The following is a 57,013-nucleotide window of genomic DNA, read 5'->3' on the forward strand; positions in this document are numbered from 1 at the left end:
GTCATAGGGCACATTGGCTTCGGCAAGCAGCACGTTCATGTGGCCTGGCATGCGGCCTGCGACCGGGTGAATGGCGTATTTCACCTCGACGCCGTTTTCCTTGAGCTTGTCGGCAAGCTCGCGGGTGGCATGCTGCGCCTGGGCGACCGCCATGCCGTAACCCGGCACGATGATGACCTTGGAGGCATTCGCCATCAGGAAGGCCGCATCCTCGGCGGAACCGAGCTTGACCGTCCGGTCGGTGTCGTCACCGCCCGAAGTCGCGGTTTCGCCGCCGAAGCCGCCCAGGATCACCGAAATAAACGACCGGTTCATGCCCTTGCACATGATGTAGCTGAGGATCGCACCGGAAGAGCCGACCAGCGCGCCGGTGATGATCAGCGCCAGGTTGCCGAGCGTGAAGCCGATGCCGGCCGCGGCCCAGCCCGAATAGGAGTTGAGCATCGAGACCACGACGGGCATGTCGGCGCCGCCGATCGGCACGATGATCAGCACGCCGAGCGCGAGCGACAGAAGCACCACCAGCCAGAACACCGTATGGCTTTCGGTCGCCACCAGGATCGCCACCAGCACGACGATGCCGATGCCGAGGCCGGCATTGATCATGTGCCGCATCGGCAGCAGGATCGGCTTGCCAGACATGCGGCCGTCAAGCTTGAGGAAGGCGATGATAGACCCGGTGAAGGTGATCGCGCCGATCGCCACGCCGAGCGACATTTCGACAAGCGCCTGGCCGTGGATCGCGCCCACTTCGCCGATCCCGAAGGCATGCGGGGAATAGAGGGCGGCCGCGGCCACCAGCACGGCGGCAAGGCCGACCAGGCTGTGGAAGCCCGCCACCAGCTGCGGCATCGAGGTCATGGCGATCCGGCGGGCGATGAAGGCGCCGGCGGTGCCGCCGATGCCCAGGCCCACGACGATCAGCAGCAGGCCGCCGAACGACGGCTTGGCCAGCAGCAGGGTCGTGAAGATGGCGATCCCCATGCCGACCATGCCGTAGGTGTTGCCCTGACGGCTGGTGGTGGGATGCGACAGGCCCCTCAGCGCCATGATGAAAAGAACGCCCGAAACGAGATAGGCGAATGCTGCGAAATTCTCTGACATCAGCCGGCCCTCACTTCTCTTTTTTCTTGTACATCGCCAGCATGCGCTGGGTGACGAGGAAGCCGCCGAAGATGTTGACCGAAGCCAGGACCAGCGCGACGAAGCCGAAGCCGGTCGCCCAGCCCGACAGCGAGGCGCCGACCGCCAGAATGGCGCCGACGACGATCACCGAGGAGATCGCGTTGGTGACCGCCATCAGCGGCGTGTGCAGCGCCGGGGTCACCGACCAGACCACATAATAGCCGACGAAGATCGCCAGCACGAAGATCGCGAGACGGAAGATGAACGGGTCGATCACCCCGCCGCTGGCGGCATGCACCGCGCCGGCGATGCCGTCTGCAGCCGGGCCTTCGGCCGCGGCGCGGACACCCGCGACAGCCTGTTCCAGGTTCTGGACAGCCGTATCAAGAGCGGATCCTGCCATCACGCTTCTCCCTTGCTGGTTTCACCGCCGAAAGCGGGATGAATGAGCGCGCCGCCATGGGTCAGCGCCGTCGCCTTGATCAACTCGTCATCGAGATTGACCGAAACCGTCTTGGCTTCCTTGTCGATCATCGTGTCGAGGAAGGTCAGAAGGTTCTTGGCATAAAGCAGCGAGGCGCTGGCCGCGATCCGGCCGGGCATGTTGAGCGTCCCGATCACGGTGACGCCATCGACGACAACCGTTTCGCCAGGCTTCGAGCCCTCGACATTGCCGCCGCGCTCGACCGCCAGATCGACCGCCACGGAGCCGAGGCGCATGCTCTTGAGCATGTCGCGCGACACCAGCTTCGGCGCGGGACGGCCCGGGATGAGGGCGGTGGTGATGACGATATCCTGCTTGGAGATATGGTCGGCAACCAGCTGGGCCTGCTTGGCCTGGTACTCTTTCGACATCTCCTTGGCGTAGCCGCCCGATGTCTCGGCCGCCTTGAACTCGTCATCCTCGACGGCGATGAATTTCGCGCCGAGCGAGGCGACCTGTTCCTTGACCGCGGGACGCACGTCGGTGGCCGATACGGCTGCGCCGAGACGCCGCGCGGTGGCGATCGCCTGCAGGCCGGCAACGCCGGCGCCCATGACGAACACCTTGGCGGCCGGCACGGTGCCGGCGGCGGTCATCATCATCGGCATCGCCCGATCAAAGGCATGGGCGGCTTCGATCACCGCCTGATATCCGGCGAGGTTGGCCTGCGAGGACAGAACGTCCATCGACTGCGCGCGCGTGATGCGCGGCATCAGTTCCATCGCAAGGCTCGTCACCCCGGCCTTGGCGAGTGCGGAGAGCGCCTCCTCGTTGCCATAGGGATCCATCTGCGCCAGCACGATGGCGCCGGACTTGAGCGACTTGATTTCGGTTTCCGACGGCCGGCGCACGCGCAGCACCACATCGGCCTTCTTGGCGTCGGCGGCGGTTCCGGTCCTGGCGCCTGCGGCCACGAAGGCCTCATCGGCGATCCGCGATTTCTCGCCGGCGCCCTTCTGGACGATGACATCGAGGCCGAGCGAGGTCATCTTCTTCACGGTCTCCGGCGACGCGGCGACACGCGATTCAAGCGGTTCGGACTCTTTTCCTACAAATACGACGGTGCCCACGAGAGCCCCTCCTCTGATATGCGGATGAGACGAGCCAAGCCGGACCTCCCACGATCCGGCCCCGCGCGTGGCGGTTGGCTCAGCGGGCGATCAGGCTGCCGCCGACGCTCAGGATGATGAACAGCAGGAAGCTGAGAATGGCGCCGACACCCGCAAAGAAGAAGGCAGCCATGGCGATCAGCAGCGAGACGACGAAAATCACCACATATTTGGTTCCCGCCAGGAAGATCCCGTAGGTTTTCTCGTGTTCGGAATAATCCATAGCCGCGCCGGTTTCGACAGGACCGCTCATCTGTTCAGCCATGCTGTAGCTCCCCAATTGACAATTCCACGAGGGATTACACAAACCGCCGGCAATGTGCAATGGACAAGCCGTCGCAAACATGGCTTCGCCGCCCATTCGGGCGGGAAAAACCCCGAAAAAATCCGCAGCAAAACCGACGGTTTAATCAGCCCGATTGCTGCATCGCGTAGCGCGCGGTGGGAAGGATCGTCAGCGGCGTCTGCCCGAGGATCTCCCGCGGCGCGAACATCATCTTGCGCTCATAGGGCTGCGAGTTGAAGAACGGGTAGCGCTGGAACAGCGTGCGCTTGAGTTCATGCGCGTTGGCGGCATGCAGTTCGAGGCTGTTGTTGTAATACTCGACGAACCGGGGACCGGCGAGTTCGATGGTCCGGAACACGCGCTTGTAGAAGGCGCGATGGTTCGGCTTGATCACCGACAGGCAGAAATCCACGTCGAAGAAGACCGTCGCCATCGTGGCCACGCGCAAGGTCAGGTAGGGCAGCGCCGGATAGTCCCGCATGATCTCGGGATCGGCGGCGAACCGCACCGGGTCGATGAAGGTCTCCCCCGCATCGAGCAGCGGATGCATCACATCGGGAAAGCGGGCCACCGCAACGCTGTCGCGGTGCGCATCCGTGACATGGTGTACCCGGATGGTCGAGACCAGCTGTTCATCGAAGAAGATGCCGAACACATGGGCATTGGGCTTGAAGTCGAGGTCGTCAATCAGCAGCGAACGATGGTTTTCCTGCGCCAGCCCCACCATGGTGAAGGCCTTGTAGCGCAACCGGGCGATGTCCTCGATATCGTCCGCGCTCTCGATCCGGCGATATTCGATGCTCTCCAGCAATCGCATCACGCCCGCACTGAAATCCGAAACCTTGCCCTGAGTCGCCGCCGCCATGAATGACAAGTCCCCGTAATGTATGATGACGGGAATTTTATCGTTAATTTTCCATTAATCAATTGCGTAAAACTGCGCGGAACTCGTCAACCCTTTATTATGGTTAACGCCGATGGCGTAAAAGCAAGCAAAATCAGTGCCGGCACCAGAAAGCACCGGAGAGATTTCACGCAGAGGTTGATAACGAAGGACGGGCTGCCGCGCCTAAACGGAATTCAGGGTGCGGGACAGGCGGCTGGTCTCGGCGGAGGCGATCAGGTCCTGCTTCGTCAGCTTGGTGGCGAGTTCACCGAAAGCGCTCCCCGGAATGGGCGATCCGAAGATGAAGCCCTGGATCAGGTCGGCGCATTCGTTCTCGCGGATCAGCCGGAGCTGGGCTTCGGTTTCCACGCCCTCGACGACGATGTCGAGCCCGAGTTCGCGCGCCAGATGCACGACACCGCGCAGCAGCTTCAGCTTGCGCGCATCGGCGCACAGGTTGCGAACGAAGGACCGGTCGATCTTGACCTTGTTGAGCGGCAGCATGTCGAGATAGGAAAGGCTGGAATAGCCGGTGCCGAAATCGTCGATGGCGATCGACATGCCCATCGCCCGCAGTTCGGTCAGGATCACCCGCGCCGTCTCGAGATCGTTCATCAGCCCGCTTTCGGTGATCTCAAGCTGCAGCCTTTCGGGCGCAAGTCCGCTCCGGTCGAGCGCATCGGCGACGACGGAGATGATCGCCCGGTCGGCGAGGTCGAAGGCGGAAAGATTGACGGACACGAACAGCTCTCCGGGCCAGCTCGCGCATTCCTGCGCGGCCTTGTCGATCACGCAGCGGGTGAGATCGCCGATGATTCCCATCTCCTCGGCTAGCGGGATATAGACCGCCGGGGAGATCGGTCCCAGTTCCGGATGGGTCCAGCGCGATAGCGCTTCTGCGCCGGCGATGCGCGCCCCGTCGGGGCTGAACATCGGCTGGTAGCAAAGTTCCATGGCCCCGGTCCGGATCGCTTCGCGCAGATCCAGCTTCATGCGCTGGCGCTCGGAATACTGCAGATCCATCGATTCTTCGAACAGGGTCCAGCGGTTCTTGTCACGGCGCTTGGCTTCGTAGAGCGCGAGGTCGGCCTGAATGTGCAGCTCCTCGACCTGGGCTCCCTCGACCGGGGCCATCGCAACCCCGCCGGACAGGCTGATGAACAGCTTGTGGCCATCGATCATGTAGGTCCCGCGCAGCGTGTCGATCACGTGATCCATGGTGCGCGTGAGCTCTGCGACATCCTCGACATCGGGCATCAGAAGCACGAATTCGTCGCCGCCGAAGCGCGAGATCACGAATTTCTGCCGGGACAGGGAGCGCAGCCTGTTGGCGATGGCGCTGAGCAGCTTGTCGCCGCTGAGATGGCCCATGGTGTCGTTGACATGCTTGAAATCATCGATGTCGAGCACCGCCAGCGCCAGCTTCTGGCCCGGCTCGGCCTTGGCCATTTTCGCGGCCGCGATGTCCTTGAACCAGGAACGGTTGGGCAGCTCGGTCAGGTTGTCGAAACGCGCCATGTGCAGGATGCGCTTCTCCGACTGGATGCGGGCGGACACATCCTCGAAGATCAGCACGACGCCCTTTTCGCCGCGATGGCGGGCGCTGAACTCGAGCCAGGTGTTCTTGTCGAGGCGCACCAGCGAGCGATCCTCGCGACCGCTGATCAGATTGTCGAGATGTTCGTTGATCTGATGGAAGTTTTCCCGGGCGATGACGCCGTTGCGGGTGCCGAGCCTGAGCGCCGCCTTCAGCACGCGCCCGCTGAGGTCGATATCCGCATCGATGTTGAAGAAATCGCGTGCCTTTCGGTTGGCGACCTCGATCCGGCCATCGCCATCGAGCATGAACAGGCCATGCGACATGTTGTTGAGAGCCGTATCGAAGCGCTCGGCGATCTCGGAGGCCTTACGTTCGGCGGTCACCGCGCTGAACAGGAACTCGCGCACGCCATTGGCCATCGACCGCGTGGTCAGGAACAGCGGCAGCATCAGAAGCGCCATCAGGATCATGAACGGATCGGCGGCAAAGGACAGGCCGATCATGATCGGCATGCAGGCGGCCAGGATGATCATGTCGACATTCAGCTTCGAGCCGAAATTGCGGCCGACGACGGAGATCATGCTCGCGAGCGTCACCGAGACCGTCACCAGTTCGGCGAAGGGATCCTGGGCCACGACCAGGGCATGCCCGCAGATCGTTCCCAGAATGGAGCAGGTCACGAACGAGCCGATCACATAGCGCTTTTCCCAGCGCAGCGTATCCGCAAGCTTGAAATCGGCCTTCGGCAGGCGGTCGAACGCGATCATGTCAAGGTTGCGGCCAAGCCACACGACGAAAAGGGCAAGCCCGGCATAGAGATAGAACGGATCGTCAATGCGCAGGTAGACCGCCATTGTCGTGACGACATGGGCAACCATGCCGGCAAACAGCGTCCCGCGCTGCTGGTACAGCGACGCCACGAAAGAAAGCCGGACTTCATCCGCGAATGCTGTGTTGTCTGCCGCCTGCATGAACACCGATCCCTGAATCCAGGTGTCACTCTAGCAGCGGGAGATTAAGAACACATTTATCATTTCCCGAATCGCGAGCAATCGCGCGCGCGTAATCGGATAACTTCCGTTAGGTTAAGATAAATCTAATTTACCAAAGAAGCGTCAGAAACCGGAACTACTCCGCAGCAATCTGATTATATATTTTTCCATTCTCAATTATAGATTGAAGCAATGCATTCTTCCTTTCAAAAACTTCTTCCTTGTTTTTGATTTTTACATGGCCAAAACCTTTTATATCCATCGGGTAAGCCAAGAACTCCGCAACCCTGCCCCTGTTTTCGACGTTCAGGGCGACAGCGACTTTTCGCATTTCCTCAATGAATGCTGCCAGCAGTTGGCGCTCCATACGCCGCTCTTGCGTGTATCCGAACACATCGAGCGGCGTTCCCCGCAGGAACTTGAGCGAGGCGAGCACCGGAAACAGCACGCCCATTCCACGGCTCAAAGAGGTTTTCACAGGGTGCCCCTTCGAATCGGTCCGTCCGAGCACCGGCGGCGCCATGTGATATTCGAGCTTGCCGTAGCTTTCGAACTGGCTGGCCAGTTGCCGCTTGAAGCTGCCGTCGCTGTAAAGCCGCGCCACTTCATATTCGTCCTTGGTCGACATCAGCTTGAACAGCGAGCGGGCCGCGGCGGCCGAGACGCTCCCGGGCGCGCCGAACAGGCGTGTTTCCGCGTCCAGCACCGGCTTGAGCGTGTCCCGGTAACGCGCAGCCCAGGCCGCATTCTGGTAATCGGCCAGGAAGGCCGCGCGACGCTCGACAAGCTCCTCGACGGTCTGGTCCGCCACATCCCGGCTCTCCTCTTTCTGAGGAGTCACGATCGCCTCCACCGAGGCCGGATCGTGCCCGGCCCTGCGACCCCAGCGGAAGGCCGAGAGGTTCATCTCCACGGACTGCCCATTGAGCCTTATCGCTTCCTCGATCGAGGCCGGCGACAATGGCAGCGCCCCCTTCTGCGCGGCCATACCGAGCATGAACATGTTGGCGGCGATGGCGTTTCCGAACAGTCGCGTGGCGGCGAGCGTGGCGTCGAAGAAGCTGGTCCGCTCCGCACCCGCCGCCTTGACGATCGCGCGCTTGAGCCGTTCCGTGGGCAACGAGAAATCGGCATTCCGGGCAAAATCGCCCGGCATCACCTCGCTGGTGTTGACGAGGAACGCCGTCTCGCCTTCCCGCACGGAAGTCAGCACCTTGCGCGACCCCGACACGACGAGGTCGCAGCCCAGGATCAGGTCGGCCTTGCCCGCGGAAATGCGGATCGCGTGAATGTCGTCGGGTGTTTGGGCGATGCGGACATGGGAGAAGACGGCGCCGCCCTTCTGCGCAAGCCCGGCCATGTCGATCATGCCGCAGCCCTTGCCTTCCAGATGCGCAGCCATGCCGAGTATGGCGCCGATGGTCACGACGCCGGTGCCGCCGATGCCGTCGATGATCGAGGCCCAGCCGTTTTCAAGCGGCATGACGACCGGCGCCGGCACGCCTTCGAGCGGGTCGGCCACCGATTTCACGGCTGACCCGTCGGTCTTGCGCATGCGCGCGCCATGCACGGTGACGAAGGAGGGGCAGAAGCCTTCGATGCAGGAAAAATCCTTGTTGCAGCTCGACTGGTCGATGCGCCGCTTGCGGCCGAACTCGGTCTCCTTGGGCTGGATCGACACGCAGTTGGACTTGATGCCGCAATCGCCGCAGCCCTCGCACACCAGCTCGTTGATGATCACCCGCTTGTCGGGATCGGGATAGGTGCCGCGCTTGCGGCGCCGGCGCTTCTCGGCCGCACAGGTCTGGTCGTAGAGCAGCACCGTGACGCCCGGCACCTCGCGCAGCTCGCGCTGCACCGCGTCGAGTTCGGAGCGATGGTGAAAGCTCATCTGCGCCGGCCAGGCGATGCCTGCGGGGTAGCGGTCGGGATCGTCGCTCACCAGCGCGATCCGTTCCACCCCTTCCGCGCGCACTTGGCGGGCGATGGCATCGACCGTGAGGCTGCCTTCGTGCGGCTGCCCGCCGGTCATGGCCACCGCATCGTTGTAGAGGATCTTGTAGGTGATGTTGGCGCCCGAGGCGATCGCGAAGCGCAGCGCCAGCACGCCGGAATGATTGTAGGTCCCGTCACCGAGGTTCTGGAAAATATGTTCCCGGCTGGTGAACGGCGCCTGGCCCACCCATTGCGCCCCCTCCCCGCCCATCTGGGTGAAGCCGGTGGTGTCGCGATCCATCCACAGCGACATGAAGTGACAGCCGATGCCCGCAGCCGCGACCGAGCCCTCGGGCACCTTGGTCGAGCTGTTGTGCGGACACCCCGAGCAGAAATAGGGCATGCGGGTCGACACATCCGTCACAGTCGACAGCATGCTCTGGAACTGCCGGATCCGCTTTACCTTGGCATCGATATCCTCGGAATGGCCGATCACCCGGAGCAGGCGCTCGCCCACCGCCACCGCGATGTCGTTGGGATCGAGCGCGCCCTTGACCGGAAACAGCCAGTCGCCGCGCTCATCGCGCTTGCCGACCACCACCGGCTGGCGCGCCGTGCCGTACAGCGCCTCGCGCAACTGGCTTTCGAGCAGCGAGCGCTTTTCCTCGACCACGATCACCATGTCGAGACCGTCCACGAACGCGGCCATGTCCTCGAGGTCGAACGGCCAGGGGCAGGCAACCTTGAACAGCCTGAGCCCGATCCGGTTTGCGCGGGCCTCGTCGATGCCGAGATCGTCGAGCGCCTGGCGCACGTCGAGATAGTTCTTGCCCACCGTCAGGATGCCCACCCGGGCATTGGCCCCGCCCGAATAGATGATCCGGTTCAATCCGTTGGCGCGGATATAGGCGCTTGCCGCGGCGCGCTTGTATTCGTGAAGGCGGATCTCCTGGCCCAGGAAATCGAGATCATGCGGGCGGATGTTGAGCCCGCCCGGCGGCATCGTGAAGTCGGGAAGGACGATGTTGACCCGGTCGAGGCCCGCCTCCACCGAAGCGGTCGATTCGATGTTGTCCTTGACGCATTTCAGCGCCGCCCAGGTGCCCGCGAACCGCGACAGCGCGTAGCCGTGCAGCCCGTAGTCGATCATCTCCTGCACCCCCGCGGGATTGAGGATCGGAATCATGGTGTCGACGAAGTTGAATTCGGTCTGGTGCGCGTTGGTCGAGCTTTCGGCGGTATGGTCATCCCCCATCAGCGCCAGCACGCCGCCATGGCGCGCCGAGCCTGCAAGGTTGGCGTGGCGGAACACGTCGCCGGAGCGATCCACCCCGGGGCCCTTGCCGTACCAGAGTGCGAACACGCCGTCATATTTGCCTTGGCCGTCGAGGCCCGCCTGCTGCGACCCCCAGCATGCGGTGGCCGCCAGTTCCTCGTTCAGCCCCGGCTGGAAGACGATGTTGCGCGGGGCAAGCTGGCGTGCCGCGCGGGCGATCTGCTGATCGAGCCCCCCGAGCGGAGACCCACGATATCCCGACACGAAACCGGCGGTGTTGAGCCCGGCACGGCGGTCGAGTTCGTGCTGCATCATCAGCATGCGCACCACCGCCTGGGAGCCGGTCACGAAGATCCGGTCTTTCGTCAGGTCAAACTTGTCGTCCAGCGAGACATCGTGGATTGTCATTGACGGCCTCCTCAAGCCAGCCCGGTTCCGATCGGTTGCGATCGGGGCGTGCCCGCGGCTTCCCACCCGCGGCCAAGCTTCTCCTCCCCCATAGTTGGGGCAGCCAGGTCTGGCGTCAATCGGATTTCCGCGGCCGGGGCAACTGCGCAATCAGCCCCCGGGCAAGAACCGGGCGAACGCAACTATCTGTCGCAAGAGGCCGCCGGGGCGACCGAATCAACGCAACAGCGAGTGGCCGCCATCCACGGTGAGGACGCTTCCGGTCATGTAGGCGCTGGCCCGCGAGGCGAGCAGCAGCACCGCCCCATCGAGATCGTGGCTCTGCCCGAGCCGGCCGAGCGGGTTCTGGTTCGCCATCACGCCGGCGCCCGGCCCCTTCAGGAACGGCTCGGTCAGCGCGGTCTGGAACCAGCCGGGCCGGATCTCATTGACGCGGATATTGTGCTTGGCCCATTCCAGCGCCAGGCAGCGGGTCATCTGGCTGAGCGCAGCTTTGGAGGCGCTGTAGGCCGCCACCTGGCGCATCGGCAGCTCCGACAGGACACTGGAAACATTGACGATCGAACCGCCGCGTCCGGCGCGGACCATCCGCCGGGCCGCCTCCTGCGCCATCATCACCGCCCCCTCGACATTGACCGCCATCACGTTGCGCAGGGTCTCGGCGGACAGCGACATTGCCTTGTCGCGGTGGGCGACGCCCGCGGCGTTGACCAGCACCCCAACCGCGCCGAACGCCTCCTCGATGCGGTCGTAGCAGGCGGCGATCCTGTCTTCGCGGCGGACGTCGAGCGAAATCCCCATCACGGCACCGCCCTGCCCCATTATCGTCTCGGCCGCCGCATCGAGATGCGCCTGCTCCTTGCCGATCAAAGCGACTTTCGCCCCGTTCGCGGCCAGCACGCGTGCGATAGCAAAGCCTATCCCGGTGCCGCCGCCGGTGATCAGCGCCACCTCGTCCGACAGATCGAACACATCCTCTGCGCGCATGTCAGTCCCCTTTGCGTGCCTGCACCGGCCAGCGGTATAGCCACAAGCCCGGCGTAACGCCACCTGAGCCGCCCACGATAGCTGGTAAAATGAATACACCAATTATTGCCCTATTTGATTATTTGCTGATATGAACGGACCAGGCATCGCCGAACTGATAATGATGCCGTGACGGGAACATGGATCGCGCGCACTCCGGCAAACCGGAGGCGAACGACCGGGAGGAAAATATGGGCACTCTCCTTCGGGTGAGCCGGTCTATCGACCGGTTCAACGAGTTTGTCGGGCGCAATGTTGCCTGGCTGGTCCTGGCGGCGGTGCTGATCAGCGCCGGAAACGCCACGATCCGCAAGACCTTCGACATGTCGTCAAACGCCTGGCTGGAGGTGCAGTGGTACCTCTTCGGCGCCGTCTTCATGCTCGCCGCGGGCTGCACGCTGCGCCGCAACGAGCATGTGCGCATCGACGTGCTGGCCGGCAACCTGTCCAAACGGACCCGCGACTGGATCGACCTCTTCGGCCATTTCGTGTTCCTGCTGCCCTTCTGCCTGATGATGACCTATCTCGCCTGGCCGTTCTTCTGGCGCTCCTTCAAGAACGGCGAGATGTCCTCGAATGCCGGCGGGCTGATCATCTGGCCCGCCAAGGCGGTGATCCTCGCGGGCTTCATCCTGCTCACGCTCCAGGCCGTCTCCGAGATCATCAAGCGCATCGCCATCATCCGGGGGCTGATCGAGGAAGAGCCCGGGCACGACCACGTGCTGCCGCCGCAGGTCGAGGCGGCCACCGAGATGAAGGGCGCCCGGGATGCTTGACCTGATTGCCCACAATCTCGCACCCATCATGTTCGTGACCGTGATGGGCATGCTTCTGATCGGCTATCCGGTGGCCTTCACGCTGGCGGCGGGCGGCATGTATTTCTTCGTCATCGGCGTCGAGGTCGGCCACATCTCGCCGGAAATCCACCTGTCATGGCCCTTGGCCCAGGCCAACATGAACCGCGTCTTCGACGTGATGCGCAACGACACGCTGCTGGCGATTCCGTTCTTCACCTTCATGGGCCTCATTCTCGAGCGCTCGCGCATGGCCGAAGACCTGCTCGACACCGTCGGACAGCTGTTCGGCACCCTGCGCGGGGGCCTTGCCTTTGCAGTGGTGCTGGTCGGCGCGCTGCTCGCCGCCACCACCGGCGTGGTCGCCGCCTCGGTGATCGCCATGGGGCTGATCTCGCTGCCGATCATGATGCGCTACAACTATCATCCGGGGCTCGCGGCCGGCACCATCGCCGCCTCCGGCACGCTGGCGCAGATCATTCCGCCCTCGCTGGTGCTGATCGTGATGGCCGACCAGCTCGGCCGGTCCGTCGGCGACATGTATGTCGGCGCGTTCTTCCCGGCCATGATCATCGTGGCCATGTATTGCGCCTATATCTTCGTCATCACGCTGATCAAGCCGCAGTGGGTTCCGGCCCTGCCGCCCGAAGCGCGGCCGCTCGGCAATGGCGGGCCGTCCCTGCTCATGATCCTGGCCGTGGCCGGCGCGCTGTTCGTCATCGGCTACAGCTTCGTGTTCTCGGACCTGCGCTATGAGACCCGCGTGGTGTGGTCGGCGCTCGCGGCGACAATCATCCCCTATGTCTTTGCGCTTCTGAACCGCGCGAAGAATCTCGGCTATCTTTCCCGGATGGCCGAGCAGGTGGTGATCGTGCTGATTCCGCCGCTTGCGCTGATCTTCCTGGTGCTGGGCACCATCTTTCTGGGCATCGCCACCCCGACCGAAGGCGGCGCCATGGGCGCGACCGGCGCGTTGATCATGTCGCTCGCCAAGCGCAGGCTCGACAGGAAGACGCTGCTGCAGGCGCTCGATTCCACCGCCAAGCTCGCGACATTCGTGATGTTCATCCTGATCGGCGCCCGGGTCTTCGCGCTCACCTTCTACGGCATCTCCGGCAACCGCTGGGTCGAGGATCTGATGCTGGCCCTGCCCGGCGGCGAGACCGGCTTCCTGATCACCGTCTCGGTGATCGTCTTCATCCTGGGCTGTTTCCTCGACTTCTTCGAAATCGCCTTCATCATGGTGCCGCTGCTCGCCCCGGTCGCCGAAAAGCTCGGGATCGACCTGATCTGGTTCGGGGTGCTGCTGGGCTTCAACCTGCAGGCCAGCTTCCTGACGCCGCCCTTCGGCTTCGCGCTGTTCTACCTTCGCTCGGTGGCACCGATCAAACCCTGGTACGACGAGGTGGCCGGCCGCATGATCGAGCCGATCTCGACCCGTTCGATCTACAGCGGCACGCTGCCCTTCATCCTGATCCAGGTGGCGATGCTCGGCATCCTGATCGCCTTCCCGGGCCTCGTCACACACTACAAGAGCGAACCGCTGATCCTCGACCAGAACGAGATCAACCGGGAAATCAACAGCATCGGCGGCGGCGGCTTTGGCCTGCCCGGCTCCGGCCTGAGCCTGCCGGGCGCTCCCGGCTTCGGCGGCGAGGCGGGCGGGATGCCGCCAATGCCGAGCTTTGGCGCCCCCGGGGGCTCGGGCGCAGGCGGCTTGCCGGCCCCCGGGGCACTGCCCGCCCCTGGCGGACTGCCGGCCCCTGGCGGATTGCCGGCACCGGGCGGCCTGCCCGCGCCGGGCGGATTGCCTGCACCAGGCGAGGCAACCGGCGCGCCGAAATTCGATTAAGTCTCCGGGATGGGGCTCACGCCCCCGCGCCCGAGGCTGGCTGACAGGCAGGTTGGCAGGCGGAACTTTCGCCCGGCCTCACGCCCGAGGCCGGAAGCCCGCACCGGGGACGCGCACGGCGCTTGCGCTCCGCCCCTATCGCCCATTCACTCCAGCCTGCTGCCAGACTAAAAAAGGTCCTGCATCCATGATCCGGATGCAGGACCTTTTTGGGCAGGCCGGAACTGCCTGGTTAAAGCTTGTCGCCGCGCTGCTGGATCATCATGAAGGTGTCCATGTTGTATTCCGCGAACTGGAACCAGAGATAGCCGTCGCCGCGGTAGCCCATGTAGCTGTCATGGATCTTCTTGAAGACGGCGTTCTCGGCACCGATCTCGGCATAGATCTTGTTGGCAGCGGCGAAGCAGGCCTCGAGGATCTCAAGGCTGTAGGGACGCAGCTTGGTGCCTTCCGAGACGAGCTTCTTCAACGCCGGCGGATTGAGCGTGTCGTAGCGCGCCATCATCACGCTGTTGGCTAGCGCCGAAGCCGTTTTGACCACGCCCTTGTAGTTGCTCGGCAGTTCGTTCCACTTGTCGAGATTGATGAGGTTCATCAGCGTCACGCCGCCTTCCCACCAGCCGGGATAATAGTAGAACGGCGCGACCTTGTTGAAGCCGAGCTTGGAATCGTCATAGGGGCCGACGAATTCGGCGGCATCGATGGTGCCCTTCTCGAGCGCGGCATAGATGTCGCCGCCCGGAATGTTCTGCGGAACCACGCCGACTTCCTGGATGATGCGCCCGCCAAAGCCGCCGATGCGGAACTTGAGGCCCTGCATGTCGGCGACCGTGTTGATCTCCTTGCGGAACCAGCCCCCCATCTGGGCGCCGGTGTTGCCCGCCGGAAAGGCGATCATGTTGTTGTTGGCGTAAAAATCGCTGTTGAGCAGGTCCAGCCCGCCGCCTTCGTAGAGCCAGCCATTGGTCATGCGCTGGTTCAGGCCGAACGGAACGCCGGTGCCGAAGGCCCAGGTCGGATCCTTGCCGAAGAAATAGTAGGACGCCGTGTGCGCCATCTCGATGGTCCCGTCGCGGACTGCGTCCGCGCCTTCGAGCGTGCCGACGATTTCGCCGGCGCCGTAGACCTGGATTTCGAAATTGCCGTCGGTGGCCTCGGAGACAGCCTGGGCGAAGACTTCCGCCGCGCCATAGATGGTATCAAGCGCCTTGGGGAAACCCGACGAGCACCGCCACGTGATCTTCGGCATTGTCTGCGCGATCGCGGGGGCTGCAAGCGCGGTCGCTGCAGCGACGCCGGCCCCGGTCACCCCCGCCTTTTTCATGAAAGAACGACGATCCATGTAAACCTCCCAGTTGAAGCAAAGCCGCCGCACCAAGGGTTTCCCCCCTCGTTTATACCCGGCGGCATGGCCCGAGCTAAACACTTTGCTTCCGGGCTTTCAAGCAAAAGCGGCCGATTTGGACGCAATTGGTCAATATTTTTTGCCAGTTACTAATATATGTATTCCGACAATCGCTAATGCAATTCATGCGTGCACACTCCCTAGCCATTCCCGGCCCTGATACGGCTCCGCCGGCAATTGACAAAACCCGTGCGAAACGGGAAAAACACAGCGGATCCGGCAGCGCCTTCCGGCTGCCGCCAACCAGGGATACGAACCAAATGCACAGTGGCCTTGTCGCAATTCCGGCCGATATCCGCAGCTTCGAGGGCTACACCTGGCACGCCTCTCCCGACCAGTACATCATGGCCGCCGTCACCGGCTCGAACGTGCTGCCGCTGATCGTGCCCGCGCTCGCCGAGGGCGGCGATGTGGACATGGTGCTCGACCGGGTCGACGGCGTCCTCATCAGCGGATCGCGGACCAATGTGCATCCCTCGCTCTACGGCGAGGCGGAAACCGAGAACCACGGGCCGTTCGACCCCGCGCGCGACCGGCTGTCGCTGGCGCTGATTCGCCGGACCATCGAGCGCGGCATCCCATTGCTGGCGATCTGCCGGGGCATCCAGGAGCTGAATGTGGCGCTCGGCGGGTCGCTGGCGACGGAGATCCAGGATCTTCCCGGCCGCATGGACCATCGCAAGCCGGTGACCGAGGATCGCGACACCGCCTTCGCGATCCGCCACACCATCAAGGTCAAGGAAGGCAGCTGCCTGGCATCGATCGTGGGCGATGGCGAGGTGCGGGTCAACTCGCTGCACCGCCAGGCGATCTCCAAGCTTGCCCCGCGGCTCGCCGTCGAGGCTGTGGCCGAGGACGGCACCATCGAAGCCGTCAGCGTCATCGGCGCGCCGGGCTTTGCCATCGGCGTGCAGTGGCACCCAGAATACTGGGTCGGCAGCGACATGATTTCGGACAAGATCTTCAAGGCCTTCGGCGACGCCGTCCGGGCTCGTCACATCCGCTCGGATCAGGCCGCCGAATAGGCCCACCCAACTGCTGCGAAAAGACCGGCGCGCTGCGTGAGGGCGCGCCTGCACTCCTTCCGGTTCAGCCTGGCTTCCGGTCGAGATGAGCGCATTCGGGGACCGGCGTGATCGCCGGCCGGCCCGCGAACCAGGCTCCGAGATTGTCGACCACCAGATCCGCCATGGCGTTGCGCGTCGACACCGAGGCCGAGGCCACGTGCGGCAGCAGGCAGGCATTGGGCAAATCGATCAGCGCCTGCGGCACATTGGGTTCGTCGGCGAACACGTCAAGCCCGGCCGCCGCGATGCGCCCTTCGGAGAGGGCCCCGATCAGCGCGAGCTCATCGATGGTCGATCCGCGTCCGACGCTGATCAGCACGCCATCGGTGCCGAGCGCGTCGAGAATATCGGCATTGACGGCATTGGCTGTCGCCGCGCCGCCCGGAACCACCACGATCAGCGTATCCACCGCCCGGGCGAGCCCGGCAAGGGTCTCGTGCCAGGTGTAGCCGACATCGTCGCGCCGGTTGCGGGTGTGGTAATGGATCGGCAGTCCGAAGGCTTCGAGGCGCCGGGCGATGGCAAGGCCGATCCGCCCCAGCCCGAAAATGCCGATGGTCCGCCCCCTCAGGGTCAGCCGCGTCAGCGGGTAGCCGCCCTCGGCGGCCCAGCGGCCGGCACGCAGATAGGCTTCGGCCTTGGGAAATTCGCGCAGCGTGTTGAGCAGAAGCCCCACGGTGGTGTCGGCAACCTCGTCGGACAGAACGTCCGGCGTGTTGGTGACCATCACCCCGCGCCCGGCCGCATGCCTGGCATCGACCGCGTCGTATCCCACCCCGAAATTGGCGATGATCTCGAGATTGGGAAAACTGTCGATGAAACCGGCGTCGATCGTGGTCATGCTGGCGATGCCGTGGACCTTGTCCCGTGTTGCGGCATCGAGCAGACCGGTATCCGCCGTCTCCAGCGAGACCGCCTCGAATTCGGCCTCGACGCGCTCGCGGACCCGCGGATTGATCCTCCCGGGGATCAGAATGACCGGCTTGTCGTTACTCATCGTGTCCCTCCCGGATGAAGTGGCCCCGTCGATTGCCGGATTCGCATTTCCGGCTTGATCAGGTGCAGGCCGTCGGCTTCGCTTGAGCCGTTGAGCTTGTCGAGCAAGGCACGCGCGGCGAAACGTCCGACTTCGGATTGCCCGTTCCAGACCGTCGTCAAGGCGGGCGTGGCAATCGCCGCTTCCTCGAGATCGTCATAGCCGGTCACGGAGATGTCGCGGCCCGGCACCAGGCCCGCCCGCGCGATCCCGTTCATCAGGCCGATCGCCACCAGGTCGTTCCAGCACACCGCCGCCGTCGGCTTGAGCGGGTTGGCGAGGAAATTGACCGCCGCCTCGAACCCGCTCTGCTTGGTGCGGGGGCCGGGAATGCGCAAGGCCGACTCAAGCTCGAGCCCCGCCGCCTTCATCGCATTGGCATAGCCCGCATAGCGGTCGCGGCCCGTCGAGGTGTGATCCGTGCCGCCGATCATGGCGATCCGGGTGTGCCCGAGACTGATCAGGTGATTGGTCGCGAGCGTGGTGCCATAGGCGTCGTCGCCGCGGAAAGTCGGCAGGTCGATCTCTGGCACCGAGCGCGCGATCAGGATCGCGGGCATGCCGTTGTCCTCGGCAAGCCGGATGTCCGAGGCCGGCGTGCCGATCGCCGGCGACATGATCACGCCGTCGCCGCCGAGCTGCAGAAGCGTTTCGATGAAATTGCGCTGCTTTTCGACCGAATCGTAGTGGTTGGACAGGATGAAGGTCTGGCGACTGCGGTCGAGTTCGGTCTCGATCGCCTTCAGGATTTCCGCATAGAACGGGTTCATGATGTCGTGCACGACCACGCCGATGATCCCGGAGCGGGAGGTTCTGAGCGAGGCCGCACGCCGGTTGTAGATATAGCCGAGCTCGACCGCCTTTTCCTTGATGCGTTCGCGGGTAATATCGGCCACCAGGGGGCTGTCCCGCAAGGCCAGTGAAACGGTTGCCGTGGAAAGGCCGAGCGCTTCGGCAATGGTCGAAAGCTTAACTTTTTGCGCCAATTCCTGATTCCAAATCCCGTTTGCGTCGCCAAGGCACGCGTCAATGATTCAAACGTTTTAACAAAGTAAGAGGTTTGAACCGGGCTGGCAATCAGTCAGTTTTCTTCATCCGGCTCGTCTGCAAACGGAATTTCATCTGCGGGGAGCACCGTAGTCTCCGTTTCCGGACCCCGTTCGGCAAGCGCGGCCTGCCCGGCGCGGAGTTCGGCCAGAAGGCCGGCTTCGACTTTGCCCAGAAGATCGAGAAGCTGCGTGACCTCCTTTTCCTTGAGCCCGGCAAAGGCGGATTTCTCGGTGCGTCGCTGCGCTTTGCGCACCGCCCGGATCTGGTCACGCCCGGCATCGGTCAGGAAGACCAGCATCATCCGCCCGTCGTCCTTGGAGCCCTCACGCCGCACGAAGCCCTGGGCCGCCAGCCGGCCGAGCGTCTTGGTGATCGTCGGCGCCTTGACCCCGAGTGCGGCGGCGATGGCGCCCGGCGTCTGCCCGTCCTGCGCGTCAAGCGCCAGCATGACGGCGTCCTGCCCGGCATAAAGCCCGAGATCGAGCAGATGCCGCGACAAGGCGGTGCGGGCGTTGCGCGCGACCTGGTTGATCAAAAGCAGCGTTTCGGCCTGAACCGACTTCTTCGACCGTTTGATCTTGCTCTTCTTTTTCGCGGACATGGACAGCCCCTTCTTGCAGCCTTTGATCCATCACCCTAGGGTTCAAGCCTACTCAAGCCCGAGCGGAAACACCACTCCATGCCCTCACAATCCGTGCCGATCGCAATCCTGCCGCTGGGCGCTCACGAGCAGCACGGACCGCACCTTCCCTTCGAGACCGATGCGCTGATCGCACAGGCGGTTGCCGAACGGCTTGTCGCGGTGGCGCCGCCCGGGGTCAGCCCCGAACTCCTCGCCGTCGAATCGGTCGGCTATTCTATCGAGCACATGGATGTGACAGGAACGCGAAGCCTTGCTTTCGACGAAGCCGTCACCCGCTGGCTCGACATTGCCGGAGCCTGCGCCGCCCGGGGCACGCGCCGGCTGCTGCTGCTCAACGCCCATGGCGGCAACTCGCCGCTTCTGACCGTCGTCGCCACCGAAGCGCGGGTGCGGTTCAACATGCTTGCGGTGGCGACGAGCTGGACCCGCTTCGGCCTTCCCGAAGGCCTGATCGACCCGGCCGACAAGGCGCTGGACATTCACGCCGGCGATATCGAGACATCGGTGATGCTGGCGATCCGCCCGGACCTGGTGCGGCTTGAGGCCGCCAGGGATTTCCCGTCCCGGCAGGCTGAATATGCACAACGCTTTGCACATCTTCGCGCCTATGGCCCGCATGCTTTCGGCTGGAAGATGTCCGATCTGAACGCAGATGGCGCCGCGGGCCACGCAAGCCGCGCCAGCGCCGGAAAGGGCGAAGCCATCCTCGCCCATGCGGTCAGCGGCCTTGCCGAGTTGCTCGCCGACATGGCGGCGTTCGACGTGAGCGAACTGGCATAACAGCGCCGCGCGCGACCCTCAAAAAACAACACCTGTTTTATTTACTTGTTTGAAACGCCAGCCTGCTTAACTGAACGGGTTCTGGCGGCCCACTCATTGGTAAATGAAGAATGAAGATGCACGTAATTGTTATAGAATTATCGAGATATTTTCATGAATAGTTGTGATGTGGCTGTCATCGGCGCAGGCCTGGCCGGGTTGAGCCTGACACGCCACCTCCAGGCACAGGGCATGACCGTCAAACTGATCGAAAAGTCCGATCGCCCTGGCGGCCGCCTCTCCACCCGCGAAACCCCGTTCGGTTCCTTCGATGTTGGCGCGCAATACCTGACAAACCGCACGCCCGCCTTTGCCGCGCTGATCAATCTCCTGACATCCGGGGGACAGGTGGCGGCCTGGAAGCCTTCGGGCAAGGACAGCGCGCGCCCCTGGTGGACAGGCGTCCCGGGCATGTCCACCATCCCCGACGCGCTTGCCCGCAGCCTCGATATCGACCTGGGCGTCGAGGCGCTCGGAATCGCGGCGAGCGGCGACCGGTTTGAGATCTCCGCCCGAAACCGTGACGGCACCGAGCACCGCTACACCGCGAACCAGGTCGTCGCCGCGATCCCGGCGCCGCAAGCCCGCACCCTCCTGTCCCCGCTCGATCCTGTTTTCGAAACGCTCGACACGGTGCAGATGGCGCCGTGCTTGAGCGCCGCCCTCGCCTTCGGCGCACCGCTGTCCGGCGTCAGGGATCTCATCCGGGGCCAACAGGGCGAGGCCCTGGCGCAGATTACGCGCAACAGTTCCAAGCCGGGTCGCAGCGGAGAGACATTCGTGATCCAGGCCATGCCCGGCTGGAGCCGGGAACGCATCGACAGCCCGCCGGCCGCCGTGTTGGCCGAGATGCTGATCGCCATGCGGTTCCAGACCGGCCTTGGCGCAGACCTGCCGCCACCGCTGCATCTCGATCTCGATTTCTGGCGCTACGCGCTGGTGGAAACGCCGCTTTCGAGCCCCTTTCTCGCCAACCAGGACAACACCCTGTTTGCCTGCGGCGACTGGTGCATTGCCGCCCGCGCGGAGGCCGCCCACCAATCCGGCCTGGCCCTGGCCGAACACATCCTGTCCTTGTGAGTGGCATAAGCAGGGCAAAGCGCCTATATGGGGACCAATCCCTCCCTCAAGTCAGAGAGTCCCATGAGCGAAGCGTCCGTCACCACCCCCGTTGCCCCGATTCCCGTGACCGTGCTGACCGGCTATCTCGGCGCCGGCAAGACCACCCTGCTCAACCGCATCCTCTCCGAGCCGCATGGCAAGCGCTATGCCGTGATCGTCAACGAATTCGGCGAAATCGGCATCGACAATGACCTGATCGTGGAATCCGACGAGGAAATCTACGAGATGAACAATGGCTGCGTCTGCTGCACCGTGCGCGGAGACCTGATCCGCGTGGTCGAGGGCCTGATGCGCCGCCCGGGCCGGTTCGACGCGATCATCGTCGAGACCACCGGGCTCGCCGATCCGGTGCCGGTCGCCCAGACCTTCTTCATGGATGAGGACGTGCGCGCCAAGACCCGGCTCGACGCCGTCGTGGCCCTCGTCGATGCCCGCCACCTGCCCGCGCGCCTCAAGGACAGCCGCGAGGCCGAGGACCAGATCGCGTTTGCCGACGTGGTGCTCCTCAACAAGACCGACTTGGTGAGCCCCGAAGAGCTTGAGGCCGTCGAACGCACCGTGCGCGCGATCAACCCCTCCGCCCGCATCCACCGCACCGAGCGCGCCGCCGTTGCGCTCGACGCCGTGCTCGACCGCGGCGCCTTCGACCTCGAACGCGCGCTCGACAACGATCCGCATTTCCTCGACCACGATCACCCCGACCATGTCTGCGGCCCCGATTGCGACCATGACCACGATCATGATCACCACCACCATCATGATCATGATCATGACCACGGGCACCATCACCACGACCATGAGCACGCCGCGCCCTCGTCGATCCACGACCTGACGGTCCAGTCGGTCTCGCTGCGTGCCGGGCCGCTCAATCCGAAGCGGTTCTTCCCCTGGATCGAGAAGATCACCCAGCTCGAAGGCCCGAACATCCTCAGGCTCAAGGGCATTATCGCCTTTGAGGGCGACGACGACCGCTACGTCATCCAGGGCGTGCACATGATCGTCGAGGGCGACCATCAGCGCCCGTGGAAAGAGGGCGAAAAGCGCGAGAGCCGGCTGGTCTTCATCGGCCGCGAACTCGACCGCGAAAAGCTCGAGCGGACCTTCTTGGCCTGCCAGGCCTGAGGACGACCGCCCATGCCCACTGTTGCGCCGATCGATCTCGACGACCACTGCCTCTGCGTCGCCTTTGTGGGCGACGCACCGGTGTTTGCGCTGGCCTCCGGACTGGTGGTGCGCCTCGACCATGGCACCCACCGCCATGAACTCCACGATGGCCTGCTTGCGGCCGTCACGACACTCGACGGCAGCAGCCTGGTCACCGGTGGCGAGGACGGCAAGGTGATGCGGCTCGACGCGGACGGCACCGAGACCGTGCTGCGCCCGGCCGCTCGCAAATGGGTCGGCGCAGTCGCCGCCGGTCCGCAGGGCGCGATCGCCTTCGCCGAAGGCCGCACCGCCACCGTGCTCATGGCCGACGGAAAACAACGCGCGTTCGAGGAAGCCCGCACCATCGAGGGCCTGGCCTTCGCGCCGAAGGGCCTCCGGATCGCCATGGCGCGCTACAACGGGGTTTCGCTCGCCTTCGTCAACGGCGCGGCGCCGGCGGTCGATCTGGAATGGAAGGGCGCCCACACCCAGGTCACCTTCAGCCCCGACGGACGCTTTCTGGTCACCGCCATGCAGGAAAACGCCCTGCACGGATGGAAGCTCGACGGCAAGCCCGGCGACCAGCGCCACATGCGCATGACCGGCTACCCGGCCAAGATCAAGTCGCTGTCCTGGTCCGCCAAGGGCAAATGGCTCGCTTCATCAGGCGCCCCCTCGGCGATCGTCTGGCCGTTTGCGAGCAAGGACGGGCCGATGGGCAAGCCGCCGCTGGAACTGGGCCAGCGCGCCGACACCATGGTCACCGCGGTCGCCTGCCATCCGGTCGAGGACCTGGTGGCGATCGGCTTCGGCGACGGCATGGTGCTGGCGGTGCGCATCGCCGACAGCAAGGAAGCGCTGCTCCGGCGCCCCGGCAAGGGCCCTGTCACCGCGCTCGCCTGGAACAAGCCAGGTCGCCTGCTCGCGTTCGGAACGCAGGCAGGCGACTGTGGCGTGGTCGACATCGCAGGCTAGACCCGGCGCGCCTTACCAGGACAGTTCCAGCTGCGGCCGGCCGTTCGAGGTTCGCTCGCGGCTCTTGCCGTCCTCGCCGATCACGCCGTTGACGCGTTTTCGGAAGGCCGAGAAGCTGTCGAAGGTCACGACATCGACGGCTTCGTCGAGATCGAGCGCAACGCGGAAATTGCCGGGCGCCGAGGTGAGCGCCTGGATGCCCACGACGCGCGCCGTGAACGGCTGTCCGAGATAGGCCCCGGTGACGCGGGCTCCGGGCGCAAGGCTTCGCGCACCGGGACGATTGCCCAGGGCTGCGTGCAGCGTATTCCACTCATTGAAGCCGTATTGGGCGGCGATCAGTTCAAGCGCCTTCGAATGGCCGATGGTTTCGCCATTGGCGCCGAGGCGCGAGCGAAGCCGGCGCGCCTGGTCCTTCAGGGCGTCGAGGGTGGGCAGTGGCGTGGGATCACGCATGGCAGGTCTCCTGTCATGACATGCACTCTACAAAGGGGGTGTCCGCATTCCACCGTCTGGCATGTCATCGATGAGGTGACTGCTCGAAAGCTGGAGGCTTCACCATGGCTCAACGCCTGCGAACGGCCGGGGCTCCAGACCCGAAGGCGCTGAGATAGGCACGCCCCGGACCGTTGTCAATATCGGCCGCCGTCTCGCAGACATGCGGCTCCGAGACACCCTGCGGCCGCGGCTACTGCGTCGAGGGTCGTGACAGCGCCGCTTCGCGGAACTCCGTGGGGCTCACGCCGACCCGTTCGCGGAACGCCCGGTTGAACGGCGCCAACGAGGCATAGCCGAGCGAAAATGCATGCTGGATGATCTGTTCGCGCGCAAGCGCGGGGTTCGACAGCCGCCGTTTGGCCTCGTCGATCCGGTAATCGTTCACGAAGGCCGCGAAATTGCGATAGCCCAGTCCGCTGTTGATCAACCGCCGCAAACGGTGCTCGGGGATATGCAGCGCATCGGCAAGGCCGCCGATGGTCAACCCGGGCTCAAGATAGAGCCCGCCTTCCATGGCCTTGACCACACGGTCGAGCTCGAGCCGGTCGGCCGCAGACATCTCCGTGCGCGCGACCGGCGGCAGCGCACCGTTTCCGCTGCGCTGGAACAGTCCCTCCTTGAGGTTGGTGAGCCAGAAGGAGAAGCCGAGCGCCAGCAGGAAATAGACCGCCGAATACACCATCCCGAGATAGGATTCGAGATTTGCCTCCACATACAAAAAACTGGTGACGAACACGAACAGGCTGAACGGCGGGACGGAAAAGGCCAGCACCAGGCTGAAGCTGCGGCGGTCGTCGATCAGATCGCTCGACCTGTTGCGCAAGGCGGTGTGAATGATCAGGGCCAGGATCGCCACATTGAGCAGGATCAGCGCCACCATAAACCACCATTGCAGGTGCTCCGGCGCGAGCGAAGAGCCGGCGATCAGCGGCGGCGACACCGCAAACGGCCAGAAGCTCGCAGGACGCCACCTGAACTGGTCGTCGAACAGCGCCTGGATGAACCACCACATGGTGATGAAATGAAATTGCTGGAAGCCGAGCAGCACGAAATCGTCTTGCGCCCGCACCAGGATCATCGGCCGTGCATTGAGGATGATCTCGATCAGGCCGCTCAGGCCGAACAGGATACCGGTCAGGCACAGCGGTCCGAAGTCCGGCCGTTGCGCGAAACGGATGATGAGGAGCAGAAGAACGCCGAAGGTTCCGCCACGCAGCAACAGATCGACGATATCAACCAGGGTCAGTTCGAATGACATCATCAGTTCCGCATGCTGCCCCGGGCCGTTTCCATCATCGCTGAAGCCCGAGCCGGGCCTTGGGCCAAATATAGGCTGATCGATTCCGGAAATCATACATCAAAACTGAAAGTTCCGCCCCGAATTTCAAAGTCGCGCGGCGTCCGGACCGCCGATCCCCCAGATTGCGGACATCGCCGGTTCAGCCAAGCGCCATGCCCCTCAAGACCCCGCAGCAGCGAACCGCACCGTCCAATTCAAACCGCTCTGAAAGGAGACGATCATGAACAAGATTGCTTTCGCCGCAGCCCTCTCGCTGGCTTCCGTCCTGTCCTTCGCCACCACCTCCGCCTTCGCCGAAACGGTCGAGGCCCCGCAGGCAAAGCTCTGCATCAAGGCCCCGGAAAAGGCCGCCAAGGCAGGCATCGACTGCACCGCCACCTCGGTGATCGCAACCGACAAGGCCAAGGGCGCCAAGCAATACCCGTCGGGCCCGACCAATTTCGGCAGCGGTCTCGTGTTCTGAGCCTGGGGCTTCCCCTTGTCGCAGGCCCAAGAGTGACCGGACATGGCCGAACGAATGCGCCGGAGCGGCAAGCCGCTCCGGCGCATTCCGTTTGAGGGAGGCGGGATTATTGCCGGCCGGGTCTCAGGCCACGCGGGTAAGCCGGTCGACGGCGGACGCAGCCTTGCGACCTCCGGAGGATCCGGAAGCGCGCTCCGCCCGCCGTCCCCGCGCCACCAGAAGCCCATGGGCGCCGTCAAGGCTGCCGGGCCTGAACTCGAGTCCAAGCAGCCGGTCGCGCTCGACCGGCCCCGGCATCATCACGCCGCCGGTGGCTGCCGTGGAAAAGCCGAAGCGGGCATAGTAGGGCGCGTCGCCGACCAGGATGACCGCGCCGTGGCCGAGCTCCGCCGCCCGCGCCAGCGCATGGCGCATCAGTGCCGAACCGATCCCCTGCCCTGCGACCGAGGGGTCGACGGCAAGCGGGCCGAGCAGAAGTGCCGGGCAATCGCCGCAGGCCACATCCCACAGCCGTACGCTGCCGATCACCCGGCCAGCCCCGTCGCGCGCGACGAAGGCAAGGCCCGCCGACGGCAGCCGCCCGCGGCGCAGCTTTTCGGAACTCTTGCGCCGACGGCCTTCGCCCATGGCGCGGTCGAGCAGCGCTTCCCGGGCGGGCACGTCGGCGTCGGTTTCGGCATCGAGCACGAAGCCGGTTTCATTCAAGATCGACAGGGCATTGGTCATGGCTGATCCTTTGCTGCAGGCCCCGCAAGGCGAAACGGCACACGGACGTCGCTCCCCGGGCGATGCACCCGGGGAAGGACTCTGGTCGGACCGGAAAAGATCCGTTCAGATCACGTAGGATCGCAGCGGCTCGAAGCCGTTGAAGGCCACCGCCGAATAGGTGGTGGTATAGGCGCCCGTACCCTCGATCAGCACTTCGTCGCCGATGGTCAGCGAGACCGGCATCGGATAGGGCGTCTTCTCGTAGAGCACGTCGGCGGAATCGCAGGTGGGGCCGGCCAGCACGCAGGGCTCGACCGCATCGCCGTCGCGCGGGGTGACGATCGAGTAGCGGATCGCCTCGTCCATGGTTTCGGCGAGGCCGCCGAACTTGCCGATGTCGAGGAACACCCAGCGCACGTCGTCTTCATCGGACTTGCGCGAGACCAGCACCACTTCCGCCTTGATCGCGCCGGCATTGCCGACCATGCCGCGGCCCGGCTCGATGATGGTTTCCGGGATGTGGTTGCCGAAATGCTTGCGCAGCGAGGCGAAGATCGCCTGGCCATAGGCCTGGGCGGTCGGGATGTCCTTGAGATAGCGGGTCGGGAAACCGCCCCCCATGTTGACCATCTTGAGGTGGATGCCCTGCTGGGCGAGCTTGTCGAACACGCGACGCGCGTCGGCAAGCGCGGAATCCCAGGCGTCGAGCTTGGTCATCTGCGAGCCGACATGGAACGAGACCCCATGTGAGACGAGACCGAGCTGGTGCGCATAGACCAGAACGTCGACCGCCATCTGCGGCACGCATCCGAACTTGCGCGACAGCGGCCATTCGGCGCCTTCGCCATCGGTCAGCACCCGGCAGAACACGCGCGCGCCGGGGGCGGCACGGGCGATCTTCTCGACTTCCTCATGGCTGTCGACGGCGAACATCGACACGCCGAGCGCATGCGCGCGGGCGATGTCGCGTTCCTTCTTGATGGTGTTGCCGTAGGAGACGCGGTCGGCCGAGCCGCCGGCCTTCAGCGCCATTTCGATTTCGGCCACCGAGGCGCAGTCGAAGCTGGAGCCAAGGCTTGCGAGCAGGCGCAGGATTTCAGGGGCCGGATTGGCCTTGACGGCGTAATAGATCGAGCTGTCGGGCAGCGCCTTCCGGAACGACAGGAAATTGTCGCGCACCACGTCGAGGTCGACCACGAGGCAGGGACCGTCGGGACGTCGGGTGCGAAGGAAATCGAGGATTCGTGCAGTCGTCATCTTGTGCTCCGTTCCAGGCCCTTGGGGCCATGTCTAGACAGAGCATCGTACGGCCACTCACGGAACCCGGCCTTTGGAGGAACCGGACAACGGCGCGGACGCTTGATGCGTCGATGGACCACAGCCTGAATGGCAATGATCCGCTCATGTCTGCCTTGGATTGGAGGGAGATCCCGACCGCACGTCCGGCAATGAAGGTGTGCCTCTTCAGTAACCCCGGCTGTTGGAAAGCCGGCAGACACCAGAAAGGCCCGCACCGTCGTTGCTTCAAGATGTCCTCGCTCAACCGGTTGGCCGGAGAAACGACTGGAGGGGTTAGTTCCAGGTACCTTACCGAGACCTCACCATAACGAGGGTCGGCGGACACCCACAGGCACGTGCGACTTTGGGCAAGAACGCAGATAGGTGCTTCGCCTGTCGCAATCAAGCGTTTTCTCGCGCAATCCTTGAAAAATTTGGATTGCGAACGAATATCCGGATACTGTTCGGGCTATACGAACAATACCGGCCCACCCGGCCCGGCGAGACCGCAAGGATTGACCCCGCATGGATACACTGACCCGGATTCGCGCCTTCATCGACGTCGTCGAGGCCGAAGGCTTTTCCGCCGCGGCCCGCAAGGTGGGGCGTTCGAAGGCGCTGTTGTCGAAATATGTGCGCGAGCTCGAGGACGATCTCGGCGCGCTGCTGCTCAACCGCACCACGCGCCAGTTTTCGCTGACCGAAGCAGGCCACACCTACTATCGCACCGCCTCCGACATCCTCAAGGAGATCGACAACCTGTCCGATCTCGTGCGCGAGGGTTCGAAGAACCTCAAGGGCCGCGTCCGCGTTTCCGCGCCGCGCACCTTCGCCGACGCGGCCGTCGGCCAGTCGCTGATCGATTTCGCCATCGCCCATCCCGACGTCACGCTCGAAATCATTTCCGACGACCGTTTCGTGGATCTGGTCGAGGAAGGCTACGACGTCGCCATCCGAATCACCCGGCTCGAGGATTCCGGGCTGATCGCCCGCAAGCTCTCGGCCTTCTCGCTGATTGCCTGCGCCTCCCCCGGCTTTCTCGAAACCTACGGACCGATCACCCACCCCTCGCAACTGGCGAACGTGCCCTGCATCGTCGACACCAATGGCCGGACGCTCAACAACTTGCAATTCGAGGACAAGGACGGCTCCCCGTTCTCCGTCACGGTGCAGGGGCGGCTTGAGGTCAACAGCCCGCTTGCGGCCATGCGGGCGGCAGAGGCAGGCCTGGGCGTGGCGGTCCTGCCGGATTTCGTCTTTCGCGAACGCGAGCAGGAAGGCACGCTGCAACCGATCCTGGGGGACTATCTCGTGACCGACCGCGGCATTTACGCGATCTACCCGCATCGCCGCTACCTGCCGGCCAAGGTGCGCGCCTTTGTCGATTTCCTGAGCCAGTGGTTCAAGACCGCCCAGTAGGCCCGACCACAGATATCCTCATCACCGGGACGTCCGGGCCGCAAACCGGGCCCGCGTCGAAATTTCGTCCATATTTGCTGCCAAGCCACCGGCACCAAAGCCACACCAACGGATCGGCCGATCATGCTTCCTCCCCCCCTTCGCCGATTGTCCGCCGCCGCGGCGCTCGGATTTGTGCTGGCCCCCGCCTCCGCCTTCGCGCACCCGCATGTCTTCGCCGACGCGCGGCTCGAGATCGAAACCGCCGCCGATGGCAGCATCACCGAACTGCGCAATGTCTGGCGTTTCGATGAGGTGTTCTCCGCCAGCGTGGTGATGGATTTCGACGAGAATGCAGACATGCAGCTCGAACCTGGCGAACTCGCCAAGATCAGCGACATGGTCACCCAGTCGCTCGCCGAATTCGATTACTACACCAACATCACCCACAATGGCGACGATGTCGCCGTGAAGCTTCCCGAAGCCATCAAGGTGGATTTCCAGGACGGCCAGCTCCTGATGTTCTTCGCCCTGATTCCCGACAAGACGGAGCTCAAGGGCAAGATCACCGTCGGCGTGTTCGATCCAACCATGTATGCGGCGCTCGATTTCATCGAGGATTCGGACATGGCGGTCACGGGAGCCGCCTCCGATCGCTGCACGCGCAAGGTCGTCCGGCCCGATTTCGACCAGATCATCGCCGAAAACCAGGCCTCGCTGACCGAAGCCTTTTTCGAGACCACCCAGAGCAGCGACCTGTCGAAACTGCTTGCCACCCGGCTGGAGCTGACCTGCAAATGACCCCGACCACCACGCGCAGACTGCTTCTGGCAACGCTGGCGCTTGCGCTTTGTGCCGGCGCGGCACAGGCCCAGTCCTCTCTCGGCATCGGCACCGCGGAGCCGGCTTTCACCCCGACCGGTTTCGGCGCCTCGTTGCTGCACTGGATCAACCTGCAGCAGCAGGGATTTTACCGGGCGCTGACCGGCGCCCTGAAGGCGATGCGCGACGACCCCTGGCAGATGTGGGGACTGGTCTCGCTGTCCTTCCTCTACGGCGTGTTTCACGCCGCCGGACCCGGCCACGGCAAGGCGGTGATCTCGTCCTACATGATCGCCAACGAAGTGGCGCTGCGCCGTGGCGTGCTGCTCTCGTTCTTCTCCTCCATGCTTCAGGCGGTCACCGCCGTGGCGGTGGTCGGGGCGGCCTATACGCTGCTGCGCGGGCTCTCGATCTCCATGACCCAGACCACGCACATGATGGAAATCGCAAGCTATGCGCTGATCGCGGCCTTCGGGCTGTGGCTGCTCACCCGCAAGCTGCTGGCGCTGCGGCGCGCAAAGCCCCTGGCCAGCGTCGGCGCAGCCGCGGTGGCGGCACCGGCCGGCTCCCATGCGCATGATCATCACGCCCATGGCCACGATCACCATCATTGCAATCACGATCACGAACATCACCATCATCATGACCATGGTCATGTTCACCATCATGACCATCATCACGGCCACGACGCCCATGACGGCCACCATCACGCGCCGGGCGAGGTCTGCGCCAGTTGCGGCCACGCCCACATGCCCGATCCGACGATGATTTCAGGTCGCGATTTCAGCCTGCGCGAAGCCTGGAGCGCGGTGATCGCGGTCGGGCTGAGGCCCTGTTCGGGCGCGCTGATCGTGCTCACTTTCGCGATGCTGAACGGGCTCTGGCTCGCAGGCATCGCCTCCGCCTTCGCCATGGCGATCGGCACCGCGATCACGGTTTCGATCCTGGCGACGCTTGCGGTGATGGCCAAGGGCGCGGCCGTGCGGCTCGCCGGCGCCTCGCGCGGCAACCAGGTCGGCACCGCGATCGAAATCCTCGGCGCGGCCCTGGTCACCGTTCTGGGCCTGCTGCTGCTCGCCGCTGCGCTGCAATCCTGAAGCCGGGCGGCTCGGGACCCGGCTCGTCCGAAAGCGCCTTCAGTCCTGTCCGTTCCTGCGTGCGTTCTGGCGCTTGCCGCGGATCCAGAACACCGCGAAGAAGGCAAGCACGAAGAAAATGCCGACGGCATAGGACAGCCAGGGCGAAATCTCTGACAGCCCCATCATCATCGCCGGCATGTAGTAGAATACCAGACCGGTGACGCCGAGAATCACGGCGGCCGCAATCGCAGCCGACCGGTTCGAGGTTCCGCGTTCGCTCATCGCACCTGTACTCCCCTTGCCGTGGGCCTGCCGCCGTGCGGCGCCGCTTCGGCTCTTGTGTGAAGGACCGTGAAACCGGACCGCATCAGTCCGGCCTCCCGGTGGTCTGTTCGGCCGCCGGCACGGGCGCCGACATGTAGACAACGACGCGTCCGGGCTGCGGATCCTCCCGATCGACCGAAAAGCCCGCCCGCTTGTACCAGCCAAGCGCCGGATTGAGGCTGTTGGTGATCAGTCCGACCCGTGCCAATCCCAGTTCGCGCGCCCGCGCAAAGGTGGCGTCGAGCAATGCGCGCCCGCGTCCCTGCCCCGCCGCCGACGGCGCGGTCGCGATCGATTCGAGGAACAGCCGATCCGGCTGCAGCCTGAGGATCAGCACCCCATTGAGCTCCCCGCCGTCCTCGTCGAACCAGACCTCGCACTCTTCAAGAATCTGCCCGTAATCCCATTCGAGGGGGATCGCCCGGGCGCCGACCGCCGCTTCGGTTCGCGAATAGGCTGCCTGCTGGAACGCTTCCAGCCGCGCCTGCTCGTCGCGCCCGGCACGCCTCAGCGCGGTCATGGCGCAGCCTCCCGCAACGCTTCGAGGCGCGCGAGTTGCTGACCCTCGGCCGTGAAATTGGCCGGATCGAGCCAGGCTTCAAACGCGGCCTTGCGCGCCGGCCATTCGCTGTCGATCATCGAAAACCAGGCCGTGTCGCGATTGCCGCCCTTGGAGACGATGTGCTGGCGGAACACGCCTTCGAAGGTGAAGCCGAGGCGCGCCGCCGTTACCTTCGAGGGGGCGTTGTCGTTGTGGCATTTCCATTCGTAGCGGCGGTAATCGAGGTCCTCGAACACGTGCCGCGCCAGCAGGTAATGCGCCTCGGTCGCCATTGCCGTGCGCGCCATCGCCGGTCCGTGGGCCACGGAGCCGACCTCGATCACGCCATTGGCCGGATCGGCCCGCATCAGCGAGGCCATGCCCACCACGTCGCCGCTGCGACGGCTGCGGAAGATGTTGACCACGATTCCGTTGCGGGCATTGCCCTCGAGCCAGTCCGCGAGTTCCCCGGCCTGCGCATAGGGCCCGTTCGGAAAATAGCGGATCAGCTCGTTGATGCCGGCGCCGCCGAGCGCGTCCCACAGCGCTTCGGCATGCAGCTCGCGGCGGAATTCCTCGATCATCACATAGCGTCCGGTGACGGCAAACCCGCGGGGCGCCGCGCGGGGTGTCCAGGTGCTCAAGTCGCGCATCGGTTCTGGCCTGAATTGATATTCCGGCCGGGATAGGACATGAGTTGAGGCAACAAGACAACCACCCGGGAGAGGAAAAAGCGTCCATGATCAAGCCAATCGCAGCTTTCGACCGTATCGGCGAGGAAAACGCCTTCGCCGTGCTCGCCCGTGCGACCGAACTCTCCGACCAGGGCCGCGACATCATCAATCTCGGCATCGGCCAGCCGGACTTCAAGACGCCGGACCATATCGTCGAGGCCGCGATCAAGGCGCTGCGCGACGGCCATCACGGCTACACGCCCGCCAACGGGTTGCTGGCCACGCGCGAGGCGGTGTGCCGGCGGACGCTGTCGACGACCGGCGTCGAGATTTCCCCGGACGATGTGATGATCATGCCCGGCGGCAAGCCGACCATGTATGCCGCGATCCGCATGCTGGGCGAAGCCGGCGCCGACATCCTCTATCCCGATCCCGGTTTTCCGATCTACCGCTCGATGATCGAGCATGTGGGCGCGCGACCGGTCCCGGTGCCGATGCGCGAGGAGAACGGCTTTGCGTTCTCGGCCAGCGAAACGCTTTCGCTGATCACGCCCGAGACGCGACTGTTGATCCTCAATTCGCCCGCCAACCCGACCGGCGGCGTTACCCCGAAATCCGAGATCGACGCCTTGGTGGCGGGCCTTGCCGCCCATCCACATGTCGCCATCCTGTCCGACGAGATCTACGACGTCATGACCTACGACGGCGAGCGCCACACTTCGCTGCTCGGCTATCCCGAGATCCGCGACCGGCTGATCGTGCTCAACGGCTGGTCCAAGACCTGGGCCATGACCGGCTGGCGCATGGGCTGGTCGATCTGGCCCGAGAGCCTGATCGGCTCTGTCCGCAAGCTCGCGGTCAATTGCTGGTCCTGCGTCAACGCGCCCTCGCAATTTGCCGGCATCGCCGCGATCGACGGCCCGCAGGACGCGGTGGACAAGATGCTAGAAGCCTTCGACCGTCGCCGCCGGCTCGTCACCGAGCTGCTGAACGGCCTGCCGGGCGTGTCGTGCATCGTGCCCAAAGGCGCGTTCTACGCGTTTCCGAACATCTCAGCCACCGGATGGAAGGCCAAGCCGCTCGCGCGCGCGCTGCTCGAAGAGGCTGGCGTGGCGCTGATCGGCGGCCCGGATTTCGGCGTTCTGGGAGAAGGCTATGTCCGCGTTTCCTGTGCCAATTCGGACGAGAACATCGAAAAGGCGATCGAGCGGATGGGCGATTTCCTGGAAAACCGGAAGCCCTGAAAAAAATCGAGGGCGGCTTTGGGCCGCCCTCATCGTCATGCCGTTCTTGGGAGGAGTGGATTGGCATGTCGTCTGATCTTGAGAATGCGCCCAAACCGTTAACGCGTCCTTAACCTTTGATGGCGCGTTTTGACCCACACCCAGCCCCGGGGCGGCGGCAGCGCGACGCGGTCAGATCCGGGCGGTCAGCAGCTTGAGGCCCCCAAAGCCGAAGGCCAGCGCAAAGGCGCCCTCGAACCAGCGGCGCAGGCGCATATAGAGCCCGACCACCCGGGGATTGGAGAACACCTGCGCATAGGTCACGAACACCGCCATGCTCTGCAGGCCGACCGCCACCACCACCGAGGCAATCTCGGCGGGCGTCGCATCCGCCGGCACCCCGACCGCATAGAGCGCGCCGAAGAACAGGATCGCCTTCGGGTTCGTGAGGTGCATGGCCAGCCCCTTGCCGAAGGCTGCCCGGTGATCGCGCGACGACACCGACCGAAGCCTGAGCGGCGCGGACGAGAGCGCGCTGCGCGCGCTCTTCCAGCCGAGATACAGCAGATACGCGGCACCGAGATAGCGCAGCATCTCGAACACCCAGCCATGGGCGAGCATCAGTGCGCCGAGCCCCAGCGCCGCGGCGATCGACCAGGTCCAGGAACCGCAGATAATACCGGCGACAAGCGCCAGCGCCTGGGCGCGCCCCTGCGCCATCGCGGTGCCGGCAATCGCAAGCGTGGAAGGACCCGGGCTCGCGACCGCAAGCAGCGCCGCGCCCAGGATCAGCGGAAAGTTGATGTGCTCGATCATGACGGGCAGCATCGCACCCGGCCCCGCCGGTCACAAGCCGGGTAGCCATGACATTTTCTGAGGCCATGCTTCAGCGAAAATGATCGATCTGCCAGGTCTTGCCCGCCTTCCGCGCCTAAAAAAGAGGGGGCGCATGGCGCCCCCCCAGTGCTGGCTTGGGTGTGTTGTCGTGATCAGGCCACCCAATGCCTATGCCGGATGCCTATCTGTTGACGATCTCGGGTCCCATCAGGCTGTAGGGCAGCCAGGTCGACAGCACCGGCACATAGGTGATGATGATCAGGAACACGAACAGCACCGCCACGAACGGCATCGCCGCGCGCACCACCTGCACGAGGCTCATGCCGGTGATCCCGGAGGTCACGAACAGGTTGAGCCCGATCGGCGGCGTGATCATGCCGATCTCCATGTTCACCACCATGATGATACCGAGATGCACCGGATCGACGCCGAGCTCCATGGCGATCGGGAACACCACCGGCGCCACGATCAGGAGCAGTCCCGACGGCTCCATGAACTGGCCGCCGATCAGCAGCAGCACGTTGACCGCGATCAGGAAGGTGAACCAGGTGAAGCCGTAGCCCAGCATCAGGTCGGTGATCGCATCCGGGATCCGCTCGGATGTCAGCACATGGGCGAACAGCATCGCGTTGACGATGATGAACATCAGCATGATGGTCGTCTTCGAGGCGTCGATCATCACCTTGCGGGTGTCCTCGTTGAAGAAGGCCCGGCCGGAATTGCGCATCATGAGACCGAGATTGCGGCCCCAGATCGGCAGCCCCGCAACCAGCGCGGCCGGCACGCCAGCGAGCCCGCGCTCGCCGCGGCTCGAGACATAGGCCACCAGGATCAGAAGCGAGATGATGAGCCCGACGGTGGCCCTGCCGCCGAAGGTCACCGTCTCCGCCCCGCTGGTGGCGAAGAAGGACAGGATCATCCAGACGAAGAAGAAGGCGATCGCATAGACGACGCCCGAGAACCCGGCGCGGCTGGCGCGGCTGTCCTCGGCTGTCGTCCAGGTGATGCCGGCCATCGGCCCCATGTCGCGATAGATGAAGATGGCGATGAAGAAGGAATAGACGGCAGCGACCGCGGCGGCTTCCGTCGGCGTGAACACGCCGCCATAGATGCCGCCGATGATGATGACGATCAGGAACAGGCCCCAGCCCGCATCCTTGCCGGCGGAGACGATTTCGCCGAAGCCACGCCAGGGCTCGGAAGGAAGGCCCTTCCAGCGCGCCACCAGATAGATCGCGAACATCAGCATCAGCCCCGCGAGGAGGCCGGGAATGACCCCCGCCAGGAACATCCGGCCCACCGACACATCGGTCGCCGCCGCATAGACCACCATGACGATCGAGGGCGGGATGAGAATGCCGAGCGTTCCCGCATTGGCGATGATGCCGGCGGCGAATTCCCTGGAATAGCCGACCTGGCGCATGCCGGCGATGGCGATGGTGCCGATCGCGACCACGGTCGCCGGAGACGATCCGGACAAGGCCGCAAACAGCATGCAGGCGAGCACGCTCGCCATCGCCAGCCCGCCGCGGAAATGGCCGACCGCCGCAATCGCGAAGCGGATGATGCGCTTGGCGACGCCGCCGGTGGACATGAAGGCCGAGGCAAGCACGAAGAAGGGAATGGCAAGCAGGGTGTAGTTCTGCGAGGCCGTGAACAGCTGGATCGCCACCGACGACATCGAATCGTTGGAGAAGAAGGCGATCAGGATGATCGACGACAGCCCCAGCGACACCGCCACCGGCACGCCCGCGAACAAAAGGCCCAGAACCAGCACGAACAGGATTGCGGTTTCCATGGCGGATCAATCCTTCAGCACGTTGCGGTTTTCGGCAACGAGGTCTTCCGCCTCATGTCCGGCAATGATCAGTTCGCGCTCGCCGCGCCAGATCGCCACCGCCGCCTGCAGCGCGCGAAAGCCGAACAGGCCGAGCCCGATGGGCAGGATCAGATAGGCGATCCAGCGCTGCACCCGCTCCCTCAGGCCGAACGCGTCCTGCATCCAGCCGGGATAGCGCAGGTCGTCGAGGCCGATGCCGATCTGGTACATCTTCGACCAGTAGACCATGGCGCCGCCGCGCGTATCCGCGCCGAAAATCCCGAGCCAGGCGGATTCGATCAGGATCACGGCATAGAGCAGCGCGCAGAGCGCGCCGAAGATTGCAAAGGCGCGGAACACCGGCCGGGGCAGCATCCGCACCACCGCGTCCACGCCCAGATGCATGCCCTGCTTGAGGCCGTAGCTCATGCCGAACAGGATCATCCAGGCAAACAGGAGCCGCGTCAGTTCGAGCGCGCCGGTCCAGCCGCTGTTGAAGCCGTAGCGGGCGATCACCTGGAAGAAGGACACCGCGGTGATCAGCGCCAGCAGGACGGCGAGCACGTTTTCCTCAAATCGCGTGACCGCATCCGGATTGCGGCGCTCCGCGATCCAGAACACCACGATCACCACCCCGGTGAAGAGATAAGGCAGATAGGCTGTCATGCGTTCCCCCGTATGACCGATGCTGCGCGAGCCGGCGTGCCAGAGACCCTCGATCCGTGCGGACACGCCGCGTCGTCAGCCCGCGCACCGCCATCGGGCACACGGCTTCGCGCGAGCGCCTCCCGCACGGCAGGCACTCAGGCCCGGACCAGGATCCGGGCCCGCATTGCTTCGCTATTGGTTCAGTTCGATCCGTTCGAGGCCACGGCGGCTTCGATCAGGTCGGCGCCGATGTCGCCTTCGAACTTGCTCCACACCGGCTTCATGGTGTCGACCCAGGCCTGGCGCTGCTCTGGCGACAGCTCGCGGATGGTTCCGCCCGCGTCGAGGATGTTCTGGCGGTTCTTGTCCTCGGTCGCGGCCACTGCGGCGTTGGCTTCAATCGTCACCTCGTCCACGATCTTGACGAACTGGTCACGCATCTCCGGCTCGAGGCTGTTGAGCCATTCCGTGGAGGTCACCAGCAGATAGGCAAGCAGCTGGTGGTTGGTTTCGGTGATGCCGTCCTGCACCTCGAAGAACTTCTGGGTGTAGATGTTCGACCAGGAGTTTTCCTGGCCGTCGACCACGCCCGTCTGCAGTGCGCCATAGACTTCCTTGAAGGCGAGCTTCTGGGCCGAACCGCCCATGGCTTCGATCATGGCTTCGGCCACGTCGGAGGTCTGGATGCGGAACTTGAGCCCGTTGGCGTCAGTGGGCAGCAGCAGCGGCTTGTTGGCCGAGAACTGCTTGAGGCCCGACGACCAGTAGCCGAGCCCGGTGTAGCCCACGTCTTCCATCACGGTGAGCAGGCCCTTGCCGGAATCCGACTGAATGAAGGTATCGACCGCCTTCAGGCTCGAGAACAGGAACGGAAGGTCGAACAGGCGATATTTGAGCGTGTAGGCCTCGAACTTCGACAGCGAGGGCGCGGCAAGCTGGACGTCGCCGAGCAGCAGCGCCTCGAGAACCTTGTCGTCGTCGAACAGGGTCGAGTTCGGGAAGACCTCCATGCAGGCCTTGCCGTTCATCTCTTCGTTGACGCGTTCGGCCAGACGCGTGGCGGCATCGCCCTTCGGATGACCGGTCGCGGCCACGACGTGGCTGAACTTGATGACCATCTCGCCGTCATCGCAATTGGCCGAGGCGGCATTGGCGGTCAGCAGGAGTGCGGCAGCCGAAACGGCGCCGAGAAGCAGGTTTTTCATTGGATGTCCTCCACTGCGGGCAGTTGCCCTGAACGGGTTGGCGAAGCGCGGCGCGGAGACATGTCCGGATGGCCAGGTCGCAACCCGGCGTCCTCCCGGCGATGTCCTCCCGTCCATCGCATTCAAGATTCCACCCTTGCAAGCACCGTGCCACTTCGCGCCAGATGGCAAAGCGTCGCAGTCCCCGCCCATTTGCGATGCCAGGACCCGGCTTCGGTCCAAGTTGCGGCCCCGGATTGCGGGAAGGTGGGCAACAGCCGACACATGCGAATTCGGCCATGGGCGGCTTACGACCCATCCGCGGCGTCATCGGCGGAGATGTTGAGCCGCCGCATCTTTTCGTACAGGCCCTTGCGGGAGATGCCGAGATTTTCATAGGTCGGCTTCAGCGCGCCGCCATTGCGGCTGATCTCGGCCAGGATCACAGCGCGTTCGAAGGCGTCGATCCGTTCGGAAAGACTGCCCTCCAAGGTTTCCACCGGCGCCCCCGGCGCGGCGCCGAAGCCCGACCACATGCCGAGCACGAAACGGTCGGCGACATTGCGCAATTCGCGCACATTGCCCGGCCAGGCATGCGCCATCAGCCCGGCCTCGATCTGCGGCGTGATCTCCGGGATCTCCCGCCGGTAGCGGGCGCGGGCCTCCCGCGCCATGTGAAAGAACAGCAGCGGAATGTCATCCTTGCGTGCCTTCAGCGGCGGGATGCCGAGCGTGATCACGTTGAGACGGTAATAGAGATCGGTCCGGAACGCCGGGTTGTTGCTCAGGTCGGCCTTGGTGGCGGCGACGAAGCGCACATCGAGCGGAACCTGCCGGTTCGACCCCAGCCGCTCGATCACCCGGCCTTCGATCGCGCGCAACAGCTTGGCCTGCAGGTCGAGCGGCATCGATTCGATCTCGTCGAGAAACACCGTGCCGCCATTGGCGTGCTCGAGCTTGCCGATCCTGAGTTTCTGCGCTCCGGTGAAGGCGCCTGCCTCGTGGCCGAACAGTTCGGATTCGAAAATGTCCGCCGGCAGCGCCGCGCAGTTGATCGCCACGAAATTGCCCTTGCGCCGCGGCCCGAAATCATGGAGCGCGCGGGCGACGACTTCCTTTCCGGTGCCGGTCTCGCCGGTGATCAGCACATCCGCGTCGGTCTCGGCCACCGCCGAGATCTGTGCGCGCAGATGCTGGATCGCGGGGTTGCGCCCGACCAGCCGGGCTGACAGGTCGTCGCTGCCGTCGAGCGCGTTGCGCAAGGTGCGGTTTTCGAGAACCAGCCGCCGCTTTTCCAGGGCGCGCTCGACCACCGAGAACAGCCGGTTGGCGGGAAACGGCTTCTCGATGAAGTCATAGGCGCCCGCGCGCATCGCTTCGACCGCCATCTGCACGTCGCCATGGCCGGTGATCAGCACCACCGGCAGCGTCGGATCGATCGCCAGCACCTGCCGCATCAGCGCAAGCCCGTCGGTACCGGGCATGCGTATGTCCGACACGATCACGCCGTAGAGGCTGCGCAGCGGCAGGTCGCCGATATCCGCCGCATCGGCATGGGGAACGACGGCCAGGCCTTCAAGCTCCAGCGATTGCTTGAGCGCATGACGAAGGTCGGCGTCGTCATCGATCAGATGAATGACGCGGTCATGGTCCCTGAGGGCGGACGTGTCTTCCAAGGCCAAGCCCCTTCCCGGCATGCGAGTGGACCTTCTGAAACCATGCCGGCCGCGACTTGTCCAGCTTCAGCGGGCCTGATCGCCCCCTGCGGGCGCCATTGGTGGCGTGGAGACCGGGTCCACCGCTGCTGCTGCAGCGAGATCGATGGTGAAGCAGGCGCCGCCCTCCGGGCGGTTGCCGGCCGTAATCGCGCCGCCGAAATCGCGGATGATGTTGTCGGCGATCGACAGGCCGATGCCGATGCCTTCGCCCACTCCCTTGGTGGTGAAGAACGGATCGAACACCTGCGACACCTGATCGGGCGTGATCCCCGGCCCGTTGTCCGCCACCGTGACGAGCACCCGGTCGCCCGCGCGCCGGGCTTCGATCTCGATGCGCCCGCCAGGCCGGCCCGACAGGGCATCGATGGCATTGTTGACGAGATTGACGAAGACCTGGCCCAGCCGGATGCGCCCCCCCATGACATGAAGGCCGGCAACCTCCGGTGCGACGGCGATCTCCTCGATCCCGGCCGCGCGGGCGCGCGGGCGCGCCAGGAGCAGGGCCTCATCGATGATGGTGCCGAGCGGCACCGGGCCGATGGTGGCGCCCGGCTTGCGCGAGAACGACAGCAGCGTCCGCGACAGTTCCGCCATGCGTTCTACCAGCCCGTTGATGCGCGTCAGATTGCCGGCCACCTCGGAGGTCAGGCCGCGGTCGAGAAAGCGCAGGGCATTGTCGGCATAGGAGCGGATCGCCGCCAGCGGCTGGTTGTATTCGTGGCTGAGCGCCGTCGACATCTGGCCGAGGGCTGCGAGCTTGGCCGTCTGCACCAGTTCGTTCTGCGTCTTGCGCAGACGTTCCTCGGCAGCACGGCGGACGTCGACCTCATGGCTCAGCGACCGGTTGGTCACCGACAGGGCGCGGGTCCGGTCGCGCACCACCCGTTCGAGCCTGAGCGCCGTCGCCCTGTCGGCACGCGCGCGAATGATAACCACCTCGTTGCGCCGGAGCGCCACCAGCGCCACCAGCCCCGCAAGAAGACAGGCGAGCGTGGCGATCGCCGCGGCATTGAAGCGGGCGGCGGAGACAGGGGCCGGGTCGGCCAGCACATGCAGGTCCCATTCGAGCAGCGGCAAGCGGCGCACCAGATCGAGCCGCTCCTCGAAGCCGCCATCAATCAGGTAGCGATCGATCCGGCCGGTCTGCCGCAAGTCCGAAAGCGGACGCTGGCGCCAGGCCGGATCATTGGCGAGGAACACGGTGCCCGACTTGTCGGTGACGAAGATGCGCCGCGCCGACAGCGCCCAGGCAGCCTCCACGCGGTAGAAATCCACATAGACGACGACGGCGCCGACGAACCGGCCGTCGCGGCGAACCCCGGAGGAGAAGGCATAGGTCCGTTGCCCTTCGCCATAGGACAGGGCCGCACGGCCGAGCCGGCCCTGCCGCGCGACCTCGATCAGGGCGGGCACATCCTCGGCACTGGCCACACCGGACCCGCGCGCATTGGCCAGCAGCTCACCGTTGGCAAAGAAAAAGGCCACGTCCATGGCAGCCGACATCGCCGCGATCTCCACGGCGGTGCGGCGGGCGTCGAGCGCCTGCGCATTGCCGTCGGCATCGCGGATGAACAAGGCCCGGATTGAGGATTGCCTCGACAGAAGCGGCGGCAGCAGCCGGTATTTGTCGAGCACGCCCGACAGCACCTCTGTCTGCACCGAAAGCGTTTCCCCAGCCTTCTGCATCACGTCCGACAGCGCCTGATGCTGGGCCGAGCGCACCGACCAGGCGACCACCACGGCCGAGATCAGCGCCCAGACCACGAACAGGCCGGTGCGGACAAGGCGGAACTGTTTCTCGATGGCGACGCGCGAACCCATCGCCGGACTTTAACGGCTTTTGGGAGCCGGGCAAGCAGCCCCGGCCCCCGGCATGCCGCGCCGGTCAGACCTTGGCGGCGGCGACGGTGGCCTCGATGTGATCGACCAGCGCATCGGCGAGCCCGAGCCGGCCGGCAAGCAGGTCGAGGAAGCCGCGCTCGGCACGGGTGTCCGGATCGATCGTCAGCCGCGCGGCGGTGAACATTTCCACCTTCTGCGCCTCGCTCGAAGCGGAGGCGACGATCGCGTCCATGTCGACGGGCTTGGCAAGTTCGTCGGCGAGAAAGTCGACGGCATCCTGTCCCAGGCCGGACAGTGCGAGCTTGTCCTGGATCCGGGCCCGTTCCGCTTCATCGACATGGCCGTCGGCGCGGGCGGCAGCAATCATCACCCTGACGAGCGACAGCGCGAAATCGGCGCTGCCCGCCTGGCCTTCGGGCGAAAACGGTGTTCCCTGCGGCGGCGGCAGAAGCTCCGGCTCGCCCGGCGCCTCCGCGGCCGCGGGGTCCTTGCCCGTCTGATAGTTCTTCCAGGCCTGATAGCCGAGACCCGCGATCGCGGCCATGCCGCCGAGCTTGAGCGCCGAGCCGGTGACGGCGCGGCCGGTACCGGTGCCCAGGAGCACCGCCAGGATCGCGCCGGTGGCGAGCGGATTGTCCTTGGCCATCTGCGTGGCCTGGGCCGCCTTGTCACGCACAGTGCCTTGCGTGCCGGGAACGTTGGAACCTAGAAACTGGTCGAGCAGGGCTTTGGGGTCAAACATGAGATCCGGTCCTTGTCTTTGGCGCGGGCACGGGAGATCGCCACCGCTTCCTGCCTCAGATAGGCATGCGGGACCGCGCTTTCAAACCGGATGTGACTGGTGCCCGACGTCAGGCCGACAGCCGCGAGGCCTCGGTGGCGAGCCGGGTGATGCCGTCCCAGTCGCCGGCTTCGACCAGCGCCGAAGGGGCGACCCAGGAACCGCCGACGCAGATGACATTGGGCAGCGCCAGATAGTCGCGGGCATTGTCCGGCGTGATTCCGCCGGTGGGGCAGAACATCGCGCCCGCGAGCGGCGAGGAGAGCGACTTGAGATAGGCGGATCCGCCCGCCTGTTCGGCCGGGAAGAACTTCATCACCTCGTAGCCCTCTTCCCGCAGCGCCATCACCTCGCTTGCGGTGGCAGCACCCGGCAACAGCGGCACCGTCGACTTGCGCGCCACGTCGAGAAGCTCCTGGGTCGTGCCGGGCGAGACGATAAACTGCGAGCCGGCATCGACGGCCTGGTGATATTGCTCGGCATTGAGGACCGTGCCGGCGCCCGGCACCGCGCCCTCGACCTCATCGGCCACGGCGCGGATCGCCTCCAGCGCCACAGGCGTGCGCAGGGTGATTTCGATCGCCTTGAGGCCGCCTGCCACCAGCGCACGGGCGAGCGGCACAGCATGGGCCAGATCCTTGATGACGAGCACGGGGACGACGGGCTGCAGTTTCAGGATTGAAATCAGGGCTCGGGTCTTGTCACCCATGTTGCAGGTCCTTTCGCGTCGTCTATCGGAGCGCTCCGAATAGCCTTTCGCGTCAAGCTTGTCCATCTTGACCGGGCTTTCCGCGCGGCCGGGACGCTGTGGCCAATTGCCTGAAACGCGCCAACGCGCTATTGCCGAAGCCATGATGACACCCACCAGCACTCTCCCGACCAACCAGCCGGTCGTTGTCGCCGCGCTCTATCATTTCGCCCGGCTTGCGGATCACGCCGCCTTGCGCGCGCCGCTCGCGGAGCTGTGCGAAAGTTCCGACGTGAAGGGCACGCTGCTTCTCGCCCGCGAAGGCGTCAACGGCACCATCGCCGGCACGCGCGCAGGGATCGACGCGGTGCTCGCGCATCTGCGCGCGATCCCCGGTCTCGAAGCGCTCGAACACAAGGAAAGCTCCGCCCACACGATGCCGTTCCGGCGCATGAAGGTGCGCCTGAAGAAGGAGATCGTCACCATGGGCGTGCCCGACATCGATCCGCTCGAGGGCGTGGGCGCCTATGTCGATCCGGCCGACTGGAACAGGCTGATCTCGGACCCGGACACGATCATCATCGACACCCGCAACGACTACGAGGTCGGCATCGGCACCTTCAGGGGCGCGATCAACCCCAAGACCGACACGTTCCGCGAGTTTCCCGAATGGGTCGACCAGGCTGGCCTTGACGACAAGAGCAAACCGATCGCGATGTTCTGCACCGGTGGCATCCGCTGCGAGAAGGCGACCGCCTTCATGCGCGCCAAGGGCTACGAGAATGTCTATCACCTGAAGGGCGGCATTCTCAAATATCTCGAAGAGGTGCCGGAGACCGAAAGCCTGTGGGAAGGCTCGTGCTTCGTCTTCGACGAACGCGTCGCCGTCACCCACGGCCTGCGCGAAGGCGACGAGATCCTCTGCCGCGCCTGCCGCAATCCGGTGACGCCGGAGGAACAGGCCTCGGAACTGTTCGAGGAAGGCGTGTCCTGCCCGCATTGCTTCCATGAACGCAGCGACGAGGACCGCGAACGCTACCGCATGCGCCACCGCCAGATGCTGGCCGAACGCGCCCGCGCCGGCGCAGAAACGACGGAAGACGCATGAGCGCGGGCGCCGAGCGAATCCTCGTCATCGGCGCCGGCATCGTCGGCATCGCCACGGCGGCGCAGCTCGCCGAGCGCGGCCATGACGTCACCGTCCTCGACCGCACCGGCATTGCCGAGGAAACCAGCAAGGGCAACGCAGCCGCCCTCGCCTTCTCCGACATCATGCCGCTCGCCTCGCCCAAGATCCTGCTTCGGGCGCCGAAATGGCTTATTGACCCGCTTGGCCCGCTGTCGATCCACCCCTCTTATCTGCCCCGTCTCGCGCCCTGGCTGTGGCAGTTCTGGAAGGCCAGCCAGCCGGGCCGGCTCGAAGCCTCCATCCGCACCCAGACCGCGCTGATGCGGCTTGCCGAAAGCGAGATGATGGCGCTGGTCGACCGCGCCGGGATTTCATCGATGGTGCGCCACGACGGCTCGCTCGAACTCTACGAGAGTGAAGCGGAATTCAGGGCCACGACAAAGGGCTGGGACGCGCGTGCAAAGGCCGGCATCGGGTTCGAGCATGTCCGCGGCGCACGGCTCGCGGAGCTGCAGCCCGGCCTTGCACCGCGCTTCGTCGCCGGCACCTTCGTGCCGGGCTGGAAGACGGTCAGCGAACCGCAGCAGTTTGCAAAAGCGATCTGGCGCCATGCCGAAGCCAGCGGCGCGAAATTCGAACAGGCCGAGGTCGCGCGCCTTGTGCGCAGCGAGAACGGTCCCGCCGCGCGGCTTGCCGACGGCACCACCCGCCAGGCCGACCGCATCGTCGTCTGCGCCGGCGCCTGGTCCACCCGCCTTCTCGCCCCCGTCACCAAGCTCACCATCCCGCTCGAAACCGAGCGCGGCTACAACACCACGCTGCCCGCCGGCGCCTTCGACGTGAAGCGTCAGCTGATCTTCGGCAATCACGGCTTCGTCGTCACGCCGCTCGACACCGGCCTGCGCGTCGGCGGCGCCGTCGAACTGGGCGGTCTCGACCTGCCGCCGAACTATGCGCGCTCGAAAGCCATGCTCGACAAGGCGGCGGCCTTCCTGCCGGGGCTGACGACGCAGGGCGGCACCGAATGGATGGGCTTCCGCCCGTCGCTGCCCGACACGCTGCCGGTGATCGGCGCGCTGCCCGAGGACCGCGCCATCCTGCTCGCCTTCGGCAACGGCCATCTGGGCCTCACCCAGTCCGCGGCCATGGGCCGGCTGGTGGCGGATCTGGTGTCCGGCAGCAAGCCCGCCATTGACATTGCCGCCTGCCGGCCCGACCGTTTCTGATCACACCGCACGAAAGAGCAAGCCATGGCGCGTACCCGTTTCTTCTGCATCGACGGTCACACCTGCGGCAATCCGGTCCGTGTCGTCACCGGCGGCGCGCCCCGGCTCGAGGGCGGGACCATGCTCGAGCGCCGCGCCCATTTCCTCAGAGACTACGACTGGATCCGCACCGGGCTGATGTTCGAGCCGCGCGGCCACGACATGATGTCGGGCGCGATCCTCTATCCGCCGACCCGCGAGGATTGCGACATCGCCTTCCTGTTCATCGAGACCTCGGGCTGCCTGCCGATGTGCGGCCATGGCACCATCGGCACTGTCACCATGGCGATCGAGAACGGGCTGGTGAGCCCGCGCGAACCCGGGACGCTCGCCATTGACACCCCGGCCGGCCGCATCGTCGCCCGCTACCGGCAGGAAGGGCGCAAGGTCAAGGAAGTGCGGCTCACCAATGTGCCAGCCTTCCTGCATTCGACCGGCATCCGCACGTTCTGCGAGGGCTTGGGCGAGATCACCGTCGATGTCGCCTATGGCGGCAATTTCTACGCCATCGTCGATGCGCAGGAGAACTTTGCCGACATGGCGGCGTTCTCGGCGGCCGACCTGGTACGCATGAGCCCCGCTTTGCGCGAGCGGTTGAACGCCGAGCATGACTTCGTCCACCCCGAAAAACCCGACATCCGCGGCCTGAGCCATATTCTCTGGACCGGCGCTCCGACGGTGGACGGGGCACATTCCCGCAATGCGGTGTTTTACGGCGACAAGGCGATCGACCGCTCGCCCTGCGGCACCGGCACCTCGGCGCGGATGGCGCAGTGGGCGGCCAAGGGCAAGCTCGCGCCGGGCGACGATTTCGTGCACGAAAGCATCATCGGCTCACTGTTTCACGGCCGGGTCGAAGCGGCGGCAGAGGTGGCGGGCAAGCCCGCGATCATTCCCTCGATTGCCGGCTGGGCGGTCGAAACCGGGCTCAACACCATCACCATCGACGACGAGGAAGACCCCTTCGCCCACGGTTTCGTGGTGCGCTGACCCGACCACCGCTCTGTCATTCGCCACCTCAGGCGAGCGCCGGATCCGGCAGTTTGGCCTCGACCCACTCTTCCGCGCCGCAATGCCGGCAGGCGATCTCTTGCGCCTGCTGCAGCGTCCCGCAGGCAAAGCAGCAATAGGTCGTGTCCGCCGCGGAAGCCGGATCGCGCTGCGGCAAGGGACAGATCTCGTGCGGCGGCACGATCGGCAGGCCAGCCAGGGGCTGCTTCGCCCGAAACACGCTCAGATCACCATTGGCCTCAAGAAAGGCGTGCTCGACTTCTCCCAGATTGCTGATGCCTTCAAGCCGCAGCAGCGCCAGCACCTCGGCCTTGCCCATGCCACGGCTCGAGGTCTGGTCGGGATTGAGCCGCCCCTGGCGCACGATCCAGGTGGGCATGCCGTCGATCGTCCGTTGCGCCCTGTCGGACCTGAGGATCAGATAATCGAGCCCCTTGTTGATCAGCACCACGATGGTGATCACCAGCATGGCATGGAGGAGCGGCACGTCCGGGTAGAACAGCGAATCCCCCACCGCCGAGCCGAGCGCGATCACCAGCAGGAATTCGACCATCGACAGCTGCGAGATGCTGCGCCCGCCGATCCACCGGATCAGCCCGAAGGTGTAGACATAGATCACGACCGTGCGGAACAGGATCTCCCACAGGAACGCCGGCGGCGGATCGCCGATGAGCATGCGTGCCCAGTCGAAGGGGACGACGACTTGATCCATGGGCGAAGGCTCCGTGCGGTTGACCGCACTCAAACGTATGGTCGCGAGCCTTGTTCCACCTCGACCGGACGAATTCGACCTCAGGCCTTGCCGTGGGCGGCGATCAGGTGCCGGTACCACTCGCCCGATTGCTTGACGGTGCGGGTTTGCGTCTCGTAGTCGACATGGACCAGGCCGAAGCGCATCGAATAGCCCTCGGCCCACTCGAAATTGTCCATCAGGCTCCAGGCGAAATAGCCCTTGAGCGGATAGTCCTCGGCGACGAGATCGGCTGCCACCGACAGGTGGCGGGCGATGTAGTCGAGCCGCATCGTGTCGCTGACCGCGCCGTTCTCGATGCCGGTGTTGTCGCACGCGCCGTTCTCGGTGATGTAGAACGGCGGCAGCTCGTAGCGGCCATAGAGATCCTTGACCACATGCGAGAGGCCGGCAGGCTCGATCTCCCAGCCGATATCGGTCTTTTCCGGCCGAACAGCCGGCGCGTCGGCGGTGTGCGGGAACGCCGCGTCCGGATTGTCGCTCACGCGGGTCGGCGTGTAGTAGTTGAGGCCCCAGAAATCGAGCGGCTGGTTGATGGTTTCGAGATCGCCGTCGCGGATATGGCCGGCGAGGTCTGGGCAGCCTTCGAGCAGCGAAGCCGGATAGGCGCCCTGGAACAGCGGCCCGAAGAACACGCCATTGTTGAAATCGCTGGCGCGCTCGGCCGCCTTCCGGTCGGCGTCGCTGTCGGACGCGGCCATGACGCTCATCGCGTTCAGCACGATGCCGGTCGGAAGGGTCGGCCGCTCCGCGCGGATCGCCTGCACGCCGAGGCCATGGGCGAGATTGGTGACATGCGCCGCCGCCATCGCCGCCTCCATCGCGCGTTCGCCGGGCGCGTGCACGCCCGTGAGATGACCGAGATAGACCGAGCACCAGGGTTCGTTGAAGGTGACGATGGTGTCGAGCCGGTCGCCGAGCCGCTTGGTGACGATGCCGGCATAGCGGGCAAAGGCCGAGGCCGTGTCGCGGTCGGTCCAGCCGCCACGGCCCATCAGCGCCAGCGGCAGGTCCCAATGGTAGAGCGTGGCGAAAGCCTTGATGCCGCGGGCTTTCAGTCCGTCCAGAAGCCGGTCGTAGAAGTCGAGCCCCGTCTCGTTGATCCAGCCGGTGCCGTCCGGCAGGATCCGGGGCCAGGCGATCGAGAACCGGTAGGCCTCCGCGCCGAGCCCAGCCATCAGGTCGAGATCGGCATCGAGCCTGTTGTAATGATCGCAGGCGACATCGCCGGTGTCACCGCCCTTGACCCGGCCGGGCATGTGCGAAAACGCGTCCCAGATCGACGGCTTGCGCCCGTCGGCGGTCGCCGCCCCCTCGATCTGGTAGGAGGCGGTGGCCACCCCGAACAGGAAATCCTGCGGAAAGCGGCGAGCGAGCTTCTGCGGTGACGTGTCGAATGTCATGTTCGGTCCCATTCTGGTTTATGTGGCAGGCCGCCCCGGCGGGATGGACGTCCGCGGTTTGACAGCGATCCCCGGGCTCAACTGTGCGCAGCGGCTGCCATCCAGGGTCACGCGGAGGGCAGCCGGTCGATGAATGCCTTGATGATCTCTGTCAGTTCAACTGGTTTTTCGATGCAGGGCAGGTGCGCGGCGCCCGGGATCTCCTGATACATCGCGCCCGGGATCAGCCGCGCCAGTTCGCCGACGAGCTGCGGCGGCGTCGAGCCGTCCTCGGTGCCGACCACGCAGATCGCCGGGACAGCAAGTTCCGCGCTCGTTCGCGTCAGATCGGTATCCCGGATCGCCGCGCAGGTTCCGACATAACCCTGCACAGGGGTGCGTTCCAGCATCAGACGGTAGCCGGTGAAATCGGCATTGTCGGCGCTACGATAGGACTTGGTGAACCAGCGCTCGAGGATCGCATCGGAAATTCCGGCGATGCCCTGCTCGGTGATAGCGGCGATGCGCGCGTCCCACATGTCCTGCGTGCCGATCTTGTGGCCGGTGTCGCACAGGATCAGCGCGCGCACCAGATCCGGCCGCTTGGCGGCCAGCCCCTGGGCGATCATGCCGCCGACCGACAGGCCGCAGACGATGGCATTCTTCGCGTCGAAATGGTCGAGCAGCGCCGCGAGATCGTCGATGTGATCGTCCATGGTGATCTCGCCAGGCCCCGCCTCCGACAGGCCGTGGCCGCGCTTGTCATAGGCGATGATGGCGAAATCGCCGACCAGCCGCACGATCACGTCGCGCCAGATGCGATAATCCGTACCCAGCGAATTGGCGAACACGATGGTGGGCCGATCCGGAGCCGCACCGATGACCTGATGATGAATGACGACACCGTTCAGGCGGGCAAACTGCATATCGGGCTTCCTTCAGGGGCGTTTTCAAGTTGCGCAGGTGATTTATGTCACCTGACGTGCACGTGCAAACAGGAAACGCCGGTCAAAGGCCGGCGTCGGCGGTTGCGGCGGCCCCCGAAAAGGGCCGCCGCACCCCGGGATCGCCGTCAAACGTAGCGATTAACGATGTTTTCGAGATATTCCTGCCGGCCGGATTTCGGCTGCGGGTTGATATCGGCGTTGGCGACATAGTCGGCGATGTCCGACAGGCTGTGCGAGCCGTCGAGCATCTTCTTGGCTTCGGGCGTGTCCCAACCCGCATAGCGCTTTTCGACGTGCCGGATGATCGTGCCGTCCTCGACCATCTTCGCGGCCGCCTTGAGCGCACGCGCGCAGGTGTCCATGCCGCCGATGTGGGCATAAAGCAGGTCTTCCGGATCGAGCGACTGGCGCCTGAGCTTGGCGTCGAAATTGGTGCCGCCGGTCGTAAACCCGCCGCCCTTGAGGATGGCGTAATAGGCGAGCGTCATCTCGGGCACATTGTTGGGGAACTGGTCGGTGTCCCAGCCGGACTGGTAGTCGTTGCGGTTCATGTCGATCGAGCCGAAGATGCCGAGCGCCTGGGCGAGTTCGAGTTCGTGCTCGAAGGAATGGCCGGCAAGGATCGCGTGGCCCTGCTCGATATTGACCTTCACCTCGTTTTCGAGACCGTGGCGCTTGAGGAAGCCATAGACGGTGGCGACGTCGTAGTCATACTGGTGCTTGGTCGGCTCCTGCGGCTTGGGCTCGATCAGGATCGTGCCCTTGAAGCCGATCTTGTGCTTGTAATCGACCACCAGGTTGAGGAAGCGGCCGAGCTGGGTGTCCTCGCGCTTGAGGTCGGTGTTGAGCAACGTCTCGTAGCCTTCGCGTCCGCCCCACAGCACATAGTTTGCGCCGCCGAGCTTGTGGGTGGCGTCGATGCAGGTCTTCACCGTGGCCGCGGCGAAGGCGAACACGTCGGGATCGGGATTGGTGGCGGCCCCGCCCATGTAGCGGCGGTTGGAGAACAGGTTGGCCGTGCCCCACAGAAGCTTGACGCCGGTGGCTTCCTGCTTGCGCGCGAAATAATCGACGATCTCTTCGAGATTGCGGGTGTTTTCGGCGAAATTGGCACCTTCCGGCCGCACATCGGCGTCATGGAAGCAGTAGAACGGCGAACCCAGCGCCTGGAACATCTCGAACGCCACGTCGGCCTTCATCTTGGCGAGCGACATGGTGTCGGCGGGAAACCAGGGACGCTCGAAGGTGCGGCCGCCGAACGGATCGCCGCCCTCCCAGGCGAAGGAATGCCAATAGGCGACGGCAAAGCGCAGATGGTCTTCCATGCGCTTGCCCATGACCATCTCATCGGCATTGTAGTGGCGGAAGGCGAGCGGATTGGTGCTCTCCGGCCCCTCGTATTTGATCCGGGTGACGTCTCCGAAAAATCCGGTACTCATGACATGGCTCCTTTGATTGCGGGATAGAGGGCGCGATACCGCCCATAGGCTTCATCGAAGGCCTGGGCGAGATCGCGATTGGGGTGAATGGTGGCATCGGTGGCGGGCTGGGTGCAGACCGCCAGCGGATCGGCATCTTCGGCGGCGATCAGGCCGAGCCGGGCTGCACCGAAGGCGGCCCCGAAATCCCCGCCTTCGGGAATATCGACCGGCAGGTTCAGGACCGTGGCCAGTGCTTCGAGCCAATAGAGCGAGCGCGAGCCGCCGCCGATGGCGGTCACGCGCGTGAGCGCGGTTCCGGCCTGGGCGAGCGCTTCGAGACTGTCGCGGAAGGCAAAGCACACGCCTTCGACCACCGCACGGGTCAGCGCCGCGCGATCGGATTCGTGCCCGAGCCCGGCAAAGGCGCCGCGGATCGCCGCGTCGTTGTGCGGCGTGCGCTCGCCCGAGAGATAAGGCAGGAACATCACCGAGCCGGGCGCCTGAAGGGTCTCGCCGAGTTCGCCGGTCAGCACCGCGGGGGCCGTCGAGGTCACGCCCGACAGCCAGTTGAGCGAATCGGTGGCCGACAGGATCACGCCCATCTGGTGCCAGGTGCCGGGCAGCGCATGGCAGAACGCATGCACCGCGCTGTCGGGATTGGGCAGATAGCGGCTGTTGGCGGCAAACAGCACGCCGGAGGTGCCGAGCGAGGCGAAGGCGTGGTTGTCGCCGACCGTGCCCATGCCGCAGGCCGAAGCCGCATTGTCGCCGGCGCCGCCGGCAACCGGAATGCCCGCAGGAAGCCCCAGTTCGGCGGCCACCTCGGCGCGAAGCGCGCCGGCGCGCTCCGTGCCTTCGACCAGCGCCGGCATATGGGAGCGATCGAGGCCGGACGCGGCAAGCAGGCCGTCGTCCCAGGCGCGCTTGCCGACATCGAGCCAGGACGTGCCGGCCGAATCCGACATCTCCGAAATTGCCTCGCCGGTCAGCCAGAGTCTGAGATAATCCTTCGGCAGCAGCACCTTGGCCACCCGCGCGAAAGCCTCGGGCTCGTGTCCGGCCATCCATTTGAGCTTCGGCGCGGTGAAGCCCGGGAACACGATATTGCCGGTCAGCCGCCGGAACTGCGGATCGGCGTCAAGCGCTGCGGCTTCCCGGAAGCTGCGGGTGTCGTTCCAGAGGATGCAGGGCCGGATCACACGGCCGTCGCGATCGATCGTGGTGGCGCCATGCATGTGGCCCGACAGCCCGATGCCCCGCACCCTGGCGAGGTCTGCAGCGTGGGTCTTGGCGAAGTCCGAGAGCGCGGCCCGGGTCGCCGCGATCCAGCTGTCGGGATCCTGCTCCGACCAACCCGGATGCGGCCGCTCGACCGTGAGCGGCGCGCTGGCAGACCCGACGATCCGCTGATTGTCGTCAATCAGCAGCGCCTTGAGCGAGGAGGTGCCGAGATCAAGCCCGAGATACATGTCACTGTGTCCTTTTCGTCGTCATGGCAGGTTGTCCCTGAGAAAGATGTCGATGCGGATGCGCTCCTGCTCGCTCAGCGGCGAGATCCCGTCGGCGTGGGCCTTGAGCACGCGGATGGCGCTGCGCACCTCGTGGCCGCAGTCCTGGTTGATGACCGCATCGAACACGCCGTCGCTGAGCGCCTGCCGTGAATGCTCGGTGACCTCGTGAGCGACGACGGAAAGCGTCCGGTCGCGACGGTGCGCCAGCGCCTCGATCAGGCCGCGATTGCCCGCGCCGAGATTGTAGATGGCGATGATGTCGGAAACCTGGTCGAGCGCGGATGTGACCGCGTCGCGGACGGTGTCGGCGTCGTCATTGGTCTCGATCGGGCCGACGATGTCGAGCCCCGGAAACTCCCTTCCGAGCACGGCCGCGAAGCCCGCGGCGCGGTCCATGTGGTCGGACAGGTTCATCGAGCCCGCCACCACCAGCACCTTGCCGCTCCGCCCGCCGCAGAACCGGCCGATCAGGTTGCCGGCCGTGCGTCCAGCGGCGACATTGTCGATGCCGCAGAAATGCACCCGCCGCGACCCGGGCAGGTCGGAAACGAGCGTCGCCACCTGCACGCCCTGGTCGCTCAGCCGGTCGACCGCAGCCCGAACCTCGGGCGTGTCGGTCGCCACCAGCGCCACACCGGACACCTGCTTCGGATCGAGCGCGTCGAGAACGCGGACGATTGCCGCCGGATCGAACGGCGGCACGGTCTCGATCCGGATCGCGGTGCGTTCGACGCCCGAACGCGCCATCGCCGAAGCGATCTCGCTTTCGAGCACGCGCATGAAGCTGTTCGGCCCCGAGGGAATGATGAAGACCAAGGGATAGACCCGCCGGCGCGCGAGATTGGCGGCGGTGACGTCGCGCACATAGCCGAGCCGGGTGACCGCGTTCTCGACCTTCTCCACCGTCTGCCGCCTGACCCCCGGCCGGCGGTTGAGCACCCGGTCGACGGTGGCCAGGCTGACGCCGGCTTCTGCAGCAATGTCGTGCACCGTGGGCCGCATGATCTCCTCCTGGGCGCGTTCTAGACGAATTTCTGAGGTACGTAAATCAGAAATCCGGTCCGAGGCCCGGCGACAGGCCGCGGCGCGTTGCCGCTTCCCGCACATCCGCCGACCGGGCGAAGCCCGCGGATGGCCGCCATACTTGACGCAACCGGCGCAATATGGCCTAAGGCCAGCGCCCGCAGATCACCGCCGCGCCTTGCCTTGGCCGCAGCGTCCCACGCGGGCGGACGCCGCCGGCAAATGCCGCCGCGCGCATATTCCAACGGACCTGAAAGCGGGCGAAACCAGATGGCCAACACAGCAACGCGGGTGCGCATCGCACCGTCTCCGACCGGCGAACCCCATGTGGGCACCGCCTATATCGCGCTGTTCAATTATTTGTTCGCGAAGAAACACGGCGGCGAATTCATCCTCAGGATCGAGGACACCGACGCCACCCGCTCGACGCCCGAATTCGAACGCAAGGTGCTCGACGCGCTCAAATGGTGCGGCCTCACCTGGTCGGAAGGCCCCGATGTCGGCGGCCCCTACGGCCCCTACCGCCAGTCCGAGCGCAAGGACATCTACAAGGAATATGTCGACAGGATCGTCGACAACGGCCACGGGTTCCGCTGCTTCTGCACACCCGAGCAGCTCGACGAAATGCGCGCCGCCCAGCGCGCCGCCGGCAAGCCGCCGAAATATGACGGCCGCTGCCTATCGCTGACGGCCGAGGAAGTCACCACGCGCATGAACGCGGGCGAACCCTCGGTGGTGCGCATGAAGATCCCGACCGAAGGCTCCTGCAAGTTCGTGGACGGCGTCTATGGCGAGGTCGACATTCCGTGGGACGCGGTCGACATGCAGGTCCTGCTCAAGGCCGACGGCATGCCGACCTACCACATGGCGAACGTGGTCGATGACCACCTGATGAAGATCACCCATGTGGCCCGCGGCGAGGAATGGCTGTCCTCGGTGCCCAAGCACATCCTGATCTACCAGTATCTCGGGCTTGAGCCGCCGGTGTTCATGCACCTGTCGCTGATGCGCAATGCCGACAAGTCGAAACTGTCGAAGCGCAAGAACCCGACCTCGATTTCCTATTACGCGGCGCTCGGCATCCTGCCCGAGGCGCTGATGAACTTCCTCGGCCTGTTCTTCATGCAGATCGACGAGGGCGAGGAAATGCTGACCATGGATCAGCTCGCCGAGCGCTTCGACCCGGAAAACCTGTCCAAGGCCGGTGCGATCTTCGACCTGCAGAAGCTCGATTGGCTCAATGGCCGCTGGCTGCGCGAAGGTATTTCCGAAACCGAGTTCGTCGCGCGCGTTCTCGCCTGGGCGCAGGAGAACGACCGCTTCGGCGCGGGCATGCGGCTCGCCCAGTCGCGCATCACCAAGCTCTCTGACCTGCCCGATCTGACCGGCTTCCTGCTCAAGGGCGACCTGGGCCTCACCGCGGCCGATTTCGCGGGCATCAAGAAGGTGTCGCTCGAGGACGTGCTCCGGATCCTGCAGGAGGTGCAGCCGGCGCTCGAAACCGTGTTCGAGTGGAACGCCGAGAGCGTGGAAGCCGAACTGCGTGCCGTCTCCGAGCGCACCGACATCAAGCTGCGCAATCTGCTCGCACCGCTGTTCATCGCCGTCTCCGGCTCGTCGCGTTCACTGCCGCTGTTCGACTCCATGGCCATTCTCGGCCGCTCCGTGGTCCGCCAGCGCCTCAAGCAGGCGGAAACCGCCGTCAAGGCGGGCGTCGACGCGGCCACTGCAAACAACGGGTAATCCAATGACCGACACCACGACCGAAGCCGGCCTGTCCTCCGACGTCACCGAAGTCCGCGCCCAGAAGCTCGCGAAGCTCCGCGAAACGGTGGCCGAGGTCTATCCGGCGCATTTTCACCGCACGCTCACCAATGCGGAACTGGCGGAGAAATACGAAGGCATCGAGCCCGATACGCTGACGGGCGACATCGTCACGGTCGCGGGCCGGGTCTATTCCTCGCGCAATTCCGGCATGTTCATCGACATCCACGACGCGTCGGGCAAGGTGCAGATCTTCAGCCACAAGGACACCACGCCCGAAGAGGCGCGCGCGCTCCTGCCGCTGATCGATCTCGGCGACATCATCGGCGTGACCGGCGAAGTCCGCCGCACCAAGCGCGGCGAACTCACCGTGAATGCGCATGAGATCACCATGCTCACCAAGTCGCTGCTGCCGATGCCGGAAAAGTGGCACGGGCTCACCGACATCGAGCTGCGCTACCGCAAGCGCCACCTCGACATCATGACCAACGATGATTCGAAGCTGCGTTTCCAGCAGCGCTCGAAGATCGTCTCCGGCATCCGCCGCTTCATGGAAGACGACGGCTTCATGGAAGTCGAGACGCCGATGCTGCACTCGGTCTATGGCGGCGCCACCGCGGAACCGTTCAAGACCCACCACAACACGCTCAAGCTCGACATGTATCTGCGCATCGCGCCGGAACTGTTCCTGAAGCGCACGTTGGTCTCCGGCCTCACCGACAAGGTGTTCGAAATCAACCGCAACTTCCGCAACGAGGGCGTGTCGACACGGCACAATCCCGAGTTCACCATGATGGAATGCTACTGGGCCTATGCCGATTACGAGGACATCATGGGCCTGGTGGAGCGGATGTTCGAAAAGCTCGCGCTGACGATCCACGGCTCGACCGAATTCCCCTATGGCGACAAGCAGATCTCCTTCAAGGGTCCGTTCCGGCGGGTGCCGATGCCGGACGCGGTCAAGGATGTCACCGGCATCGATTTCCGCGCGATCGCCACCGACGAGGAAGCCCGGGCCGCCACCCGCGCCGCCGGCTTCGAGATCGAGGACGACTGGACCTGGGGCGAATGCCTGGCCTTCATCTTCGAGGAGAAGGTCGAGGAGACGCTGATCCAGCCTGCGCATGTGACGCACTTCCCCAAGGACATCTCGCCCTTCGCCAAGGAAGTGCCGGGCGAGCCGCGCCTGGTCGAGCGGTTCGAGACCTATTGCAACGCCTGGGAGCTGGGCAACGCCTTTTCGGAGCTCAACGATCCGGAAGAGCAGCGCAAGCGCATGGTCGAGCAGCTGGAGCAGGCGCACGCCCGCGGCGAAAGCGAAAAGCAGCTCGACGAGGAATTCCTGGACGCCATCGACCAGGGCATGCCGCCCGCGGGCGGGCTCGGCATCGGCGTCGATCGGCTGATCATGCTGTTGACCAACGCGCCCTCGATCCGCGACGTGATCCTGTTTCCCGCACGCAAGAACCGGGCGGACTGAGGCCGCCTTGTGGCAATTGTGACAGAGTGAAGTCTATTGCTGATTGCGGCGCTTGCCGCGATCAGTGACTCGGGGCCGCGTGACCGGCCGCAGGCGCTTCATGGCCGCCGGCAGGCTCGCCATGGCCGCTGGCCGCGGGTTCGCCATGGCCTCCGGCGGAAGCCGTCTGCGGCGCTTCGTCCACCTTGTCGCCGTCGCAGCCCTCGACCAGTTCGATCTCGTGATTGACCGTTTCGAGATCGGCAAGCCGCATGTCGATCCGGGTTCCGAAATAGAAGCCGGTCTCGGTCGGCTGCGCATCGACATAGCGCGCTTCCCAGGGCTTGCTGGTGGCCATGGTCTTGCCCGGATTGGGCGCATGCACGATTTCCGCGCCAATCGCCTCTCCACGCAGGTCCGCGCGCAGGGTCGGGCCGTGATCGTCGGCGACCTGCACGATGACGAGATCCGGATGCAGGGTTTCGGCCAGGTGGCGGGCGATGCGCATGCCGGTGCGCACGCGCGAGCGTGGCTCGCGGTCGTCGGTGG

51 protein-coding genes (1 of these 51 only partly in view) are annotated in these 57,013 nt (G+C 65.0%); 17 read left to right on the forward strand and 34 right to left on the reverse strand.

Annotated elements, in window-relative coordinates; translation table 11 throughout:
- From AWJ14_RS01690 to AWJ14_RS01725, 8 genes are all read right to left on the reverse strand, one after another.
- Positions 1-1,104, reverse strand: a 1,104-nt coding sequence (locus AWJ14_RS01690) for an NAD(P)(+) transhydrogenase (Re/Si-specific) subunit beta (RefSeq protein ID WP_245304089.1), incomplete at its 3' end; no start/stop codon positions are given.
- Positions 1,105-1,114: 10 nt separating this feature from the next.
- Positions 1,115-1,528 (reverse strand): NAD(P) transhydrogenase subunit alpha part 2, encoded by a 414-nt coding sequence (locus AWJ14_RS01695; protein ID WP_066174034.1) that lies wholly within the window; start codon positions 1,526-1,528, stop codon positions 1,115-1,117.
- A complete protein-coding gene (locus AWJ14_RS01700) occupies positions 1,528-2,679 on the reverse strand; it encodes a Re/Si-specific NAD(P)(+) transhydrogenase subunit alpha (RefSeq protein WP_066174037.1) in 1,152 nt (383 codons plus the stop codon). The genes AWJ14_RS01695 and AWJ14_RS01700 overlap by 1 nt, the downstream gene beginning before the upstream one ends.
- Positions 2,680-2,758: 79 nt before the next feature.
- Positions 2,759-2,983 carry an aa3-type cytochrome c oxidase subunit IV gene (locus tag AWJ14_RS01705; RefSeq protein WP_066174039.1) on the reverse strand — a complete coding sequence of 75 codons (225 nt, stop codon included), beginning with the start codon at positions 2,981-2,983 and terminating at the stop codon, positions 2,759-2,761.
- A 145-nt stretch (positions 2,984-3,128) separates the two neighbouring features.
- Entirely contained in the window at positions 3,129-3,869 is a 741-nt protein-coding gene (locus AWJ14_RS01710) for an N-acyl amino acid synthase FeeM domain-containing protein (protein WP_066174043.1), read from the reverse strand.
- A gap of 204 nt (positions 3,870-4,073) precedes the next feature.
- A complete protein-coding gene (locus tag AWJ14_RS01715) occupies positions 4,074-6,401 on the reverse strand; it encodes a putative bifunctional diguanylate cyclase/phosphodiesterase (protein ID WP_066174795.1) in 2,328 nt (775 codons plus the stop codon).
- Positions 6,402-6,558: 157 nt separating this feature from the next.
- On the reverse strand, positions 6,559-10,041 hold the full coding sequence (locus AWJ14_RS01720) for an indolepyruvate ferredoxin oxidoreductase family protein (protein WP_066174046.1): 3,483 nt from the start codon (positions 10,039-10,041) through the stop codon (positions 6,559-6,561).
- Positions 10,042-10,257: 216 nt separating this feature from the next.
- Entirely contained in the window at positions 10,258-11,028 is a 771-nt protein-coding gene (locus AWJ14_RS01725; protein WP_066174050.1) for an SDR family NAD(P)-dependent oxidoreductase, read from the reverse strand.
- Positions 11,029-11,258: 230 nt separating this feature from the next.
- Here AWJ14_RS01725 and AWJ14_RS01730 point away from each other — a divergent pair, with 230 nt between their 5' ends.
- A complete protein-coding gene (locus AWJ14_RS01730; protein WP_066174797.1) occupies positions 11,259-11,843 on the forward strand; it encodes a TRAP transporter small permease subunit in 585 nt (194 codons plus the stop codon).
- The gene (locus tag AWJ14_RS01735) at positions 11,836-13,713 is read left to right on the forward strand and encodes a TRAP transporter large permease (RefSeq protein ID WP_066174053.1); all 1,878 of its coding nucleotides are present in this window, start codon (positions 11,836-11,838) and stop codon (positions 13,711-13,713) included. The genes AWJ14_RS01730 and AWJ14_RS01735 overlap by 8 nt, the downstream gene beginning before the upstream one ends.
- 232 nt (positions 13,714-13,945) lie before the next feature.
- On the opposite strand, the gene AWJ14_RS01740 is transcribed toward AWJ14_RS01735, so the two are convergent.
- A complete protein-coding gene (locus tag AWJ14_RS01740) occupies positions 13,946-15,055 on the reverse strand; it encodes a TRAP transporter substrate-binding protein (protein ID WP_066174799.1) in 1,110 nt (369 codons plus the stop codon).
- A gap of 323 nt (positions 15,056-15,378) precedes the next feature.
- Between AWJ14_RS01740 and AWJ14_RS01745 the strand changes: the two genes are divergently transcribed.
- Positions 15,379-16,143, forward strand: coding sequence for a gamma-glutamyl-gamma-aminobutyrate hydrolase family protein (locus AWJ14_RS01745; RefSeq protein WP_066174055.1), 765 nt, complete (start codon positions 15,379-15,381; stop codon positions 16,141-16,143).
- A 64-nt stretch (positions 16,144-16,207) separates the two neighbouring features.
- Here the strand turns inward: AWJ14_RS01745 and AWJ14_RS01750 are convergent, their stop codons facing one another.
- The 3 genes from AWJ14_RS01750 to AWJ14_RS01760 all read right to left on the reverse strand — a co-directional run bounded on the left by AWJ14_RS01750 (position 16,208) and on the right by AWJ14_RS01760 (position 18,872).
- Positions 16,208-17,182: a 2-hydroxyacid dehydrogenase gene (locus AWJ14_RS01750; RefSeq protein ID WP_066174058.1), complete on the reverse strand. Its 975-nt coding sequence runs from the start codon at positions 17,180-17,182 to the stop codon at positions 16,208-16,210.
- Positions 17,179-18,207, reverse strand: a complete 1,029-nt coding sequence (locus AWJ14_RS01755; protein ID WP_066174061.1) for a LacI family DNA-binding transcriptional regulator — start codon at positions 18,205-18,207, stop codon at positions 17,179-17,181. The genes AWJ14_RS01750 and AWJ14_RS01755 overlap by 4 nt, the downstream gene beginning before the upstream one ends.
- A 95-nt stretch (positions 18,208-18,302) precedes the next feature.
- Entirely contained in the window at positions 18,303-18,872 is a 570-nt protein-coding gene (locus AWJ14_RS01760; protein ID WP_066174064.1) for a MarR family winged helix-turn-helix transcriptional regulator, read from the reverse strand.
- Between the two features lie 78 nt (positions 18,873-18,950).
- Between AWJ14_RS01760 and AWJ14_RS01765 the strand changes: the two genes are divergently transcribed.
- From AWJ14_RS01765 to AWJ14_RS01780, 4 genes are all read left to right on the forward strand, one after another.
- Positions 18,951-19,694, forward strand: a complete 744-nt coding sequence (locus AWJ14_RS01765; protein ID WP_066174067.1) for a creatininase family protein — start codon at positions 18,951-18,953, stop codon at positions 19,692-19,694.
- Between the two features lie 153 nt (positions 19,695-19,847).
- On the forward strand, positions 19,848-20,813 hold the full coding sequence (locus AWJ14_RS01770; RefSeq protein ID WP_083219949.1) for an NAD(P)/FAD-dependent oxidoreductase: 966 nt from the start codon (positions 19,848-19,850) through the stop codon (positions 20,811-20,813).
- 63 nt (positions 20,814-20,876) lie between these two features.
- Entirely contained in the window at positions 20,877-21,977 is a 1,101-nt protein-coding gene (locus AWJ14_RS01775) for a CobW family GTP-binding protein (protein ID WP_066174074.1), read from the forward strand.
- 12 nt (positions 21,978-21,989) lie between these two features.
- Positions 21,990-22,976 (forward strand): WD40 repeat domain-containing protein, encoded by a 987-nt coding sequence (locus tag AWJ14_RS01780; protein ID WP_066174079.1) that lies wholly within the window; start codon positions 21,990-21,992, stop codon positions 22,974-22,976.
- Positions 22,977-22,988: 12 nt separating this feature from the next.
- Here AWJ14_RS01780 and AWJ14_RS01785 read toward each other — a convergent pair whose 3' ends face one another.
- Positions 22,989-23,432 carry a glyoxalase superfamily protein gene (locus tag AWJ14_RS01785; protein WP_066174081.1) on the reverse strand — a complete coding sequence of 148 codons (444 nt, stop codon included), beginning with the start codon at positions 23,430-23,432 and terminating at the stop codon, positions 22,989-22,991.
- A 232-nt stretch (positions 23,433-23,664) separates the two neighbouring features.
- Positions 23,665-24,732: a helix-turn-helix transcriptional regulator gene (locus AWJ14_RS01790; RefSeq protein ID WP_171904799.1), complete on the reverse strand. Its 1,068-nt coding sequence runs from the start codon at positions 24,730-24,732 to the stop codon at positions 23,665-23,667.
- Between the two features lie 262 nt (positions 24,733-24,994).
- Here AWJ14_RS01790 and AWJ14_RS01795 point away from each other — a divergent pair, with 262 nt between their 5' ends.
- Positions 24,995-25,237 (forward strand): hypothetical protein, encoded by a 243-nt coding sequence (locus AWJ14_RS01795; RefSeq protein ID WP_066174091.1) that lies wholly within the window; start codon positions 24,995-24,997, stop codon positions 25,235-25,237.
- Positions 25,238-25,360: 123 nt separating this feature from the next.
- Here AWJ14_RS01795 and AWJ14_RS01800 read toward each other — a convergent pair whose 3' ends face one another.
- Positions 25,361-25,963 (reverse strand): GNAT family N-acetyltransferase, encoded by a 603-nt coding sequence (locus AWJ14_RS01800; RefSeq protein ID WP_066174093.1) that lies wholly within the window; start codon positions 25,961-25,963, stop codon positions 25,361-25,363.
- 105 nt (positions 25,964-26,068) lie between these two features.
- On the reverse strand, positions 26,069-27,202 hold the full coding sequence (gene odc2, locus AWJ14_RS01805) for an ornithine/lysine decarboxylase (RefSeq protein WP_066174097.1): 1,134 nt from the start codon (positions 27,200-27,202) through the stop codon (positions 26,069-26,071).
- 546 nt (positions 27,203-27,748) lie between these two features.
- On the opposite strand from odc2, the gene AWJ14_RS01810 reads away from it, so the two are divergent.
- The 3 genes from AWJ14_RS01810 to AWJ14_RS01820 all read left to right on the forward strand — a co-directional run bounded on the left by AWJ14_RS01810 (position 27,749) and on the right by AWJ14_RS01820 (position 30,540).
- Positions 27,749-28,642, forward strand: a complete 894-nt coding sequence (locus AWJ14_RS01810) for a LysR family transcriptional regulator (RefSeq protein WP_066174100.1) — start codon at positions 27,749-27,751, stop codon at positions 28,640-28,642.
- Between the two features lie 123 nt (positions 28,643-28,765).
- Positions 28,766-29,422, forward strand: a complete 657-nt coding sequence (locus AWJ14_RS01815) for a DUF1007 family protein (RefSeq protein ID WP_066174103.1) — start codon at positions 28,766-28,768, stop codon at positions 29,420-29,422.
- The gene (locus AWJ14_RS01820) at positions 29,419-30,540 is read left to right on the forward strand and encodes a nickel/cobalt transporter (RefSeq protein WP_066174108.1); all 1,122 of its coding nucleotides are present in this window, start codon (positions 29,419-29,421) and stop codon (positions 30,538-30,540) included. Before AWJ14_RS01815 ends, AWJ14_RS01820 begins: the two co-directional genes overlap by 4 nt.
- 39 nt (positions 30,541-30,579) lie before the next feature.
- Here AWJ14_RS01820 and AWJ14_RS01825 read toward each other — a convergent pair whose 3' ends face one another.
- The 3 genes from AWJ14_RS01825 to AWJ14_RS01835 all read right to left on the reverse strand — a co-directional run bounded on the left by AWJ14_RS01825 (position 30,580) and on the right by AWJ14_RS01835 (position 32,040).
- On the reverse strand, positions 30,580-30,804 hold the full coding sequence (locus tag AWJ14_RS01825) for a hypothetical protein (RefSeq protein ID WP_066174111.1): 225 nt from the start codon (positions 30,802-30,804) through the stop codon (positions 30,580-30,582).
- Positions 30,805-30,889: 85 nt separating this feature from the next.
- Complete coding sequence (locus AWJ14_RS01830; protein WP_066174114.1) at positions 30,890-31,366, reverse strand: GNAT family N-acetyltransferase; 477 nt, start codon at positions 31,364-31,366, stop codon at positions 30,890-30,892.
- Positions 31,363-32,040, reverse strand: a complete 678-nt coding sequence (locus tag AWJ14_RS01835) for a GNAT family N-acetyltransferase (RefSeq protein ID WP_066174117.1) — start codon at positions 32,038-32,040, stop codon at positions 31,363-31,365. The genes AWJ14_RS01830 and AWJ14_RS01835 overlap by 4 nt, the downstream gene beginning before the upstream one ends.
- Positions 32,041-32,126: 86 nt before the next feature.
- Here AWJ14_RS01835 and AWJ14_RS01840 point away from each other — a divergent pair, with 86 nt between their 5' ends.
- Positions 32,127-33,305, forward strand: a complete 1,179-nt coding sequence (locus AWJ14_RS01840; RefSeq protein ID WP_066174120.1) for a pyridoxal phosphate-dependent aminotransferase — start codon at positions 32,127-32,129, stop codon at positions 33,303-33,305.
- Between the two features lie 171 nt (positions 33,306-33,476).
- On the opposite strand, the gene AWJ14_RS01845 is transcribed toward AWJ14_RS01840, so the two are convergent.
- The 8 genes from AWJ14_RS01845 to AWJ14_RS01880 all read right to left on the reverse strand — a co-directional run bounded on the left by AWJ14_RS01845 (position 33,477) and on the right by AWJ14_RS01880 (position 42,822).
- Positions 33,477-34,100, reverse strand: coding sequence for a LysE family translocator (locus AWJ14_RS01845; protein ID WP_066174801.1), 624 nt, complete (start codon positions 34,098-34,100; stop codon positions 33,477-33,479).
- A 202-nt stretch (positions 34,101-34,302) separates the two neighbouring features.
- Positions 34,303-35,919 (reverse strand): TRAP transporter large permease, encoded by a 1,617-nt coding sequence (locus tag AWJ14_RS01850; RefSeq protein WP_066174125.1) that lies wholly within the window; start codon positions 35,917-35,919, stop codon positions 34,303-34,305.
- Positions 35,920-35,925: 6 nt separating this feature from the next.
- On the reverse strand, positions 35,926-36,606 hold the full coding sequence (locus AWJ14_RS01855; RefSeq protein ID WP_083219951.1) for a TRAP transporter small permease: 681 nt from the start codon (positions 36,604-36,606) through the stop codon (positions 35,926-35,928).
- Positions 36,607-36,788: 182 nt separating this feature from the next.
- On the reverse strand, positions 36,789-37,793 hold the full coding sequence (locus AWJ14_RS01860; RefSeq protein WP_066174132.1) for a DctP family TRAP transporter solute-binding subunit: 1,005 nt from the start codon (positions 37,791-37,793) through the stop codon (positions 36,789-36,791).
- Positions 37,794-38,080: 287 nt separating this feature from the next.
- Complete coding sequence (locus tag AWJ14_RS01865) at positions 38,081-39,448, reverse strand: sigma-54-dependent transcriptional regulator (protein WP_245304091.1); 1,368 nt, start codon at positions 39,446-39,448, stop codon at positions 38,081-38,083.
- Positions 39,449-39,514: 66 nt separating this feature from the next.
- Positions 39,515-41,311: a sensor histidine kinase gene (locus AWJ14_RS01870; protein ID WP_066174138.1), complete on the reverse strand. Its 1,797-nt coding sequence runs from the start codon at positions 41,309-41,311 to the stop codon at positions 39,515-39,517.
- 64 nt (positions 41,312-41,375) lie between these two features.
- Entirely contained in the window at positions 41,376-42,074 is a 699-nt protein-coding gene (locus AWJ14_RS01875) for a tellurite resistance TerB family protein (RefSeq protein ID WP_066174142.1), read from the reverse strand.
- Positions 42,075-42,183: 109 nt separating this feature from the next.
- Positions 42,184-42,822 carry a 2-dehydro-3-deoxy-phosphogluconate aldolase gene (locus AWJ14_RS01880; protein ID WP_066174806.1) on the reverse strand — a complete coding sequence of 213 codons (639 nt, stop codon included), beginning with the start codon at positions 42,820-42,822 and terminating at the stop codon, positions 42,184-42,186.
- 145 nt (positions 42,823-42,967) lie between these two features.
- Between AWJ14_RS01880 and trhO the strand changes: the two genes are divergently transcribed.
- The 3 genes from trhO to AWJ14_RS01895 are packed head-to-tail and all read left to right on the forward strand — an operon-like array spanning position 42,968 to position 46,185.
- Complete coding sequence (gene trhO, locus AWJ14_RS01885; RefSeq protein ID WP_066174808.1) at positions 42,968-43,909, forward strand: oxygen-dependent tRNA uridine(34) hydroxylase TrhO; 942 nt, start codon at positions 42,968-42,970, stop codon at positions 43,907-43,909.
- Positions 43,906-45,156 (forward strand): NAD(P)/FAD-dependent oxidoreductase, encoded by a 1,251-nt coding sequence (locus tag AWJ14_RS01890; protein ID WP_066174145.1) that lies wholly within the window; start codon positions 43,906-43,908, stop codon positions 45,154-45,156. The genes trhO and AWJ14_RS01890 overlap by 4 nt, the downstream gene beginning before the upstream one ends.
- Positions 45,157-45,180: 24 nt before the next feature.
- Positions 45,181-46,185, forward strand: a complete 1,005-nt coding sequence (locus AWJ14_RS01895; protein ID WP_066174148.1) for a 4-hydroxyproline epimerase — start codon at positions 45,181-45,183, stop codon at positions 46,183-46,185.
- 28 nt (positions 46,186-46,213) lie between these two features.
- Here AWJ14_RS01895 and AWJ14_RS01900 read toward each other — a convergent pair whose 3' ends face one another.
- The 6 genes from AWJ14_RS01900 to AWJ14_RS01925 all read right to left on the reverse strand — a co-directional run bounded on the left by AWJ14_RS01900 (position 46,214) and on the right by AWJ14_RS01925 (position 53,220).
- Positions 46,214-46,918, reverse strand: coding sequence for a DUF421 domain-containing protein (locus AWJ14_RS01900; protein ID WP_066174151.1), 705 nt, complete (start codon positions 46,916-46,918; stop codon positions 46,214-46,216).
- 80 nt (positions 46,919-46,998) lie between these two features.
- Positions 46,999-48,360 (reverse strand): GH1 family beta-glucosidase, encoded by a 1,362-nt coding sequence (locus AWJ14_RS01905; protein WP_066174155.1) that lies wholly within the window; start codon positions 48,358-48,360, stop codon positions 46,999-47,001.
- 107 nt (positions 48,361-48,467) lie between these two features.
- On the reverse strand, positions 48,468-49,265 hold the full coding sequence (gene pcaD, locus AWJ14_RS01910) for a 3-oxoadipate enol-lactonase (protein WP_066174158.1): 798 nt from the start codon (positions 49,263-49,265) through the stop codon (positions 48,468-48,470).
- Between the two features lie 146 nt (positions 49,266-49,411).
- Complete coding sequence (xylA, locus tag AWJ14_RS01915; RefSeq protein WP_066174161.1) at positions 49,412-50,725, reverse strand: xylose isomerase; 1,314 nt, start codon at positions 50,723-50,725, stop codon at positions 49,412-49,414.
- Positions 50,722-52,176 carry a xylulokinase gene (xylB, locus tag AWJ14_RS01920; RefSeq protein ID WP_066174164.1) on the reverse strand — a complete coding sequence of 485 codons (1,455 nt, stop codon included), beginning with the start codon at positions 52,174-52,176 and terminating at the stop codon, positions 50,722-50,724. The genes xylA and xylB overlap by 4 nt, the downstream gene beginning before the upstream one ends.
- A gap of 21 nt (positions 52,177-52,197) precedes the next feature.
- Positions 52,198-53,220 (reverse strand): LacI family DNA-binding transcriptional regulator, encoded by a 1,023-nt coding sequence (locus tag AWJ14_RS01925; RefSeq protein WP_066174171.1) that lies wholly within the window; start codon positions 53,218-53,220, stop codon positions 52,198-52,200.
- A 291-nt stretch (positions 53,221-53,511) separates the two neighbouring features.
- Here AWJ14_RS01925 and gltX point away from each other — a divergent pair, with 291 nt between their 5' ends.
- Complete coding sequence (gene gltX, locus AWJ14_RS01930; protein ID WP_066174174.1) at positions 53,512-54,984, forward strand: glutamate--tRNA ligase; 1,473 nt, start codon at positions 53,512-53,514, stop codon at positions 54,982-54,984.
- Positions 54,985-54,988: 4 nt separating this feature from the next.
- The gene (gene lysS, locus AWJ14_RS01935) at positions 54,989-56,485 is read left to right on the forward strand and encodes a lysine--tRNA ligase (protein ID WP_066174176.1); all 1,497 of its coding nucleotides are present in this window, start codon (positions 54,989-54,991) and stop codon (positions 56,483-56,485) included.
- 61 nt (positions 56,486-56,546) lie between these two features.
- Here lysS and AWJ14_RS01940 read toward each other — a convergent pair whose 3' ends face one another.
- On the reverse strand, positions 56,547-57,013 hold the 3' portion of the coding sequence (locus AWJ14_RS01940) for a hypothetical protein (RefSeq protein WP_066174179.1). It continues 229 nt past the right edge of the window; the window shows 467 of its 696 coding nt (coding positions 230-696); the start codon falls outside the window, past its right edge; its stop codon occupies positions 56,547-56,549.

The organism is Parahoeflea olei, from assembly GCF_001703635.1.
In the GTDB taxonomy this organism is placed as follows: Bacteria; Pseudomonadota; Alphaproteobacteria; order Rhizobiales; family Rhizobiaceae; genus Hoeflea; species Hoeflea olei.

Bases quoted from the DNA above. Each gene is read 5' to 3' on its own strand.
- AWJ14_RS01695 (WP_066174034.1), bottom strand. From the start codon at position 1,528: ATGGCAGGATCCGCTCTTGATACGGCTGTCCAGAACCTGGAACAGGCT.
- AWJ14_RS01705 (WP_066174039.1), bottom strand. From the start codon at position 2,983: ATGGCTGAACAGATGAGCGGTCCTGTCGAAACCGGCGCGGCTATGGAT.
- AWJ14_RS01710 (WP_066174043.1), bottom strand. From the start codon at position 3,869: ATGGCGGCGGCGACTCAGGGCAAGGTTTCGGATTTCAGTGCGGGCGTG.
- AWJ14_RS01715 (WP_066174795.1), bottom strand. From the start codon at position 6,401: ATGCAGGCGGCAGACAACACAGCATTCGCGGATGAAGTCCGGCTTTCT.
- AWJ14_RS01720 (WP_066174046.1), bottom strand. From the start codon at position 10,041: ATGACAATCCACGATGTCTCGCTGGACGACAAGTTTGACCTGACGAAA.
- AWJ14_RS01725 (WP_066174050.1), bottom strand. From the start codon at position 11,028: ATGCGCGCAGAGGATGTGTTCGATCTGTCGGACGAGGTGGCGCTGATC.
- AWJ14_RS01730 (WP_066174797.1), top strand. From the start codon at position 11,259: ATGGGCACTCTCCTTCGGGTGAGCCGGTCTATCGACCGGTTCAACGAG.
- AWJ14_RS01735 (WP_066174053.1), top strand. From the start codon at position 11,836: ATGCTTGACCTGATTGCCCACAATCTCGCACCCATCATGTTCGTGACC.
- AWJ14_RS01740 (WP_066174799.1), bottom strand. From the start codon at position 15,055: ATGGATCGTCGTTCTTTCATGAAAAAGGCGGGGGTGACCGGGGCCGGC.
- AWJ14_RS01745 (WP_066174055.1), top strand. From the start codon at position 15,379: ATGCACAGTGGCCTTGTCGCAATTCCGGCCGATATCCGCAGCTTCGAG.
- AWJ14_RS01750 (WP_066174058.1), bottom strand. From the start codon at position 17,182: ATGAGTAACGACAAGCCGGTCATTCTGATCCCCGGGAGGATCAATCCG.
- AWJ14_RS01760 (WP_066174064.1), bottom strand. From the start codon at position 18,872: ATGTCCGCGAAAAAGAAGAGCAAGATCAAACGGTCGAAGAAGTCGGTT.
- AWJ14_RS01765 (WP_066174067.1), top strand. From the start codon at position 18,951: ATGCCCTCACAATCCGTGCCGATCGCAATCCTGCCGCTGGGCGCTCAC.
- AWJ14_RS01770 (WP_083219949.1), top strand. From the start codon at position 19,848: ATGAATAGTTGTGATGTGGCTGTCATCGGCGCAGGCCTGGCCGGGTTG.
- AWJ14_RS01775 (WP_066174074.1), top strand. From the start codon at position 20,877: ATGAGCGAAGCGTCCGTCACCACCCCCGTTGCCCCGATTCCCGTGACC.
- AWJ14_RS01780 (WP_066174079.1), top strand. From the start codon at position 21,990: ATGCCCACTGTTGCGCCGATCGATCTCGACGACCACTGCCTCTGCGTC.
- AWJ14_RS01785 (WP_066174081.1), bottom strand. From the start codon at position 23,432: ATGCGTGATCCCACGCCACTGCCCACCCTCGACGCCCTGAAGGACCAG.
- AWJ14_RS01790 (WP_171904799.1), bottom strand. From the start codon at position 24,732: ATGTCATTCGAACTGACCCTGGTTGATATCGTCGATCTGTTGCTGCGT.
- AWJ14_RS01795 (WP_066174091.1), top strand. From the start codon at position 24,995: ATGAACAAGATTGCTTTCGCCGCAGCCCTCTCGCTGGCTTCCGTCCTG.
- AWJ14_RS01800 (WP_066174093.1), bottom strand. From the start codon at position 25,963: ATGACCAATGCCCTGTCGATCTTGAATGAAACCGGCTTCGTGCTCGAT.
- odc2 (WP_066174097.1), bottom strand. From the start codon at position 27,202: ATGACGACTGCACGAATCCTCGATTTCCTTCGCACCCGACGTCCCGAC.
- AWJ14_RS01810 (WP_066174100.1), top strand. From the start codon at position 27,749: ATGGATACACTGACCCGGATTCGCGCCTTCATCGACGTCGTCGAGGCC.
- AWJ14_RS01815 (WP_066174103.1), top strand. From the start codon at position 28,766: ATGCTTCCTCCCCCCCTTCGCCGATTGTCCGCCGCCGCGGCGCTCGGA.
- AWJ14_RS01820 (WP_066174108.1), top strand. From the start codon at position 29,419: ATGACCCCGACCACCACGCGCAGACTGCTTCTGGCAACGCTGGCGCTT.
- AWJ14_RS01825 (WP_066174111.1), bottom strand. From the start codon at position 30,804: ATGAGCGAACGCGGAACCTCGAACCGGTCGGCTGCGATTGCGGCCGCC.
- AWJ14_RS01830 (WP_066174114.1), bottom strand. From the start codon at position 31,366: ATGACCGCGCTGAGGCGTGCCGGGCGCGACGAGCAGGCGCGGCTGGAA.
- AWJ14_RS01835 (WP_066174117.1), bottom strand. From the start codon at position 32,040: ATGCGCGACTTGAGCACCTGGACACCCCGCGCGGCGCCCCGCGGGTTT.
- AWJ14_RS01840 (WP_066174120.1), top strand. From the start codon at position 32,127: ATGATCAAGCCAATCGCAGCTTTCGACCGTATCGGCGAGGAAAACGCC.
- AWJ14_RS01845 (WP_066174801.1), bottom strand. From the start codon at position 34,100: ATGATCGAGCACATCAACTTTCCGCTGATCCTGGGCGCGGCGCTGCTT.
- AWJ14_RS01850 (WP_066174125.1), bottom strand. From the start codon at position 35,919: ATGGAAACCGCAATCCTGTTCGTGCTGGTTCTGGGCCTTTTGTTCGCG.
- AWJ14_RS01855 (WP_083219951.1), bottom strand. From the start codon at position 36,606: ATGACAGCCTATCTGCCTTATCTCTTCACCGGGGTGGTGATCGTGGTG.
- AWJ14_RS01860 (WP_066174132.1), bottom strand. From the start codon at position 37,793: ATGAAAAACCTGCTTCTCGGCGCCGTTTCGGCTGCCGCACTCCTGCTG.
- AWJ14_RS01870 (WP_066174138.1), bottom strand. From the start codon at position 41,311: ATGGGTTCGCGCGTCGCCATCGAGAAACAGTTCCGCCTTGTCCGCACC.
- AWJ14_RS01875 (WP_066174142.1), bottom strand. From the start codon at position 42,074: ATGTTTGACCCCAAAGCCCTGCTCGACCAGTTTCTAGGTTCCAACGTT.
- AWJ14_RS01880 (WP_066174806.1), bottom strand. From the start codon at position 42,822: ATGGGTGACAAGACCCGAGCCCTGATTTCAATCCTGAAACTGCAGCCC.
- trhO (WP_066174808.1), top strand. From the start codon at position 42,968: ATGACACCCACCAGCACTCTCCCGACCAACCAGCCGGTCGTTGTCGCC.
- AWJ14_RS01890 (WP_066174145.1), top strand. From the start codon at position 43,906: ATGAGCGCGGGCGCCGAGCGAATCCTCGTCATCGGCGCCGGCATCGTC.
- AWJ14_RS01895 (WP_066174148.1), top strand. From the start codon at position 45,181: ATGGCGCGTACCCGTTTCTTCTGCATCGACGGTCACACCTGCGGCAAT.
- AWJ14_RS01900 (WP_066174151.1), bottom strand. From the start codon at position 46,918: ATGGATCAAGTCGTCGTCCCCTTCGACTGGGCACGCATGCTCATCGGC.
- AWJ14_RS01905 (WP_066174155.1), bottom strand. From the start codon at position 48,360: ATGACATTCGACACGTCACCGCAGAAGCTCGCTCGCCGCTTTCCGCAG.
- pcaD (WP_066174158.1), bottom strand. From the start codon at position 49,265: ATGCAGTTTGCCCGCCTGAACGGTGTCGTCATTCATCATCAGGTCATC.
- xylA (WP_066174161.1), bottom strand. From the start codon at position 50,725: ATGAGTACCGGATTTTTCGGAGACGTCACCCGGATCAAATACGAGGGG.
- xylB (WP_066174164.1), bottom strand. From the start codon at position 52,176: ATGTATCTCGGGCTTGATCTCGGCACCTCCTCGCTCAAGGCGCTGCTG.
- AWJ14_RS01925 (WP_066174171.1), bottom strand. From the start codon at position 53,220: ATGCGGCCCACGGTGCACGACATTGCTGCAGAAGCCGGCGTCAGCCTG.
- gltX (WP_066174174.1), top strand. From the start codon at position 53,512: ATGGCCAACACAGCAACGCGGGTGCGCATCGCACCGTCTCCGACCGGC.
- lysS (WP_066174176.1), top strand. From the start codon at position 54,989: ATGACCGACACCACGACCGAAGCCGGCCTGTCCTCCGACGTCACCGAA.